The organism is Pseudarthrobacter raffinosi (assembly GCF_023913835.1).
GTDB lineage: Bacteria > Actinomycetota > Actinomycetes > Actinomycetales > Micrococcaceae > Arthrobacter > Arthrobacter raffinosi.
The window spans coordinates 114,077-170,882 of the sequence record NZ_JAMXBG010000008.1; the positions used below are offsets into that span (position 1 = coordinate 114,077).

51 protein-coding genes (2 of these 51 cut by a window edge) are annotated in these 56,806 nt (G+C 65.7%); 23 read left to right on the top strand and 28 right to left on the bottom strand.

What is annotated here, in order from left to right:
- On the bottom strand, positions 1-1,064 hold the 5' portion of the coding sequence (locus tag NG697_RS10020) for an acetoin utilization protein AcuC (RefSeq protein ID WP_252614096.1). Its footprint begins 148 nt before the window's first position; only the first 1,064 of its 1,212 coding nucleotides appear in the window; the start codon lies at positions 1,062-1,064; its stop codon lies beyond the left edge, outside the window.
- 104 nt (positions 1,065-1,168) lie between these two features.
- On the opposite strand from NG697_RS10020, the gene NG697_RS10025 reads away from it, so the two are divergent.
- Together NG697_RS10025 and NG697_RS10030 are read left to right on the top strand one after the other, a co-directional pair.
- On the top strand, positions 1,169-2,602 hold the full coding sequence (locus NG697_RS10025) for a TrkH family potassium uptake protein (RefSeq protein ID WP_252614097.1): 1,434 nt from the start codon (positions 1,169-1,171) through the stop codon (positions 2,600-2,602).
- Positions 2,595-3,281, top strand: a complete 687-nt coding sequence (locus NG697_RS10030) for a potassium channel family protein (RefSeq protein WP_058931335.1) — start codon at positions 2,595-2,597, stop codon at positions 3,279-3,281. The genes NG697_RS10025 and NG697_RS10030 overlap by 8 nt, the downstream gene beginning before the upstream one ends.
- An 18-nt stretch (positions 3,282-3,299) precedes the next feature.
- On the opposite strand, the gene proC is transcribed toward NG697_RS10030, so the two are convergent.
- The 6 genes from proC to NG697_RS10060 form a co-directional block, all read right to left on the bottom strand.
- The gene (gene proC, locus NG697_RS10035; RefSeq protein WP_252603233.1) at positions 3,300-4,133 is read right to left on the bottom strand and encodes a pyrroline-5-carboxylate reductase; all 834 of its coding nucleotides are present in this window, start codon (positions 4,131-4,133) and stop codon (positions 3,300-3,302) included.
- 283 nt (positions 4,134-4,416) lie between these two features.
- On the bottom strand, positions 4,417-5,421 hold the full coding sequence (locus tag NG697_RS10040) for a Ppx/GppA phosphatase family protein (protein WP_141141566.1): 1,005 nt from the start codon (positions 5,419-5,421) through the stop codon (positions 4,417-4,419).
- A 52-nt stretch (positions 5,422-5,473) separates the two neighbouring features.
- Entirely contained in the window at positions 5,474-5,926 is a 453-nt protein-coding gene (locus NG697_RS10045; RefSeq protein ID WP_104060508.1) for an SseB family protein, read from the bottom strand.
- Positions 5,927-6,131: 205 nt separating this feature from the next.
- Complete coding sequence (topA, locus tag NG697_RS10050; protein ID WP_252609815.1) at positions 6,132-8,861, bottom strand: type I DNA topoisomerase; 2,730 nt, start codon at positions 8,859-8,861, stop codon at positions 6,132-6,134.
- Between the two features lie 156 nt (positions 8,862-9,017).
- The gene (locus NG697_RS10055; protein WP_252609814.1) at positions 9,018-10,748 is read right to left on the bottom strand and encodes a DUF7059 domain-containing protein; all 1,731 of its coding nucleotides are present in this window, start codon (positions 10,746-10,748) and stop codon (positions 9,018-9,020) included.
- 39 nt (positions 10,749-10,787) lie between these two features.
- On the bottom strand, positions 10,788-11,570 hold the full coding sequence (locus NG697_RS10060; protein WP_252614099.1) for a MerR family transcriptional regulator: 783 nt from the start codon (positions 11,568-11,570) through the stop codon (positions 10,788-10,790).
- 140 nt (positions 11,571-11,710) lie between these two features.
- On the opposite strand from NG697_RS10060, the gene NG697_RS10065 reads away from it, so the two are divergent.
- A complete protein-coding gene (locus NG697_RS10065; RefSeq protein ID WP_252603244.1) occupies positions 11,711-12,148 on the top strand; it encodes a DUF6023 family protein in 438 nt (145 codons plus the stop codon).
- Positions 12,149-12,237: 89 nt separating this feature from the next.
- The gene (locus NG697_RS10070) at positions 12,238-12,831 is read left to right on the top strand and encodes a DUF6023 family protein (protein ID WP_252603247.1); all 594 of its coding nucleotides are present in this window, start codon (positions 12,238-12,240) and stop codon (positions 12,829-12,831) included.
- A 73-nt stretch (positions 12,832-12,904) separates the two neighbouring features.
- On the opposite strand, the gene trhO is transcribed toward NG697_RS10070, so the two are convergent.
- Positions 12,905-13,798, bottom strand: a complete 894-nt coding sequence (gene trhO, locus NG697_RS10075; RefSeq protein WP_252603250.1) for an oxygen-dependent tRNA uridine(34) hydroxylase TrhO — start codon at positions 13,796-13,798, stop codon at positions 12,905-12,907.
- 52 nt (positions 13,799-13,850) lie between these two features.
- Positions 13,851-14,309 (bottom strand): hypothetical protein, encoded by a 459-nt coding sequence (locus NG697_RS10080; protein WP_252614101.1) that lies wholly within the window; start codon positions 14,307-14,309, stop codon positions 13,851-13,853.
- Between the two features lie 95 nt (positions 14,310-14,404).
- Between NG697_RS10080 and NG697_RS10085 the strand changes: the two genes are divergently transcribed.
- Positions 14,405-15,097 carry a GNAT family N-acetyltransferase gene (locus NG697_RS10085; RefSeq protein ID WP_252603256.1) on the top strand — a complete coding sequence of 231 codons (693 nt, stop codon included), beginning with the start codon at positions 14,405-14,407 and terminating at the stop codon, positions 15,095-15,097.
- Positions 15,098-15,124: 27 nt separating this feature from the next.
- Positions 15,125-17,554, top strand: a complete 2,430-nt coding sequence (sftH, locus tag NG697_RS10090) for a DEAD/DEAH box helicase (protein WP_252603260.1) — start codon at positions 15,125-15,127, stop codon at positions 17,552-17,554.
- Here the strand turns inward: sftH and NG697_RS10095 are convergent.
- The 8 genes from NG697_RS10095 to NG697_RS10130 form a co-directional block, all read right to left on the bottom strand.
- Positions 17,527-17,886 (bottom strand): Rv3654c family TadE-like protein, encoded by a 360-nt coding sequence (locus NG697_RS10095; protein ID WP_252603263.1) that lies wholly within the window; start codon positions 17,884-17,886, stop codon positions 17,527-17,529. The two genes, sftH and NG697_RS10095, sit on opposite strands and share 28 nt — an antisense overlap.
- A complete protein-coding gene (locus NG697_RS10100) occupies positions 17,883-18,326 on the bottom strand; it encodes a TadE family type IV pilus minor pilin (RefSeq protein WP_252603266.1) in 444 nt (147 codons plus the stop codon). The genes NG697_RS10095 and NG697_RS10100 overlap by 4 nt, the downstream gene beginning before the upstream one ends.
- 83 nt (positions 18,327-18,409) lie before the next feature.
- Positions 18,410-18,667, bottom strand: coding sequence for a DUF4244 domain-containing protein (locus tag NG697_RS10105; protein ID WP_252614127.1), 258 nt, complete (start codon positions 18,665-18,667; stop codon positions 18,410-18,412).
- A gap of 289 nt (positions 18,668-18,956) precedes the next feature.
- Positions 18,957-19,565 (bottom strand): type II secretion system F family protein, encoded by a 609-nt coding sequence (locus NG697_RS10110; protein ID WP_252609803.1) that lies wholly within the window; start codon positions 19,563-19,565, stop codon positions 18,957-18,959.
- Complete coding sequence (locus NG697_RS10115; protein WP_252603276.1) at positions 19,562-20,443, bottom strand: type II secretion system F family protein; 882 nt, start codon at positions 20,441-20,443, stop codon at positions 19,562-19,564. The genes NG697_RS10110 and NG697_RS10115 overlap by 4 nt, the downstream gene beginning before the upstream one ends.
- Complete coding sequence (locus NG697_RS10120; protein ID WP_374209914.1) at positions 20,440-21,693, bottom strand: TadA family conjugal transfer-associated ATPase; 1,254 nt, start codon at positions 21,691-21,693, stop codon at positions 20,440-20,442. Before NG697_RS10120 ends, NG697_RS10115 begins: the two co-directional genes overlap by 4 nt.
- Positions 21,690-22,931 (bottom strand): septum site-determining protein Ssd, encoded by a 1,242-nt coding sequence (gene ssd / locus NG697_RS10125; RefSeq protein ID WP_308216221.1) that lies wholly within the window; start codon positions 22,929-22,931, stop codon positions 21,690-21,692. The genes NG697_RS10120 and ssd overlap by 4 nt, the downstream gene beginning before the upstream one ends.
- Positions 22,932-23,047: 116 nt before the next feature.
- Positions 23,048-23,263 carry an AsnC family protein gene (locus tag NG697_RS10130; protein WP_252603279.1) on the bottom strand — a complete coding sequence of 72 codons (216 nt, stop codon included), beginning with the start codon at positions 23,261-23,263 and terminating at the stop codon, positions 23,048-23,050.
- Positions 23,264-23,359: 96 nt separating this feature from the next.
- Between NG697_RS10130 and NG697_RS10135 the strand changes: the two genes are divergently transcribed.
- On the top strand, positions 23,360-25,072 hold the full coding sequence (locus NG697_RS10135; RefSeq protein ID WP_252614102.1) for a bifunctional 3'-5' exonuclease/DNA polymerase: 1,713 nt from the start codon (positions 23,360-23,362) through the stop codon (positions 25,070-25,072).
- A gap of 30 nt (positions 25,073-25,102) precedes the next feature.
- A complete protein-coding gene (locus tag NG697_RS10140; RefSeq protein ID WP_308216222.1) occupies positions 25,103-25,405 on the top strand; it encodes a YegP family protein in 303 nt (100 codons plus the stop codon).
- A 116-nt stretch (positions 25,406-25,521) separates the two neighbouring features.
- On the opposite strand, the gene NG697_RS10145 is transcribed toward NG697_RS10140, so the two are convergent.
- Genes NG697_RS10145 through NG697_RS10155 form a run of 3 tightly spaced genes read right to left on the bottom strand, consistent with a single transcriptional unit; the run spans position 25,522 to position 28,336 of the window.
- Positions 25,522-26,199 (bottom strand): NUDIX hydrolase, encoded by a 678-nt coding sequence (locus NG697_RS10145; protein ID WP_252600344.1) that lies wholly within the window; start codon positions 26,197-26,199, stop codon positions 25,522-25,524.
- The gene (nth, locus tag NG697_RS10150) at positions 26,196-27,020 is read right to left on the bottom strand and encodes an endonuclease III (RefSeq protein WP_252614103.1); all 825 of its coding nucleotides are present in this window, start codon (positions 27,018-27,020) and stop codon (positions 26,196-26,198) included. The genes NG697_RS10145 and nth overlap by 4 nt, the downstream gene beginning before the upstream one ends.
- An 8-nt stretch (positions 27,021-27,028) precedes the next feature.
- Positions 27,029-28,336, bottom strand: coding sequence for a hypothetical protein (locus NG697_RS10155; protein ID WP_252614104.1), 1,308 nt, complete (start codon positions 28,334-28,336; stop codon positions 27,029-27,031).
- Positions 28,337-28,741: 405 nt separating this feature from the next.
- Between NG697_RS10155 and acs the strand changes: the two genes are divergently transcribed.
- The 5 genes from acs to NG697_RS10180 all read left to right on the top strand — a co-directional run bounded on the left by acs (position 28,742) and on the right by NG697_RS10180 (position 35,127).
- Entirely contained in the window at positions 28,742-30,751 is a 2,010-nt protein-coding gene (gene acs, locus NG697_RS10160; protein ID WP_252600338.1) for an acetate--CoA ligase, read from the top strand.
- A 208-nt stretch (positions 30,752-30,959) separates the two neighbouring features.
- The gene (locus NG697_RS10165; RefSeq protein ID WP_252609793.1) at positions 30,960-32,270 is read left to right on the top strand and encodes an ABC transporter substrate-binding protein; all 1,311 of its coding nucleotides are present in this window, start codon (positions 30,960-30,962) and stop codon (positions 32,268-32,270) included.
- Positions 32,271-32,400: 130 nt separating this feature from the next.
- Positions 32,401-33,372, top strand: a complete 972-nt coding sequence (locus tag NG697_RS10170) for a carbohydrate ABC transporter permease (RefSeq protein WP_056346189.1) — start codon at positions 32,401-32,403, stop codon at positions 33,370-33,372.
- Positions 33,369-34,283 (top strand): carbohydrate ABC transporter permease, encoded by a 915-nt coding sequence (locus NG697_RS10175; RefSeq protein WP_252600334.1) that lies wholly within the window; start codon positions 33,369-33,371, stop codon positions 34,281-34,283. The genes NG697_RS10170 and NG697_RS10175 overlap by 4 nt, the downstream gene beginning before the upstream one ends.
- 55 nt (positions 34,284-34,338) lie before the next feature.
- Positions 34,339-35,127, top strand: coding sequence for a DeoR/GlpR family DNA-binding transcription regulator (locus NG697_RS10180; protein WP_252600333.1), 789 nt, complete (start codon positions 34,339-34,341; stop codon positions 35,125-35,127).
- Here NG697_RS10180 and NG697_RS10185 read toward each other — a convergent pair.
- Complete coding sequence (locus NG697_RS10185; RefSeq protein WP_252609791.1) at positions 35,124-36,143, bottom strand: LacI family DNA-binding transcriptional regulator; 1,020 nt, start codon at positions 36,141-36,143, stop codon at positions 35,124-35,126. The two genes, NG697_RS10180 and NG697_RS10185, sit on opposite strands and share 4 nt — an antisense overlap.
- 17 nt (positions 36,144-36,160) lie before the next feature.
- Complete coding sequence (locus NG697_RS10190; protein ID WP_252600329.1) at positions 36,161-37,360, bottom strand: Gfo/Idh/MocA family protein; 1,200 nt, start codon at positions 37,358-37,360, stop codon at positions 36,161-36,163.
- Positions 37,361-37,570: 210 nt separating this feature from the next.
- On the opposite strand from NG697_RS10190, the gene NG697_RS10195 reads away from it, so the two are divergent.
- From NG697_RS10195 to NG697_RS10210, 4 genes are all read left to right on the top strand, one after another.
- The gene (locus NG697_RS10195) at positions 37,571-38,512 is read left to right on the top strand and encodes a carbohydrate ABC transporter permease (protein ID WP_252614105.1); all 942 of its coding nucleotides are present in this window, start codon (positions 37,571-37,573) and stop codon (positions 38,510-38,512) included.
- 10 nt (positions 38,513-38,522) lie between these two features.
- Positions 38,523-39,449: a carbohydrate ABC transporter permease gene (locus NG697_RS10200; RefSeq protein ID WP_252600326.1), complete on the top strand. Its 927-nt coding sequence runs from the start codon at positions 38,523-38,525 to the stop codon at positions 39,447-39,449.
- A 48-nt stretch (positions 39,450-39,497) separates the two neighbouring features.
- A complete protein-coding gene (locus NG697_RS10205) occupies positions 39,498-40,841 on the top strand; it encodes an ABC transporter substrate-binding protein (protein WP_252600324.1) in 1,344 nt (447 codons plus the stop codon).
- Between the two features lie 96 nt (positions 40,842-40,937).
- On the top strand, positions 40,938-43,145 hold the full coding sequence (locus tag NG697_RS10210) for an alpha-galactosidase (protein ID WP_252614106.1): 2,208 nt from the start codon (positions 40,938-40,940) through the stop codon (positions 43,143-43,145).
- A gap of 75 nt (positions 43,146-43,220) precedes the next feature.
- Here the strand turns inward: NG697_RS10210 and NG697_RS10215 are convergent, their stop codons facing one another.
- Positions 43,221-43,445: a hypothetical protein gene (locus NG697_RS10215; protein ID WP_252614108.1), complete on the bottom strand. Its 225-nt coding sequence runs from the start codon at positions 43,443-43,445 to the stop codon at positions 43,221-43,223.
- A 967-nt stretch (positions 43,446-44,412) separates the two neighbouring features.
- Positions 44,413-44,862, bottom strand: coding sequence for a pyridoxamine 5'-phosphate oxidase family protein (locus NG697_RS10220; RefSeq protein WP_252600320.1), 450 nt, complete (start codon positions 44,860-44,862; stop codon positions 44,413-44,415).
- Between the two features lie 314 nt (positions 44,863-45,176).
- Here NG697_RS10220 and aroQ point away from each other — a divergent pair, with 314 nt between their 5' ends.
- Complete coding sequence (aroQ, locus tag NG697_RS10225) at positions 45,177-45,656, top strand: type II 3-dehydroquinate dehydratase (protein ID WP_141141598.1); 480 nt, start codon at positions 45,177-45,179, stop codon at positions 45,654-45,656.
- Between the two features lie 60 nt (positions 45,657-45,716).
- Here the strand turns inward: aroQ and NG697_RS10230 are convergent, their stop codons facing one another.
- A complete protein-coding gene (locus NG697_RS10230) occupies positions 45,717-46,901 on the bottom strand; it encodes a MarP family serine protease (RefSeq protein WP_252614109.1) in 1,185 nt (394 codons plus the stop codon).
- A gap of 265 nt (positions 46,902-47,166) precedes the next feature.
- On the opposite strand from NG697_RS10230, the gene NG697_RS10235 reads away from it, so the two are divergent.
- A complete protein-coding gene (locus tag NG697_RS10235) occupies positions 47,167-47,844 on the top strand; it encodes a Crp/Fnr family transcriptional regulator (RefSeq protein WP_011693220.1) in 678 nt (225 codons plus the stop codon).
- A 361-nt stretch (positions 47,845-48,205) separates the two neighbouring features.
- Here NG697_RS10235 and NG697_RS10240 read toward each other — a convergent pair whose 3' ends face one another.
- From NG697_RS10240 to sp36, 3 genes are read right to left on the bottom strand one after another with little or no spacing between them, the layout of a single operon-like run.
- Positions 48,206-49,117, bottom strand: coding sequence for an NUDIX hydrolase (locus tag NG697_RS10240; RefSeq protein ID WP_252614110.1), 912 nt, complete (start codon positions 49,115-49,117; stop codon positions 48,206-48,208).
- A 17-nt stretch (positions 49,118-49,134) separates the two neighbouring features.
- Complete coding sequence (locus NG697_RS10245; protein ID WP_252609772.1) at positions 49,135-49,692, bottom strand: RidA family protein; 558 nt, start codon at positions 49,690-49,692, stop codon at positions 49,135-49,137.
- A gap of 2 nt (positions 49,693-49,694) precedes the next feature.
- A complete protein-coding gene (gene sp36, locus NG697_RS10250; protein ID WP_099093395.1) occupies positions 49,695-49,850 on the bottom strand; it encodes a Sp36 family protein in 156 nt (51 codons plus the stop codon).
- A gap of 37 nt (positions 49,851-49,887) precedes the next feature.
- On the opposite strand from sp36, the gene NG697_RS10255 reads away from it, so the two are divergent.
- The 4 genes from NG697_RS10255 to NG697_RS10270 form a co-directional block, all read left to right on the top strand.
- Positions 49,888-52,155 carry a transglycosylase domain-containing protein gene (locus NG697_RS10255; RefSeq protein WP_252614111.1) on the top strand — a complete coding sequence of 756 codons (2,268 nt, stop codon included), beginning with the start codon at positions 49,888-49,890 and terminating at the stop codon, positions 52,153-52,155.
- Positions 52,156-52,161: 6 nt separating this feature from the next.
- Positions 52,162-53,109, top strand: coding sequence for a metallophosphoesterase (locus NG697_RS10260; protein ID WP_252609768.1), 948 nt, complete (start codon positions 52,162-52,164; stop codon positions 53,107-53,109).
- 82 nt (positions 53,110-53,191) lie between these two features.
- Entirely contained in the window at positions 53,192-55,000 is a 1,809-nt protein-coding gene (locus NG697_RS10265; RefSeq protein WP_252609759.1) for an ABC transporter ATP-binding protein, read from the top strand.
- Positions 54,997-56,806: the 5' portion of an ABC transporter ATP-binding protein gene (locus NG697_RS10270; RefSeq protein ID WP_252614112.1), read on the top strand. It continues 89 nt past the right edge of the window; the window shows 1,810 of its 1,899 coding nt (coding positions 1-1,810); it begins with the start codon at positions 54,997-54,999; the stop codon falls past the right edge of the window. Before NG697_RS10265 ends, NG697_RS10270 begins: the two co-directional genes overlap by 4 nt.

Here is a 56,806-nt window from a genome sequence, read left to right on the forward strand (position 1 = left end):
TCCATGCCGAACTTGTCCGAAACATACGTGCGCCAATCCTCCGGCACCGGGGTCTGGAGCGGAACGGGACGCCCGGCGGCGATGGCGATCAGGTGGCTCCAGGAGCGCGGCACAACGTCGGTGACGCTGTACCCCCCGCCGCCCGTGGCGATCCAGCGGCCCTCGCAGTGCCGGGCAGCGAGATTCCCGACGGCGGTGGCCGCCTCACGCTGACCGTCCACACTGATGTTCAGATGGGCCAGAGGGTCACGCCGGTGCGAGTCGCAGCCGTGCTGGCTCACGATGACTTCGGGCTGGAACGCGCCCACGAGCTGCGGCACCACTGCGTGGAAAGCACGCAGCCAGCCGGCATCGCCGGTGCCCGACGGCAGGGCAATGTTGACGGCACTGCCCTCAGCCTGCGGACCGCCGATCTCGTTCGCGAAACCGGTCCCTGGGAACAGCGTGAGTCCGCTTTCATGCAGGGAAATGGTCAGGACCCGGGGGTCGTCCCAGAAGATGCTTTCCGTCCCGTCGCCGTGGTGCGCATCGACGTCGATGTACGCCACGCGGCGGATGCCGCCGTCGAGCAGTCTCTGGACCGCCAGCGCGGAGTCATTGTAGATGCAGAAGCCGCTGGCACGGTCGCGGGCCGCGTGGTGCAGGCCGCCGCCGAAGTTCACGGCGTGGAGCGCGGATCCGTCCAGGATGGCGGACGCAGCGATCAGCGATCCGCCGGCGAGCCTCGCGGCGGCGTCGTGCATGCCGGCGAAGGCAGGATCGTCGTCGGTGCCAAGTCCGCGGGCTTCATCCGGCGACGTCGGGTCATCGCTGACCCGGCGAACCGCGGCCACAAACTCAGGCGAGTGCACGGTTTCGAGTTCGGCATCGGACGCAACCTCCGGAGCCTCCACGGACACGTGCGCAAGGTCCAGCAGGCCGAGGCTGCGGGAAAGCCGGGCCGTCAGGTCCAGCCGGGCAGGAGCCATGGGGTGGCCCGGGCCAAAATTGTAGGCCGTCATGGCCGAATTCCACACCACCATCGTTGGTGGCGCGGGCTGGCTGAGACCGGGCAGGAATGTCATCAATGACAGGCTACCGGAGGACGCCACTGCCCCAGCCCGGCCATTACGCGGGCATTAGTGGTTTACTACTGGAGGAAACAGTTTCAACCGAGGAAAAGCCCCCCATGACGCAACGCCAGTCGAGGCCCCGGAACCCGGCAAGCTGGCACCCCGCCGCACCGGAGCGCGAAGGTCTCTGGATCTTCACCCGCGTACGCGACTTCGTTGACGATATTGCCAATACGTCGCCCGCCCGGCTTGCCCTGAGCGCCTTCGGGGCGGTCTGCCTGGTCTTTACGTTCATCCTCTCGCTGCCCATCTCCTCCGCCACCGGCACAGCCACTCCGATACACCAGGCAATGTTCACGGCGGTGTCCGCGGTCTGTGTGACCGGCCTGACGGTTGTTTCGACGGCGGTGCACTGGTCATTCTTTGGCCAGCTGGTCATCCTGATCGGCATCTTCGTGGGCGGCTTGGGAACCCTGACCCTCGCGTCGCTGCTGGCCCTCATGGTGAGCAAGAAGCTTGGCGTCCGCGGCAAGCTCATCGCGCAGGAAGCCATGAACAACGCCGGCCGGCTCGGTGAAGTGGGTACTCTGCTGCGGATCGTCATCGTGACCTCCGTGGTAATCGAGGGCGTCCTGGCGCTGGCGCTGATCCCCCGGTTCATGACGTTGGGCGAGCCCTTCTGGCAGTCGGTATGGCATGGAGTCTTCTACTCAATTTCCTCCTTCAACAACGCCGGCTTCACCCCGCATTCGGATGGCATTGTGCCGTACGAGACCGACCTGTGGATCCTCATCCCGCTGATGCTCGGCGTGTTCCTGGGCAGCCTGGGTTTTCCCGTGGTCATGGTCCTGCAGCAGAATGGGCTCAACTGGAAAAAGTGGAATCTCCACACCAAGCTCACCATCCAGGTGTCCTTCATCCTGCTGGCCGCCGGCACGCTGCTGTGGGCGCTGATGGAGTGGGACAACGCCCGGACCATCGGCCACATGGACCTCGGCGACAAGATCACGCACTCCCTCTTCGCCTCCGTCATGACCCGCTCGGGCGGGTTCAACCTGGTGGACCAGAACCACATGGAATCCACCACCATGCTGCTGACGGACGCGCTGATGTTCGCCGGCGGCGGTTCGGCGTCCACGGCGGGCGGCATCAAGGTGACCACCATCGCCGTGATGTTCCTCGCCATCGCCGCGGAGGCCCGCGGCGACTCCGACGTGAAGGTGTATGGCCGGACCATCCCGCAGGGCACCATGCGGGTGGCCATCTCAGTGATCGTCGCCGGCGCCACGTTGGTCTCCGTCTCAGCGTTCCTGCTGCTGCAGATCAGCGGCGCATCCCTGGACCGCGTGCTGTTCGAAACCATTTCAGCCTTTGCCACCGTGGGACTGAGCACAAACCTCAGTGCCGAACTGCCGCCGTCGGGCGTGTATGTCCTCACCGCCCTGATGTTCGCGGGCCGCGTCGGCACTGTCACCCTTGCAGCTGGCCTGGCCCTGCGCCAGCGCAGCCAGCTGTACCACTACCCGGAAGAGAGGCCCATCATTGGCTAATTCCTCAGGCGCCCCCAACCGCCCCGCCCACAACGCGCCGGTCCTGGTGATCGGGCTGGGCCGCTTCGGCTCGTCCACAGCCGAGCAGCTCGTGAAACAGGGCCGCGAGGTGCTGGCGATCGAACGCGACCGGAACCTGGTCCAGAAGTGGGCGCCGCTCCTCACCCACGTGGTGGAGGCGGACGCCACCAATATTGATGCGCTGCGCCAGCTCGGTGCACAGGAGTTCAGCTCCGCCGTTTGTGGCGTGGGCACCTCGATCGAGTCCTCCGTGCTGATCACCGTGAACCTGGTGGACCTGGGCATCGAGCACCTCTGGGTCAAGGCCATCACGCCATCACACGGCAAGATCCTCACCCGGATCGGCGCGAACCACGTGATCTACCCCGAGGCCGACGCCGGCGTCCGTGCCGCACACCTGGTCTCCGGCCGCATGCTGGACTTCATCGAGTTCGACGACGACTTCGCCATCGTGAAAATGTACCCGCCGCGCGAGACGGTGGGCTTCACACTGGATGAGTCCAAGGTGCGTTCCAAGTATGGCGTGACCATCGTGGGCGTGAAGTCGCCCGGCGAGGACTTCACCTACGCCCGCCCGGAAACCAAGGTGTCCGCCCGCGACATGCTGATCGTGTCCGGGCACGTGGACCTGCTGGAACGGTTCGCGGCGCGGCCGTAGTCCCCACCCGCGAAGATGTCAGCCGAGCTGCCTGGTGATCTCTGCGGAGCGGTCCGCTGCGGCGCGGGCGCCGGCGGCGATGATGGCCGGAATGCCCCGGTCGTCGAAGGTGGCGATGGCCCTTTCTGTGGTTCCGTTGGGGCTGGTCACTCCCTTGCGCAGGGCCGAGGGATCGGCGCCCGGCTCGGCCAGCATGAAGCCCGCGCCTGCGACTGTCTCCCGCGCAAGGAGCAGCGACAACTCGGGATCCAGGCCCAGCTCGACGCCGGCAGCTGCCATGGCCTCGGCCAGGTAGAACGCGTAGGCGGGACCCGAGCCGCTGATGGCCGACAACGCATCTACCTGATCCTCGCGCACCTCCACCACAGTGCCAGTGGCCCGAAGGATGTCCTTGACGGTCTGGAGCTGTTCCGGCGTGCAGTTGGTTCCGGGTGAGACGGACACGACGCCGCGGCCCAGCTTGGCAGGGGTGTTCGGCATAGCGCGGATCACCGGCTGTCCGGGAGGCAGCGCAGCTTCCAGTTGCGCCAGCGACACGGCTGCGGCCACGCTGACAACGATGGCCTTCGGGGACAGGGAGCGGCTGATCTCGCGCGCCAGGTCGACGGTGCCCACGGGTTTGACGCCAAGGATCACCACCGTGGAGCCCTTGGCCGCGTCTTTGTTGTTGTCCGGTTCCTCTTCGCCAGCGACGGCCGTGATGCCGTGGTGGCGCAAAGCCAGCTCCTCGGCGCGTTCCGCACGCCTGACTGTGGCTATGACGTCGGCGGGGTCCGTCCCGGCGGCCAGGAGGCCGGACAGGATGGCTTCGTTCATGGATCCACAGCCCAGGAAGGCGATTCGGTTGCTCATGCTTCCATCATTGCAGTTCGGGTGGGCCGTTGCAGAAATGGAAACGAATCGGAAAAACCGGGAACCCGCCGAAACCGATTCACAGCCGACTCCCATGTTCGCTGCAGCTTGCACACAACTTCGCCGCCTAACGTAGTTATTACCTCATTGAGGGTGCGAGTGATGCGGCAAGCATGGGGATGTTTGCCCGAGGCGCCGGTGGTTTGCAGCAGGTTTTCCCCCATTTTCCTGCTGTGGACGCCGGCGCTTTCGCGTTAACGCTGTTTTCAAGCCGCGGCGGGCCTTAGGCGGGTGAAGCCTCGATCGTCTGGCGTGCCGCGGCGGGCTCCATGATATGCGGGGCCGGATCCAGCGGACCGGCGAATACCAGCTGGTCGAGCCGGCGCAGGATCAGCCCTTCACGCAGCGCCCACGGGCAGATCCTGATCTTCTTGAACTTGAACATTTCCAAGGCAGCCTCGGCCACCAGAGCCCCGGCGAGCAGTTGGTGCGCGCGGGCCTCTGACACGCCGGGCAGAAAGAGCCGGTCCTCGGACTTCATGGCTGAAATGCGCTGCGCCCACACGCCCAGATCCGTGGCGTTAAGTGTGCGCTTCACGTAGGGCCCTGCTGCGCTCGGGGCTGCTCCGGCGACCCTGGCGAGCGACCGGAAGGTCTTGGAGGTTCCAGCCACAACGTTGGCGCGGCCCAGGCCGTCGAACTGCCTGACCGCCGGGGCGAGGGTGGCCCGGATGTAGCGGCGCAGCTCTTTGACGCTCTTGGCGGAAGGCGGGTCCTCAGCCAGCCAGTCGCGGGTCAGGCGGCTGGCGCCCAGCGGCACCGAAGTGGCCACTTCGGGCAGTTCGTCCTGCCCGAAGGCCATTTCGAAGGAGCCGCCGCCGATGTCCAGGTTCAGGATCGGGCCCGCACCCCAGCCGTACCAGCGGCGGACGGCGAAGAAGGTCATGGAGGCTTCTTCGCTGCCGGTCAGTTCCTGCAGGGTGACAGTGGTTTCGTGCTTGACCCGGGCCAGCACTGCAGGGCCGTTAGTGGCTTCACGGATGGCAGACGTACAGAAAGCCAGAAGGTCGTCCGCTTTGTGCCTGGCGGCAAACTCCCAGGCTTCAAGGACGAATTCGGTCAGCTCGTGCTGCCCTTCGTCGGTGATGTTGCCGTCGGTATCCAGGTATTGGACCAGGGATATGGGCCGTTTGTGCGACGCAAAAGGCACCGGACGCGCGCCAGGGTGGGCATCCACCAGGAGAAGGTGGACAGTGTTTGACCCGATATCAAGGACGCCTAGCCGCATCCTGCCATTATTCCCCCGCCCGGGCCCTCACTCACAACCTGTACTAAAGATGTCAGTTTGCGGAGGCGTCCTCGGGTGCGCCGTCGGGAAGCTCATCCGCCCGCTTGAAGTCGCGCTTGATGTTGGCGACGCCCTCCGGGTTGATCTCAAACCCGTACGCAGCGCCGGGGTTGATCACCATGCCCAATTCCTCGCCAATGTTGGCGATGATGGCTGCACCCTGGGTCCCCAGGACGTTCGGGGCCGCCTCAAGATACTGCTCGTCAACGCGGCTGGGGTGCGAGAACACCGCAAGGACGGGCTCGCCGTCGGCGTTCGCCAATACCAGCGGCTCCACCTGGGAATCCTCCCCCTCGATCCCGTCAGTGCTGATGACGTAGACCTCGCTGTTGAGGAAGGACAGGATGACGTCCACCGGGCTGCCCTCGGGCTGGCCGCCCAGGGCGAGCTTCTCTTCGAGTTCGTTGAGCGGCGTGAGATCGGCTGTGCCGGGCTGTTCAGTCATGTATCTACTCGACCACGTTGGAGAGCCCGGCGCAAACCGCAAACGGGAGGAGCGAAATCCTCGGCGTCCTCGCAAGCTCGGCCAGGGAACCCCGTCGCAGTGGGCCCACCTTAGACGCACGCTGCCGGATTCCTCCCCTCCCGTTTTCTACTGTTTCAACCGGCTCCACCACAGGGCGGAGTTGGGCCGACCGAACACCCGGCGCTTATTTTTTAGCTGGAGCCTTCTTCTTGGCCGGGGCCTTGCGGGCCGTTGTGGCGCGCTTGACCGGACCCTTGGCCCGCTTCTCGGCGAGGAGTTCAATGGCTTGTTCGCGGGTCAGTTCCTCCAGCGACGTGGACCGCGGGACGGTGATGTTGGTGATGCCGTCGGTGATGTACGGGCCGAAGCGGCCTTCCTTCACCACGATGTTCTTCTCGGAAACGGGGTCCGGTCCGAACTCGGCCAGCGGGGCCACCGCGGCACGGGCGCCGCGCTGCTTGGGCTGGGAGTAGATCTCCAGTGCCTGCTCCAGCGTGATGGTGAAGATTTCCTCTTCGGTGCCGATGGAGCGGGAGTCCGTGCCCTTCTTCAGGTACGGACCGAAGCGGCCGTTCTGCACCGTGATGAGGTTGCCTTCGGCGTCCTCACCCAGGGCGCGGGGCAGGCTCATCAGCTGCAGCGCTTCGTCCAGGGTCACGGAATCCACGGTCATGGACGCGAACAGCGAACCGGTGCGCGGCTTGGCCTTGACGGGCTTTTTCGGCGGCTTCGGCTTGCCGTTCTTGTAGTACTCCACGGGCTGGTTGGCCAGCTGTTCCTCGGTCATCTCCGGGATGACTTCGGTGACGTACGCGCCGTAGCGGCCGTTCTTGGCGACAACGCTGTGGCCGGTGTGAGGGTCGTCGCCCAGTACGCGTTCTTCCGGCGCAGCCGTTTCCATCAGTTCGATGGCCTTCGCCGCCGTCAGTTCGTCCGGCGCCAGGTCCTCGGGGACGTTGGCGCGGGAGTTCTCCACGATTTCGCCGGTCTTGGCGTCCACCGTGGCAGCGGAGCTTTCCAGGTACGGGCCGAATTTGCCCACCCGCAGCGTGATCTCATCCGTGATGGGAATGGAGTTGATTTCCCGGGCGTCGATCTCGCCCAGGTTGTTCACGATGCTGAGCAGGCCCGGGTCGGAGTCTTCGCCGTAGTAGAAGTGCTTGAGCCAGGCGGACCCAACGGCTTGGCCGTTGGCGATCTTGTCCAGGTCGCCTTCCATGTCCGCCGTGAACTCGTAGTCCACATAGTCCGTGAAGTGCTGCTCAAGCAGGCGGATCACGGAGAACGCGATCCAGCTGGGCACCAGCGCGGAACCCTGCTTCCGGACGTAGCCGCGGTCCTGGATGGTGGAAATGGTGGAGGCGTAGGTCGACGGGCGGCCGATGCCCTTCTTTTCCAGCTCGGCGGTCAGCGACGCTTCGGTGAAGCGCGGAGGCGGCGAGGTTTCGTGGCCCACAGCCACAATGTCCGACGCCGTGAGGGCATCGTCCTTGGCCACGTTCGGCAGCCGCCGGGCTTCGTCGGAGTCGTCGTCCCCGCGGCTTTCGTCCTTGCCTTCTTCATAGGCGGCCAGGAAGCCCGGGAACGTGATGACGGTACCGGAGGCGGAGAACTCAGCGTCCCGGCCATCGGTGGCCACGGCACCCAGGCGGATGGTCGCCGTCGAGCCCTTGGCGTCACCCATCTGGGATGCGACGGTGCGCTTCCAGATCAGTTCGTACAGGCGGAACTCGTCGCCGGAGAGCTGCTTGGCCACCTGCGCCGGGGTGCGGAAGGAGTCACCGGCGGGGCGGATGGCCTCGTGGGCTTCCTGCGCGTTCGCAGCCTTGCTGGTGTACACGCGGGGCGACGCCGGGATGTACTCCGGGCCGTACAGCTCGGAGGCCTGGCGGCGGGCGGCCGTGACGGCTTCGTCGCTCAGCGCCGAGGAGTCGGTACGCATATAGGTGATGTAGCCGTTTTCGTACAGCCGCTGGGCCACCTGCATGGTGCTCTTTGAGGAGAAGCGGAGCTTGCGGCCGGCCTCTTGCTGCAGCGTGGAAGTGGTGAACGGCGCCGCCGGACGGCGTGTGTACGGCTTGGTATCCACGGACCGGACGCGGAAGTCCGCATCCTGGAGACCGGCGGCCAGTGACGTGGCGAGTTCCTCGTTGAGGTGCGCGGCATTGCGCGACGTGAGGACACCGTCGTCGTTAAAGTCCCTGCCCGAAGCGACCTTGGCCCCGTCAACCGCAGCGAGTTTCGCCTTGAACGAACCGGAACCGGCGCCGAACTGGCCCGTCAGGTCCCAGTACGAGGCGGCCTTGAAGGCCATGCGTTCGCGTTCACGGTCCACCACCATGCGGGTGACCACGGACTGGACGCGCCCGGCGGACAGGCCGCGGGCAACCTTGCGCCAGAGCACGGGGGAAATCTCGTAGCCGTAGAGCCGGTCCAGGACGCGGCGGGTTTCCTGGGCGTCCACCAGGGCGGTATCAACATCGCGCAGGTTGTCCATGGCGCGGTGAATGGCTTCCTTGGTGATTTCGCCGAACGTCATCCGGTACACGGGGACCTTGGGCTTGAGCACTTCCAGCAGGTGCCACGCGATGGCCTCGCCCTCGCGGTCCCCATCGGTTGCGAGATAGAGGGCGTCGGCATCCTTGAGCGCGGCCTTCAGCTCGGTGACCTTTTTCCGCTTGTCCGCGGACACCACGTAATACGGTTTGAAGTCGTTTTCGATGTCGACGGCGAACTTGCCCACCGAGGTTTTCTTCAGTTCTGCAGGAAGCTCAGACGGCTGCGGCAGGTCGCGGATGTGACCAATGGAGGCCTCTACGATGAAGCCCTCGCCGAGGTACTTGGCGATGGTCTTGCTCTTGGCCGGAGACTCCACAATCACGAGTTTCTTGCCTGTTTTGGCCTTGCTTGGCACGGTGCTCCTACAGAAAAAGGTTGCTCGGGCAGATGAGCCCATATTGGCCTAGTTCACCATATTTTGGACAATAGTGCGCATTCATGTGGAAAACCCGTTGACTCATCAGGCACATCCGGGACCCCGATTTGGGGTGTTCCGGGGCCCGCCAAACCGCTATTCAGCAGGCTCGGAAGGAACCAGGAAACCGTCGCTGACCAGGTTCGCGACGTCGTCGAGCAGCCTGGTCCGGAACGCGTCGCCGTCGAACCCGCCCTCTCCGGCAAGGCTCCCGCCGAGCAGCGCCGCGAGGGCTCCGATGATCTGGCCGACGGAGAGGTCACCGTCGGAGGCGGAGACAAATCCGGCGAGTTCGGTGGTGAGCAGATTGGTCCGGCGCAGGCCCGCGCCCTGGCGCAGCAGGATCACGCCGGGGTGCTCGGCGCCGGGGCGCTGATGGCGTTCCTCGGTGACGTCGTCCGCGACGAGCAGGTGCGCGTCCGCCAGGCGGTTGGCGGCCAGCCAGTCGGAACGCTCGACGGCGGCGCCCACGTGAGGCCCGATGGGCTGCTCAATGGGGTACGTGATTTCCTCGAAACGGCTGATGGAGGCGGCGCCGGATTCCGACAGCGGCCGGCGCAGCCAGATCATCCCGAAGCCGATCCCCGCCACGTTCCGGGAGGCGAAGTCCGCCAGGTAGGCGGCGTAGGCGTCCCGGTAATGCTTCCGGTCGCGGGATTCGGACGCGTCCTGCAGCCACGTTTCGGCGTACTGCTCCGGGCCCACCTGCTCGCGCTGGATGAACCAGGCATCCGCGTCCGGACCGATCCAGCTCTTGGGCCGTATGTACCACTCGGTCCCCGCGGGAATTTCCCAGTTGCCCAGCAGCTGCGCGGTGCCGCCCGGGGCCAGGGCACCGGGCAGCGCCGCCACGAGCGAGGACACAATGTCATCGCCGGGCAGCCCGCCGTCACGGTAGGTGAACTGCCCGGACGCGTGCTCGCCCAAGGTCCGCGGCGTGATCACAAACGGCGGGTTGGACACCACCAGCTCGAATTCCTCCCCGGCCACCGGCTCCAGGAGCGAACCCAGCCGAAGGCTGACCCGGTCCTCCAACCTGTCCGGGTCCAGGTGCAGGGCCGCGGCATTAAGCAGGAGGTTGAACCGGGTGAAGGCCAGCGCCCGTGTTGAGATGTCCGTTGCCGTCACGTGCTCGGCATGGTGCAGGAGGTGGAAGGACTGGATGCCGCAGCCCGTGCCCAGGTCCAGGGCCTTGGCGACGTGGCGGCGGACGGTGGTCTGCACCAGCGTGGTGGACGCCTGCCCGATCCCCAGCACGTGGTCGTGCCGGAGCATGCCGGCCTGCTGGTGCGCGGCGAGGTCGCTGGCCACCCAGAGCTCGGCGCCGCCGCTGCCGTCCTCATTGGCGTCCCAGCCGTACGGCCGCAGATCCGCTTTCGCCTGCAGCAAGTCCTGCGCCGGCTGATCGGCGGCGGGCAGCTCAGGGCCGGGCCGATCTGGGCCGGGCACGGGCTCGAGCAGCCCCAGCTCCACCAGGCCGTCCGCCCGTACTCCCGGCAGCGCGGCGTCGAGCGTTTCCCGTTTTTGCGGTTCCGCCAGGAGCCAGAGACGGACGACGGCGGCGAGCGCCGCCGTCGTCTTCTCACCGTGCGCAGCCTCACCCCCTGCCGCATCAATCTGAAGGGCGCTTTCGGTGGCCAGCAGCGCCGGGATGATCTGGTCCCGGTTCAGCGCGCGGTACGCTGACTCGCCCAGCAGCCCCGCCACGCCGTCGAGCGTGTAATCCACCCGGCGCAGGTCCGCGGCGAGCGCCGTCAGCAGCCCGGGGAGGTCGCTGCGCGGGGCATCGGGGGTGTTGCCGGCCAGGAAAAGCGTGGAATCAGTCACCGCCCAAGTCTATTGGCGGGCACGCTTCCTCCTGACGGGCTACAGGTTCTCCGCGGCGTAGATCTTCAGGGCATCCCGGACGAAGCCGGCACCCTCCGCGCCGCCGTAGTTCTTCGCGAAGCGGGGGTCAGTAACGTACATTTCGCCGAGCCCGGTGACGTATGCCTTGACGTCAGCGTTGCCCTTGCCGTCAGCCTGGCCGCGGGCGTCCGACGCCGGGGTGCCCGGGATGCCGGTCAGCCATTCGACGTGCCGCCTCGCGATGTCCTGGGCCTCCGCGCTGTCCGGTGCTATACCCCCAGTGGCGGCGGCGATCCAGTCCTTGCCCAGCTGCTGCGATCGCTGCTTCCACGCCGCCTTCTCCTCGGTGCTCATGCCGCGCCACCACGAATCCCCCTTCGCGTAGGCGTCCTTGCCCCAGCGTTCCTCCACTTCGTCCTTGTACTGGGTGTGGTCGAAACCGTTGAACATGTCTTCTGCCATGATTTCGCCACCTCCTTTCACTGCCTCGATGGTTTGTGTGACCGACGCGATCTGCCGCGCAAGCCTGTCCTGTTCCTGCTTGAGCCATTCGAGATGCCCGGTGAGTGCCTGGGCGGCGTCCGTTTCATCGTCGAGCACCTGGCTGATCACCGGCAGGCCCAGCCCCAGCCCGCGCAGAAGCAGGATGCGCTGGAGCTGCACCAGCGCCGCCTGGTTGTAGTAGCGGTAACCGTTGTGGCCGGTGCGGCTGGGCTTGAGCAGGCCGATGTCGTCATAGTGCCGCAGCGTCCTGCTGGTGGTCCCTGCGATCCGGACGATGTCCTGGATGGACCAGTCCATGTATTCTTCCTTTCCTGCTCTGTTTGCGGGATGGTTCGGACGTTCTGGTCCGGCTGATGGTTCAACGATAAATCTTGACGTAGCGTCAAGGTCAAGGGACTGAATCACGGAGCACAGATGGAGCCGGGTAAGTTGGAAGCATGGCTGTTATTCCTTCGTCCTTTCCGCGCGCCCTCTCCGCTGTGGCTGCCGCAGCTGTCCTCCTGGGCCTCTCTGCCTGCGCGCAGCAGCTTTCGGTGGAGAACGCCGATGTGCCGGCCTGGAAAGCCACGGCACTGCCGTCGGCCAGCGGCGTTGTTGCCGAGGACTCCGGCAAGATTCTCAACGCCCAACCCATTGACCATACGGAGAACGTGCCGGCAGGCAAGTACACGCTGACACTCGTCTGTGAAGGCGGCGGCAAGGCCTTCCTCGCAGTGCGGTCCGGAGGCAAGGAACTCGCCGACCTCGGGGCCGCCTGCTACGGTGCCCGGGAGTCCATCAAAATCACACTCCCGGAACCCGGACCGCTGCAGCTCAGCGCCTCCAGCGTCGACGCACCGCTGATCTACGCCTACCAGCTGGTAACTGCGGGTTAAGTCCCTTCGAATCCACCATGCGGCTGACCGCCGGACGGGTGATGCCCGAGGCTCTGGATTGGGGTCCCTGCCCGGCATAGAGTCGGAGTATGCCCGCAACGCAGGGGGCGCCGCCGCCCCGCAGGGCGGTACTTCGTCCGGGCGCTTGCCCGTCCCGGTCAGTCTCCGTGCGCACCCGGGTGAGGGCCGCCGTCGTACTCTGGACGGCGGGCGCACTCGTGGCCGGAACTGCGCTCGCCGGATGTGAATACACGTACGACGAAGGGTGGCGTCCCGCCGAGGCCCCGGCCGCGCCGGAGGTGACCGAGCCGGGGCCGAGCGCTGAGCTGTGGCGGAACGATCCCGTCAGCGAGGCTGAAATGGAGGCCTGGCTGACGGAGTCCCAGGTGGGGCCCGGCCTGCAGGTGGCGCATAGGACGTTCGGCCTGTTGCGCGCGGAAGAAGTCCGAACGGACGCCACGGAGCCCCTCCCCGCCGGAACCTACGTCCTGGTGCTGGTGTGCCGCAGCCAGCGGCGCGTCGACTTCAAAGTCCGCAATGACGAATTCACCATGGTGGACCTCAGCCTCCGCTGCGGATCACGGCGCGAAAGCGTGATCTACCTGCCCAAGGAAACGGTGCTGCATTTCCAGGTCGAAGCGCAGTCCCCCGCCAATTTCGCGTACCGGCTGTCCCGGCTCTGAACTTTTATGCCTGCCGGCTCTGAACTTTCAGCCAGCCGGCTCTGAACCGGCAGCGGGGCTCAGACCATGCAGCTCAGGCCACGCAGCCTTCGGGGCAGCGCAGCGTCTCCGGGCTGGCGGCACACTCGGCGCAATACAAGGTCAGCGTGCGGCAGCTCGGGTTGGAACAGTTCTCGAACTTGCTGGTGGGCGCGGCACAGCGGACGCACTCACCGATGGTCTTGGCGTCCTCGCTGAATTCCAGGTGCATGCGCTTGTCGAACACGTAGAGCGAGCCTTCCCAGAGGCCCTGGTCCTTGAACGTTTCGCCGTAGCGGACGATGCCGCCGTCGAGCTGGTACACCTGCTTGAAACCGCGGTTCACCATCAGACTGGAGAGCACCTCGCAGCGGATGCCGCCGGTGCAATAGGTGACCACCGGTTTGTCCTTGAGGGCGTCGTACTTGCCGGAGTCGAGCTCCTTGATGAAATCGTGGGTAGTGGCCACGTCAGGGACGATCGCGTCCTTGAACTTGCCGATCTGGGCCTCGAAGGCGTTGCGGCCGTCGAAGAACACCACGTCCTCGCCGGCCTGTTTGGTGGCCTCCACCAGTTCGTGCAGTTCCTCGGGCTTGAGGTGCGTGCCGCCGCCCACCACACCGTGCTCATCCACCTTGAGTTCGCCTGGCGCGCCGAAGGAGACGATCTCGTCCCGGACCTTAACGCTCAGCCGCGGGAAGTCCTCCGCGCCGCCGTCGGACCATTTCACGTCGATGCCGTGGAATCCCTTGTATTCGCGTGTGGTCTTCACGTATTGCTTGACGGCGCCGATCTCGCCGCCCACCGTGGCGTTGATGCCGTCCTTGGAAAGGAGGATGCGTCCGGTCAGCCCGAGTTTTTCGCACAGGGCACGCTGCCAGAGCCGCACCGCGTCCGGATCAGCGATGGGGGTAAAGCCGTAAAAGAGCACAATTCGGTTCAAAGCCACGTATTTAAGGGTACTGGGTTGCCGGAGAACGGACCCGCCGATTGGCCGGGGGCTAAGGCTGCGCCGCTGCGATGGCGGCGTCGCACCTGTTCAGGGCGGTTTCGGCCGTCCGGTACCCCAGGACGACGACGGCGAACGGCACCGCGGTTGCCGTCACGGCGGCCCCGAAAGCACCAGCGCCATTGTTGAGGGCGAGTTCTGCCGCACCGTCACCAACGAGGCGCGGCACCACAAACAGGACCACGGCAGTAAGAAGCCCACCAAGTCCCGGCCGTTGCGCTCCTTCGGGCTCGGAGCGTGATCCCAGAAAGTCCAGCGGGCGCTTCGAATTCCGGTAGGTCAGTGCGCCGGCCACCAGCGGGACGAGCCCGCCGGCAAGCCAGACCCAGTAAGCCACGCCCGTGGCCGTCTCCCAATACCTGGCGCCGCCCACCATGGCCACCATTAAGGCGACACAAACCAGCAGGGACAGCGGAAAAGTGTTCTTGGACGGTTCCTTGGCGGCGGGCATGCCGTCAGTCTTGTCCTGTCACGATTGCATAGGCAAGTCACATCGGGGGCACCCTACCCCTGTTGCTTGTGTCGGGGCTGGAATACTCTCATGACATGAGTCCGGACGCCTTGGTTGAAGACATCACACGCCTTCTTGAAGTCTGGGTAGCTGGCTGGGCCGGCTGCCGCGGTTACCAGACCTCAGTTGAGGGCCGCTTCCCCGCTGCACTGCGGGCCGACACCTCCGGGGAGTGGGAATACTTCGCCCATGACCCCTCCGAGAATGAGTTCGCTGCCCTGGCTGCGAAGACCGCCGAGGCCCCGGCCAGGGTCCTGACCATCCTCACCAATGATGTTGCCCGCTTCAGTGCACTGGCCCAAAAACACGGGCTGAACGTCACGTCCGCATCGCAGGCCATGATGATTGTGGACATGGCCACGCAGGATACGGAAGATCCGTGGCTCTCCGACGACGAATTGAACCTGGTCACCTCCCAGCTCGACGGCGTCCACCACGCAGTGGTCCGCTCGAGTGACACTGTAGCGGCGAGCGGCAGGGCTTTTGTGGTGGGCGAGACTGCAGTGTTCGACAAGATTGTGGTCCAACCCGCGTTCCAGCGCCGCGGACTGGGCAGCTTCATCATGAAGGCCCTTGCGGCGCAGGCCATCGGACCGTATGTGGAGAACGGCCTGCTGCTGGCCTCGATCGACGGCCAGAAGCTGTATTCCCACTTGGGCTGGTCAACTGTTTGCCGCGTGCTGATGCTGTCCACGTCCGACGAAGGCGCAGACCTTTCCGTGGGGTGATTTTTCCCCGGGTGAAAGAATGTTGGGGTGAACCCCCATGACTCCCTGATTCCATTGCTGGGCCGAGGCCCGGACCCGGAACAGCTGCGTCATGTCCGCACCATCCCAGCCCGGCAGGCAGTCCACGAACCGTGGCCAACGTGGGCGCACCCGGATCTGGTGGCCGCTTATGGCTCCCTGGGCATCCACGAGCCGTACCGGCACCAGATCCAAGCCGCCAACCTGGCCCACGGCGGCGAGCACGTGGTCATCGCCACCGGCACCGCCTCCGGAAAGTCCCTGGCCTACCAACTGCCGGCACTTGACGCCATCCACCGCTCCGAACTGCGCGTCCTGTCCGAACCGGGAAAAATCCACGACGACGGCGCCGTGACACTCTACCTCTCCCCCACGAAGGCTCTCGCTGCCGACCAGCTCGCAGCCATCCGTTCCCTGAATCTGCCCACCGTACGGGCCGAGACGTACGACGGCGATACCGAACCCGCGTCCCGCCGGTGGATCCGGGACCACGCCAACTTCATCCTGGCGAATCCGGACATGCTCCACTTCGGCATCCTTCCCAATCACGCCTGGTGGGCCAGCTTCTTCCGGCGGCTGCGGTACGTGATTGTGGATGAGGCCCACAGCTACCGCGGGGTGTTCGGCTCGCACGTGGCCAACCTGATGCGCCGGCTGCGACGCATCTGCGCGTACTACGGTGCCGGGACCACCCACCCCGGTCCGGTGTTCATCGCCGCGTCTGCCACGGCATCTGAGCCAGGCTCATCCTTCGGCCGCCTGATCGGGGCGCCGGTCCGGGCCGTTGCCGAGGACTGCTCGCCGCACGGTTCCACTACGGTGGCTTTCTGGGAGCCTGCGCTGACCGATCTCAAGGGCGAGAACGGCGCCAGGGAACGCCGCACCGCCGTTGCTGAAACGGCCGATCTGCTGGCGAACCTGGTTTCGTCCCGCATCCGGACCATCGCCTTCATCAAGTCCCGCCGCGGTGCGGAGACAATCGCTTCGATCACCAAGCGCCTTCTGGACGAAGTGGACCCCAGTCTTCCCCAACGCGTGGCCGCCTACCGTTCCGGCTACCTTCCGGAAGAACGCCGGGCCCTGGAAAAGGCACTCCGCTCCGGCGAACTGCTGGGTGTCTCCAGCACGTCCGCCCTTGAACTGGGCATCGACATTTCCGGGCTGGATGCCGTCCTGGTCGCGGGCTGGCCAGGCACCAGGGCGTCGCTGTTCCAGCAGATCGGCCGGGCTGGGCGCGCGGGCCAGGATGCGATTGCCGCGTTTGTGGCCAGCGATGATCCGCTCGACACCTACCTGGTGAACCATCCCGAGGCGATTTTCGACGTGTCGGTGGAGGCCACCGTCTTTGATCCCTCCAATCCCTATGTGCTGGGGCCCCATCTTTGTGCCGCCGCCGCGGAGCTTCCGCTGGGCGTGGCTGAGCTTGGCCTGTTCGGCGGCACAGCAGAGAAGTTGTTAGGGCAGCTCGTGGCGCAGGGCTATTTGCGCCGCCGGCCGGCGGGCTGGTTCTGGACGCACTCCCAGAGCGCTGCGGCCATGGTGAACCTTCGTGCCGACGGAGGCGGACCGGTGAGCATCGTTGACGCCGACACCGGCTCCCTCCTCGGGACCATGGATTCGCCCCAGACGCACTACCAGGCGCACACAGGTGCCATCTATGTGCACCAGGGCGACAGCTATGTGGTGGAGGACCTGAACGAAGACGACCACTGCGTGGTGGTCCGGCGCGCCAACCCCGACTACTACACAACGGCCCGGGACGTGACCCAGATCGAAGTGCTCGAAACACTCCGGACCGAGCACTGGGGCGATATCGCCGTCCACTTCGGTGATGTGAAAGTGACAACACAGGTGGTTTCCTTTCAGCGCAAGGCCTTGATTTCAAACGAAATCCTGGGCGAGGAGCCGCTGGAGCTGGGCGCCCGGGACCTGTTCACGAAGGCCGTCTGGTTTGTGGTGGAGAACCGTTCGCTGACGGGCGCCGGGCTCATCGAGGCGCAGTTCCCGGGGGCCCTGCACGCCGCCGAACACGCAGCGATCGGCCTGCTGCCGCTGGTGGCCTCCAGCGACCGCTGGGACATCGGCGGAGTATCCACCGCCATCCACGCCGACACCGGCGCGCCCACCATCTTTGTGTACGACGGGCACCCCGGCGGTGCCGGCTTTGCCGAACGGGGCTTCGACAAGGCAAAGGTGTGGCTCTCGGCGACGCGCGACGCCATCAAGGCGTGTGAATGCGAGTCGGGCTGCCCGTCCTGCGTCCAGTCCCCCAAATGTGGGAACAAGAACAATCCGCTGGACAAGGCTGCCGCCGTCACGCTCATCGACGTCCTCCTTAAAGACGCGCGCGAAAGGCCTCTCCGCAGTGCGGAATTCCTGGCGAGCACGGAGCCGTTCAGCACCACAGGCGCTCAGGGCGGCGGTCCGGCCCGCGCCTGACCGGTTGCGGCGCCAACCAGTATGCGTGCATTTAGCTCCGTTCGGACCATGACGGTCTGGCCGGCCCCTTCCGTACAGCTGACGAGGGCCGCCTCATGGCGGCCTGCTACCTCGGCGGCCACCGTGCAGGGGTCTCCCGGAGTGATCCCGCGCAGGGCATCGGCCGCGGCAAGGGCAGCGAGGTCCGCCGCTGCCGCTGCCCTGCTGGCCATCACCGCGGACTGTGCGAACAACAGCATCAGGGCCATCGCCATGATGACAACCAGCGCCAGTCCCGCAGCCAGTACTGTTCCCGAACCGCGCTCCGGGTTGTCCCGGAATTGCCTGTTCACAACGGCGCCTCCTCCGGGGCCCCGACCGGCTCCAACCCCGGAGTGGCCGCGGCAGCCGGCGTTTCGCTCCGCGTGGTGGCCTTGGCCGTGAGGGTCCAGGGCACAGTTGCCCCCAGCGGTCCGCCCACACCGTCAGCCACCGTAACGCTGAGCCACTCGCCGTCAGACGCAACGGACGCCGTTGCCGACGTCCCCGCCAAGGTCCTGACGATCCCCTGCACTGCGGCCGGGTCCTCGCCGCGGGCCAACGCCCTGGCGCCGGCCCGCGCCGCCTCCTCGAGCCTGAGCTGCGTGACGCCCGCGGAGGCTCCTGCCAGGAGCAGTGCGAGGAGCAACAGTACTGCCGGCAGCGCTACCGCGAACTCCGCCGTCACGGCGCCATGGGCATTCCCCGGCCCACGGCGCCAGCGACGGAGTGCGGCCGCCGGTCCCAGCGCCACGCGGCTTTCCACGCCTTGGTTCCGGAAGCGGCCACAGCGGCTGCTCCGGCCATCAGCCCGTGGCAGCGCTGCCGGCGGCAGACTCATGGCAAGGCCAGCGCCGTGCGGATGAGGTTCAGCAGGAATCCGCGCACTTCGTCGCTGCGGAGAATGAAGACGAGAAGTCCGGCGAAGCCAACCGCGGCAAGGGTAGCTATGGCGTATTCGGCCGTCGCCATTCCGGCCTCTGAAGCTGTGAGCCGGGGCCGGCGCTTTTTCGCCTCGCTGGCACCGGGGTATAGCTCCACGACGTTGCCAACGGCCTCTGGGGCCACCTCCCGTTGGCAGGTACACGCGCCCAGTCCTGCATTGGCAAGTACTACGGAGTCCCATGCGGGGGTCCCCGCAACTCCCGTGCTGAGCTCCGGCGCAGGGGCGGCGCAGGGGCGGCGCAGGGGCTGTTTTGGATGATGGTCATGGTGACGGTTTCCCTTCTGTGCTCCGGCCGAGTTGCCGGCTGATTTCGACTCTTCCCGGCTCCGCAGATCTCGGTAAGTGCAAACATCCCGTAAGTGGATAAGCGCCGCTTTGAGCGGATTGTGGAGGACGGGACGGGGTGTGGAGGAATGGACCGTAGCCCAAATCCCGCGGTCAGGACCCGGACGGCACCAGTGCCAGCAGGACCGGGACTACGCCCAGGCAGATGAAGGCCGGGAGCGAGCACAGGCCCAGCGGAATGACCAGCTTCACGCCGAGGGAGGCCGCCCGTTTCTCCGCAGCGCGGAATCTTTCCCGGCGCAACCTCGCGGCCTGTGCGTAAAGGATGGCCGACGACGGCGCTCCGGTCAGGGCGGCGAATCCCAGTGCGTCACGCAATTCCAGGATTACAGGAAGACGGACTTCGGAACTGCGCCAGGCTGTCTCCCAGTCGGCTCCGATGGCGAGCGCAGACACCACCGGACGCAGCGCCTTGCCGTAGTCCGCGGAGGCCGAGGCCGCGACGAGTTCCAGGGACCGGCCAATGCCAGACCCCGCGTCCAGCATCGCGGCCACGAGCTCAAGCATCATTGCCGTGTCGCGCAATCCGTGAAGGCGGCCGCCTTGAGTGAGTGCTTCATCGGCCCCATGCGGCCCGGCGCCCACGTCCCCTCGCAGCCTGAGCAGTCGCTTTCGGACTCGGCTTGGCTGCGAAAGGGCAAGGCAGGCGGCAGCAGCCAGAACAACGGCCGAGGCAAGCCCCGGCACAAGAATGTCCGTCATGGCACACCGGCCCCGGCGGCAGCACCGACCAGGCGGGCGGACCAGATTCTTCCGGTGATGGTGAGGCCCACGCCCGCGGCGAGGGCCGCCAGACCCAGCGGGGTCCCGATCAGGATGGCCAGGGGATCCACGCCCAACGCCATTCCCAGGCCCAGTCCCATCAGCGGGAGCCAGGTCAGGAGACCTACCGTGGCCTTGGGCCCGGCGAGCGCTGTCTGCCGTGCGGCCTCGGCGTCGTCTTCCACTTCCAGTTGGGCCGCAAACCTCGCCAGGACGTCCGCCAGTGGACAGCCGCTGGCTTCGGCAATGTCAAAGCAGGCGGCCAGCTCACACCAGATCCGTAACTCCCTGCTGTCGGCGCGCGAAAACTCCGATTGCACGGCCTTCCGGATCGCCTCCGACACGGGTGCGCCCCGGAACGCTGCTGCCCGGACGGCGCCAAGCATCACCAGGGAACCTGCGCTGAGGCTCGGACCGCTGCGCCCGGCCGCTGACCCGCGGATTGGTTCCGCCCGTCCGCCAAGGTCCTGCGATGCGCGTGAACCTGCACCCGTAGTTGCGGAATCTGGCTCCCGACGGCCACCGTGGACCAGCCACAGTTCATCCCATAGCCGTGCCGGAGTGCGGCCGCCCTTCAGCAGCGCAGCAAGCTGCTGCACCACAAGGGTCAGTGACAGGTCATTCCGTTCCGGTCCGGCACGGAGCGACCTGCGCCACGAGCCGCCCGTCCTGGTGCCACCAGCCCCGCCCTGAACCCGAGAGGCGAAGCCTGGTCCTGCACTCCCCACGGCCCGCCGGAAACGGCCTGTGGCACCGCCGGGCGGGCTGAAGAGCAGCACGACCGCCAGCACGAGGACCACGGCCAGCAGAAGGGTCATACGGCGGCACCCGCCTCGAGGGACAGTCCCAGCCGCTTGCTCATCGCCTCCCAGGCTGGACCGGTGCCGACCTGGCCGCGTCTGGCCTCCAACGCCGGAACCACGGTTAGACCGCCGGGACCGTCCTGCACCACGCCCACGCAGGCAACATGCCGCCCGTGGCCGGACCGCTCCACGTGGACCACAACGTCCAAGGCGCTGGCTGCCTGCAGCCGGACCGCGTCCTGGCCCATGCCTGCCAGTGCTCCCAAAGCTGTCAGGCGGGCCGGGACAGCGGTGGCAGCGTTCGCATGGATGGTCCCTCCCCCGCCGGTGTGGCCTGTGTTCATGGCGGTCAGGAGTTCCCGCACCTCGGCCCCACGGCATTCCCCCACCACCAGCCGGTCCGGCCGCATCCGCAGTGCCTGCCGGACGAGTTCGCCGAGATCCACTTCGCCGCCGCCTTCGAGGTTTCCGTGACGGGACTCCAGCGACACAATGTGCGGATGGACGGGGTTCAGTTCGGACGCGTCCTCGATCAGGACCAGCCGTTCCGCCGGGGAGCACAGCCCCAGCAGTGTGGACAGCAACGTGGTCTTTCCGGAACCCGTGGCCCCGCTGATCAGGAAACTCAGCCGCTGCTCAACAACCCGTTCAAGGACCTCCTGGACCGTGCTGCCGAACATGCCGCCGGCACGGAGTTCGTCCATGGAGAAGACCTGCTCCCGCCGGATGCGGACGCTCAGCAAGGTGCCGGCGGTGGAAATCGGCGGCAGGACGGCGTGGACGCGGTATCCGCCCTCAAGCCTGACATCAACGCACGGGGACCCGTCGTCCAGCCGCCTGCCGCCGGCGGCCACCAGCCGCGATGCCAAGGCCCGCACCTGTGCCTCGCCGGAAAACGAAACCCCTGCCGGTTCGAGGCCCTGACCCCGGTCGATCCAGACCGAGTCCGGGGCGTTGACGAAGATGTCGGTGACGTGCACGTCCCGCGTCAGTTCCTGGAGTAGGCCGAGCCCGTTCAGCTCGGCGCTGATCCGTTCCACGGCGGCAAGGGAGCCGGCAGTCCCCAGCAGCCGGCCGGTGGCCTGGACGGCGGCGGCAACCCGGGACGGGGTGACAGGTCCGGCGTCGGCCATGACTGACTCACGGACGGTTTCCAACAGTGCCGAATCCAGAAAGCGCGGATCCAGGACACGGGCCTGCCGACGGCGTGCCCCCGTCCGCTGGTCCTGGGGCGACGGCGGCGGGACTGGCCGCTGCGCGCTCACGGCAGGTCTCCGACAGGGATCTCGCCGTCCAGCAGATCGAGCACTGAGGCGGCAAAATGCCTGACACTCCGTCGTTTGCCCACGTCAAGGAGCCTGCCGTTTTCCCCGGCAGCCGTAACGCCGCGCAGCTCCGGAACGCGGCCCTGGACCGGCAGCCCGACGGCGTCCGCAATGAGTCCGGCGTCCAGCGCGGCACCGGCCTTGCCCCGGACCAGGAGGGCTGCCTCAACCGGCGGAAGCTCGTGCAGCAGCCGGGCCGTGGCCACCGCTGCCTTCAGCTGCGCCGGAACAACCACCAGGATGCGGTCACAGTCCCAGGCAAACATACGCACGGGTTCGGTGCCCCGACCGATGTCCACCACCACCAGTTCATAGCCCCGCCGGCCCGCATCTAGGACGCCGCCGGTGGTGGCGGCATCCACCGGTGCCTGGCGGTCGCGGCTGCCGGGCCAGGACAGGAAGGAAAACCCGCCGGCTACCGGCAGTGAGTCGGCCAGCTGCTCGGGATCGATGCTTCCGCTCGCGTCGGACAGGTCAGGCCAGCGCAGCCCCGGCGTCTCCTCAGCTGCCAGCGCCAGTTCCAGGCCACCGCCCCACGGGTCGCCATCAACCAGCAACACGCGCACACCGAGCCCGGCTGCCGCCTGGGCGATCCAGATTGCCGCGGTGGTGGCACCGGCACCGCCGCAGCCCCCTGTTATCCCGAGGACCAGTCCTCCCGCTTCGGGTGACCGCGACCGGCTCAGGTACTCTGCCAGCCAGGCCGCGGCATCCGGAAGCACCGCCACCCGCTCCGCTCCGAGGGCTGTGGCCAGGTGCCAGAGACTGTCCCCCTCCCCGTTCAGGCCCACCAACACGGCAGGGGCCCGCCGCCGCGGCGGCAGCTCGCGGACATCGCTCCCCACCAATACTGCGGCCGCGGCGTCCCAGTACTTGGCGGCATCAGCCACGTCCGCCACCACCCGCAGCTGGCCGCCAGCGGCAGCCACAATCCGTTCCACTTCGCCCTGCAGAAAGTCGTAGCCGGTGACCAGGAGGACCTCGGCACCAGCGGGGTCCGGCAGCCAGGCTCCCGCGGCCTGTGCCGAGGCAGGCGCACAGGACGTGGAACCACCGGACCTGGAACCACGGGCCTGGGAACCACCGGATTCAGATCCTTGGGGAGGGGAGGGCCGGGCACGGGACAGCTGGGCGGAAGGCCGCTCGGAAGGGGGTGGCGATAGCTGGTGCCTGCTCATGCAGCAACTCTCCACCGAACTCAAGGGGGAGAAACAGGGCCATGCCACCGTATGTGGACAACTCCATCCACCCGGCCGATAGGCCGGACAGAAAGACGGGCCGAACGGCCGGGCCGTTACTGCTTCCCGTATTTGCGGTGGACGGCCTGCTTACTGACCCCAAGGCACAGGGCAATGGCTTCCCAAGACAGACCGGCCTGCCTCGCCTTGCGAACCAGGGCCGCTTCGGCGCGGCGGACCTCCTTCTGCAGTTCCGCCACTGCGTACAGCGCTTCAGCGGGACCTTTCCCGTCCATTGATGCGACCAGCGTTTTCATCCTTTCTACCTCCATTCGTCAACTTTAGTTGACGAATGGAGGGGCGTCAACATATATTGACCGCAGGGGATTGGGGCTTGAATGTCCCCGCCACAGGGCAGAATTGGACCTATGTATCTGCTGCTCGCCGCCCACGCCCACGGCACAGCCCTCCAGCAGGTCACCCAGGCGGGCGATCCCCACCCCGACCGCCCCGAACCGCGCCTCATCAGCGCAAGCGAGCTGGCCGGCGTCGTTCGCCAGCTGGAGAACCGGCCCCGCGAGGCGCCGCCCCGCTGGATCTGGAACCGGACCCAGGACTGGTACCCCGCCCTGCTGGCGGCCGGTGTGGAACTGGAGCGCTGCTATGACCTCGGTCTGTGCGGCAATATCCTGGCGTATTCGCAGTTCACTGCCCACACGGAGTACGCGCGGAACGCCGACAAGGAATCGTTGGACGATCCCCAGGAGACGCCCCGCGCCCTCCAGCCGCCGCCCCCGCCGGCGGATCAGGGCGCCCTCTTTGACGATGTCCGCCACCGCGCCCCACGGCAAGGCCTGGCGGAGCTCCGCGCAGAATACGCCGCCCAGCAGGCTGCCCTGGCCGATGCGCCTCCGGACGAAAACAAGCGGAAGCGGCTCCAGCTGCTGCTGGCCGCCGAGTCCGCCGGCGCCATGATCGCCGCGGAGATGCAGCACACCGGCGTCCCTTGGCGCGAGGACCTGCACGAGCAAATCCTGGCCGGCCACCTCGGGCCGCGCCCGCCGTCCGGTCACCGCCCCGCGAAGCTGGAGGCCCTGAACACCGAACTGCGGGGGCTGCTCAACTCGCCCGGACTGAACCCGGACTCGCCGCAGGAACTGATGCGCGCCCTGCACCGCAACGGCATCGAGGTGAAAAGCACGCGGCAGTGGGAGCTGATGGAGTCCAGCCACCCCGCCATCGAACCGCTCCTCGCCTACAAGAAACTGTCCCGCCTGCACACCGCCAACGGCTGGGCCTGGCTGGACGCATGGGTAGCCAAGGGCCGCTTCCAGCCCGAGTATGTTGTGGGCGGTGTGGTGTCCGGCCGCTGGGCCTCGCGGGGCGGCGGGGCCCTGCAGATCCCGCGGCAGATCCGCGGCGCCGTCCATGCGGATCCCGGCCACAAGCTCATCGTCGCGGACGCCTCCCAGCTGGAACCCCGCGTGCTGGTGGCGCTGGCGCAGGACTCCAAAATGGCGGAAGCAGCGCGCGACCAGGACCTGTACGCCGGCATCGCCGCCCAGGGTTTCGGCGGCGATCGCGCCAAGGCGAAGGTCGCCCTCCTCGGCGCCATTTATGGCGCCACCACGGGCGAATCGGGGCGCCTGATGCCGCAGCTGGCACGGACCTACCCCCGCGCCGTCGGCTTTGTGGAGCAGGCGGCGCGCGACGGCGAGGCTGGCGGCACCGTGACCACCCGGCTTGGCCGGAGCAGCCCGCCCCCGTCGGAAGGGTGGTACCGGAGCCAGCAGTCGGCCACTGCCGAGGAGCAACGCCGTGCGGAATCCATTGCCCGTTCCCGCGGCCGCTTCACCCGCAACTTTGTGGTGCAGGGGTCCGCCGCTGACTGGGCGGCGTGCTGGCTGGCGGAATTACGACGGCGACTGCGGGCCTTGCGTGCCGACGGTTCCGTTCAGGCGGAGCTGGTGTTCTTCCTGCATGACGAGGTGATGGTCCATGCCCCCGAGGCTGGCGTCCAGGCCTGCATCCGGGTCATCGAGGAAGCTGCCGCCGCCGCGAAGGAACTGCTGTTCGGCCCCATCCCGGTGGAATTCCCTGTCAGCGTGGCCGTGGTGGACTCCTACGACCACGCAAAATAGCAAATTCGGTTAGCCGGAAGAAACCTACCCGTGAGTAGCTGGTCGAACCGCTGTGACCATGATTACATCAGTGCAGGACTGAAGCAGACGGTCCAGCTATTCATGCAAAGACGCATATCAGGGGAGATCCGGCATATGGCTGGCAGGTTTGAAATACATCGCGTAAGTGACGAGTGCTATCGGCTGAGGCTCACCGACTCAAACGGGAATATCGTGGCAGTTTCGCCCGACTTCAAGCATCTCGGTGCACTGAAGGACGGCATCAATGCACTGCGTGAAAACGCGGCCACCGGCATTGTCATTGATCTTCGGCAGCAGCCGATCGCCAGCTAAGCCGGTGTGCGCCAGCTCAGCCGGCGCACACACTCATGGTGCACACCCGGCGGGCTCAGTCCCGCCGGGCCACACCGACACTGCGAGCTACCCCGAACCTAGAAGCTACACCGACGTTAGAAGACCACCTCGTGGAGCCGGGTCCGGTCCCACGGCACGGCCCAGCCCAGCTGCTCAAAGAGTCCATCCAGAATGATCCCGGTGAAGCCCCAGACCAGCACGCCGCTGACGGCGAAGGCGGGGCTGCTGAAGGTCCTGCCATCGCGGCTGACCGTGGCTGTCACCCGGTTGGCCGGGTCCAGCAGGTCCCGGACTGGGATCCGGAAAACCTGGGCGGATTCGGCGTAGTCCACCACGTGCACCGGCGACGGCGACGCCCACCATCCGAGCACCGGCGTCACCAGGAAGTTGCTGCGCGCCAGCCCAAGCTCCTGCAGCACGCCCAGGACCTCCACACCGGAGGAGTCCAGTCCGGTCTCCTCCTCGGCTTCCCGAAGGGCCGCGGCAACCGGGGTTTCGTCCTCGTCGATGGAACCGCCGGGAAAGGCGACCTGGCCGGGGTGGGAATCCAGGGTGTGCGCGCGTTCCAGCAGCAGGACATCAAGATCCGCCGCGGCCAGGGGTTTGCCGGAGGCCGCGGGAACGTCGTCCAGCACACCGAAAAGCATCAGGATTGCCGCCTTGCGGGCTATGGTTTCATCTACGGTCAGTGCCGCCCAGGCAGTGTTCGGCGCGGTGACGTCGCCGCTGTCCGATCTGCGCACCAGGTCGATCAGGTCCTGGCGTGCGCTCACGGGAGCCGCCTCTGCGATTCCATCCGGATTTCAGCGGCGCGGTGCGTCTCGGCCAGCAACCGTTCCAGGAGGCTTTCGCTCCCGGGCGCCAACTCGTATTTAAGGAGTTTGGCAGCTTTGACGGGGTCAGTCTCGCCCAACCCGTAGCTGGGGCACCAGTTCGCTACCGGACACGCGCCGCAGGCTGGCTTCCGTGAGTGGCACACACGCCGCCCATGGAACACCACCCGATGCGAGAGCATGGTCCAGTCCTTGGGCTCAAACAGTTCAGCGACGTCGAATTCGACCTGTAGCGGGTCCTCGGACGCGGTCCAGCCGAAGCGCCGTGCGAGCCGGCCGAAGTGGGTATCCACAGTGATCCCGGGGACGCCGAAGGCATTGCCCAGCACCACATTGGCGGTCTTACGCCCCACTGCCGGCAGCGTCACCAGGTCTTCCAGACGGCCGGGGACCACGCCGTCGTACTCGTCCACCAGGCGGGTGCTCAGGGCCAGCACGCTCTTCGTTTTGGCCCGGAAAAAGCCGGTGGGCTGCAGGATCGCTTCCAGCTCGGCGGGATCGGCCTCTGACATGGCCCGGGCGTCCGGGTACCGCGCGAACAGGATCTTGGTGACCCGGTTGACCAGCACATCGGTGGTCTGGGCCGACAGGACGGTGGCCACGACCAGTTCAAACGGGTTTCGGAAATCCAGCTCCGCGTGGGCATAGGGATACTTCTCCGCCAGGGCCTTGTTGATCCGCCGCGCCCGGCGCTTCAACGCCAGCAAAGACTCCGGGGCTGTTGCGGCCGGGCCGGATCCGGGTCTACGGGACGTGGCCACGGGGCCGGTTAGCCGCGCTCGATGTTGCTGAGGTCGCGCAGCACGCCCACCCGTCCGTCGGTGTGCTGGACCAGGAATTCGTGGCCCCGGTCTTCCAGGGCCAGCACCCAGCCGCCCGGTTCAATCACAAAGGCGGGGGCGCCGGTCTGGGGGTCCACCGCGGTCCGGTGCTGTGCCACGGCAAACCAGAACGCCTCATGCGCAGGCTCTTCGTACGATTCTTCCGGCCTGGATGCCGGATCCACGGTGGCGCCGATGGGCTCCACGCGGCGCACCTGCTGATGCACGGCCGTCGCTGCAGGTTCCGCGGCAGACTGGCGAGCCGAGGCAGCGACGCCTGTGCCGGCGTCGTGGGTTGCTGCCTCAGGGGCAGCGGCGGCGGACGCCGTAGGGGTCGGCGCAGGGGCAGCCGCAGCCGCCGTCGGGATGTCACCCGCAGACGTCTCCGCAACGGCGGGCGCCGTGGAGGTGCCCGTCGCTGGAGGGGAAGGCACGACGTCGGCCGCCTGGGTTGCGGGGCTCGCGTCACCGGCAGCGGACCACTCGGTGACCTCCGGGGCGGAAGAGACGGCTGCTGACGCAGCCGGTGAGGTGGGCGCGGCGGAAAAGGCCCCGGCTGAAGCGGTGGGGGTGGCGGCACGCGCAGAAGTTGCCGCCGCTGAAGATGCGGCAACAGGCGCGGAAGCCTCCGGAACGGGCGTGGCCGCAGGCTTGGGTTCCTTGGGCGTGTGCGGCTTGGGCAGCGGGACAGCCGAGTCGCGCGCCATCACGTGGGCCGGGGTTTCGTCGCGCCCCAGGAAGTCGCCGGCGAAGTACGGAATGAAGCGGCTCAGCACGGTGCCCGCGAACAGCACGACGGAACCCACCAGGCCCACCAACAGGCTGGGCACAAAGGCCGCGGCCGTGGAAACGAAGAAGAACGCCAGTGCAAAGGAAGCCACCACAGACCCAAACTGGTCAACGGACAGCGAACCGATGCGGACCCTCGTGGCGGGAGCGAGCCGGCGGGCAGCAAAGAGTGCCGTGACAATCAGCGGCAGCACAATGCCGAGACCCAGGAAGAACAGGCTGCCTGCATTCCAGAGATTAAACCGGCCGAAGAAGATGGGCAGCAGCGAGGCGACCAGCAGAATGAGGGTGGCGGCGAAAACCGTCAGGTCCCGCAGCGTGAACGGACCCAGCACGGCCTGGTTGATGGTGCCCGGCTTGGCGCCGGCCGGCTTCTGCACGCCCTTCGCTGAGCCGCCTCCCGGGGTGCTGCCAGGCCCTGCCTCGGTTGTGCGACCAAACTTCCGGCCGAAGCTTTGCTGGTTCATTCTGTACTCCTTAGCGTGGCGGCACCGGGACGGTTCCGTCCCAAAACTGTGCCGTCCGAAACGGCGGAAACGGCCAGGCCCGGCAGCGATACACCGGATCCGACAGCTCCGTAGAAAGTCACAATTCAATCTCAGCCTAGTCAACCGCATGGCCGATCACTAGCTGATCCGCAGCGGCGGGACGCCAGTGGGCAGGGTCCTTTAACCATTCACCGCTAAATAAATGCCGTTCGTGGGGGCCTTTGTGACAGCGAACACATCGCGGCCCCGGCGCGTATTAGGCTTGATTCCGGAACAGCTCTTTGCGGAATGTCCGTGATCGGCCGCTACCCTGCCGCGCAAAGCGGCGGAGCACGGCCGGGCGACGGCAGCCGCTAAAAAGACCGATGAATGATGAGGTTCACCATGTCTCAGGACACTCCCGGCTCCACGGCCACCGCTCCCGCAGCTTCCGTGCAGACCGACCAGCAGGGCGACGCCTTTGAAAACCTGCTGCACGAAAACCGTACTTTCGCCCCCAGCCCCGAATTCGCTGCCGACGCCGTTGTCACCGCCGCTGATTATGCAGAGGCCGACGCCGGCCGCCCGGCTTTCTGGGCGAAGAAGGCCCGCGAACTGCTCACCTGGAGCAAAGACTTCGACCAGACGCTGGACTGGTCCAACCCGCCGTTCGCCAAATGGTTCGTGGGCGGCGAGGTCAACGCCGCGTACAACGCGCTGGACCGCCACGTGGAGAACGGCCTCGGCGGCCGTGTGGCCATCTACTTCGAGGGCGAACCCGGCGACACCCGCACGTACACCTACGCCCAGCTCACTGAAGAGGTCAAGAAGGCCGCCAATGCCTTCGAGTCCCTCGGCGTTGGCAAAGGTGACCGGGTGGCCGTCTACCTGCCCATGATCCCGGAGGCCGTCATCACGCTGTTGGCCTGCGCCCGCATCGGTGCCGTGCACTCCGTAGTGTTCGGCGGCTTCTCCGCCGACGCCCTGCGCTCCCGGATCGAGGACGCCGAAGCCAAGCTCGTCGTCACCGCGGACGGCACCTATCGCCGCGGCAAGCCCAGCGCGCTGAAGACCGCCGTGGACGACGCCCTCTCCGTCGACGGGCACACGGTCCAGAACGTTGTGGTGGTCAAGCGCAACGGCCAGAACGTGGACTGGCACGAAGGCCGGGACCACTGGTGGGCGGACACCGTGGAGCTGGCCTCCGCCGAGCACAAAGCGGTGGGACACGACTCCGAACACCCGCTGTTCATCCTGTACACGTCCGGCACCACGGGCAAGCCCAAGGGCATCCTGCACACCACCGGCGGCTACCTCACCCAGGGCGCCTACACCCACAAGGCCGTGTTCGACCTCCACCCCGAAACGGATGTCTTCTGGTGCACGGCCGACGTCGGCTGGGTCACCGGCCACACGTACGTCGCCTACGCCCCGCTCATCAACGGCGCCACACAGGTGATGTACGAAGGCACCCCGGATTCCCCGCACCAGGGCCGCTGGTGGGAGATCATCGAGAAGTACAAGGTCTCCATCCTGTACACCGCCCCCACGGCCATCCGGACCTTCATGAAGTGGGGACGGGACATCCCGGACAAGTACGATCTGACCTCCCTCCGGGTCCTCGGTTCCGTGGGCGAATCCATCAACCCGGAAGCCTGGATGTGGTACCGGGACGTCATCGGCGGCAACAAGGCACCGATCGTGGACACGTGGTGGCAGACCGAAACCGGCGCCCAGATGATCGCACCGCTGCCCGGCGTCACCGCCACGAAGCCCGGCTCGGCCCAGACCCCGCTGCCCGGCATCGCGGTGGACGTCGTTGATGAGCAGGGCGAATCCGTGCCGGACGGCCACGGCGGCTTCCTGGTGATCCGGGAGCCCTGGCCCGCCATGCTCCGCGGCATCTGGGGCGACCCCGAGCGGTTCAAGGAGACCTACTGGTCCCGCTTCGAAGGCATGTACTTCGCTGGCGACGGCGCCAAGAAGGACGAGGACGGCGACATCTGGCTCCTGGGCCGCGTGGATGACGTTATGAACATCTCCGGGCACCGGCTCTCCACCACCGAGATCGAATCCGCCCTGGTCAGCCACCCCTCCGTGGCCGAAGCCGCCGTCGTGGGCGCCGCCGACGAAACCACCGGCCAGGCCGTCGTCGCGTTCGTGATCCTGCGCGGGGACGCCGTGGACAAGGGCGAGGCCACCATCCAGGAACTCCGCAACCACGTAGGCAAGGAAATCGGGCCCATCGCCAAGCCCAAAACCATCCTCGTGGTCCCGGAACTGCCCAAAACCCGCTCCGGCAAGATCGTCCGCCGCCTGCTCAAGGACATCGCCGAAGGCCGCGAATCCGGCGACGCCACCACCCTGGCCGACACCACAGTGATGCAGCAGATCGCGCAGTCGCTCAGAAAGTAACAGCCGCCTCACCACCCAGTCCGACGCCATCGAGTGGCCCCGATTCTCCCGTCCCACGGGAAAATCGGGGCCGCTCGCTGTTTGGGACGATTCAAAAAAATCAACACCAAGAATGTTATTTCCCGTTCTTCCATGTTCTGTTTTGAACGTTTATAGTCAGATGCAATGTGAGGTGTCTCACATGCGGCTATTTTTCAAGGGAGAGAACATGGCTTCACAGTTTGATGCGTCTGCAACTGCTTTTCCCAGCAGGCGAAGCATCCTCAAGACCGTTGGCATAGGCGCAGCAGGCCTGGCCGGCATTCCACTGCTCGCAGCCTGCACGGGCGGAAGTGCGCCATCCGCCACGGGTTCCGGCTCCTCCGGCCTTACCTTCGGTTCCGGGTCCTCCGATGACGTCCCCAAGCGGGCGTACCAGGCTGTCACCGACGCCTTCACGGCCAAGACCGGCAAGAAGGTCACCACGAACGTGGTGCCCCACAATGATTTCCAGAACAAGATCAACTCCTACCTGCAGGGCTCCCCGGACGATACGTTCACATGGTTCGCCGGATATCGCATGCAGTACTACGCAGGCAAAGGGCTCCTTGCGCCCATCGATGACGTCTGGGAGACCATCGGCGGCAACTACTCCGATGCGCTGAAGAAAGCCTCCACCGGACCGGACGGCAAGATGTACTTCGTACCCAACTACAACTACCCGTGGGGGTTCTTCTACCGGAAGAGCCTCTGGGCCGAAAAGGGGTACCAGGTGCCGGAGACCTTTGACGCCCTCAAGGCCCTCGCCACGAAGATGAAGGCAGATGGCATCATTCCCATCGGCTTCGCCGACAAGGACGGCTGGCCGGCCATGGGCACGTTCGACTACATGAACATGCGGCTCAACGGCTACCAGTTCCATGTGGACCTGTGCGCGCACCAGGAATCCTGGGACCAGCAAAAGGTCAGCGCGGTCTTCGACACCTGGGCGGCGCTCCTTCCCTTCCAGGATCCGGCAGCCCTCGGCCAGACCTGGCAGGACGCCGCCAAAGCGCTGGAAGCCAAGAAGACCGGCATGTACCTGCTGGGTTCCTTCGTCACCCAGCAATTCACCGACCCGGCGGTGCTGGCGGACATCGATTTCTTCGCCTTTCCGGAAATCGCCATGGAAGGCCGCGACGCCGTCGAAGCCCCCATTGACGGCCTCCTGCTGTCCAAAAAGGGCGGGGACAACAAGGCGGCCCGCGACTTCATGGCGTTCCTCGGCACCGCCGAGGCCCAGGACGCCTACGCCGCCGTGGATGCGTCCAACATCGCCACCGCCAAGGGCACGGACACGTCCAAGTTCAGCCCGCTCAACAAGAAGTGTGCGGACACCATCGCGGACGCGAAGTACATCAGCCAGTTCTTCGACCGGGACGCCCTGCCCGCCATGGCCAACAACGTGATGATCCCGGCCCTGCAGAGCTTCATCAAGGACGGCAAAATAGACGTCAAAAACCTCGAGGCCCAGGCCAAAACGCTCTACGCCGCGCAGTAAGTCCAGGGCCGCACTTCCAGCCCTGTCAGCGCCGTTTCCAAGGCGACCAGCCAGGAAGGGAACGACGACGGCGGCGCAGGCTCCCGCCGTCGTTCCCTTCCTGCGTCCCCACCCAAAGAGGAAGACTTCCATGAGCAGCACCGCACAAGAACTGATACCGCCGGAGGCGCGGGAACCCGGCAACGGCCGTATCCGCCGGGCAAAAGGGGGGCGGGTCCGCCGCCTGTCCGGACGGGACAAGCTCGTCCTGTCGCTGATGGTGGGCATCCCCACCCTGATCGAACTGACCCTCGTGTGGCTGCCGACGCTGATGTCCGTGGGGCTCAGCTTCACGCGGTGGAACGGCCTGGACCTGGGCAACATCCGTCCGGCGGGTACGGACAACTACCAGTTCATCTCCCAGGACTACCCGCCGTTCTGGCCAGCAGTGCAGCACAACATGCTGTGGCTCCTGTTCCTGGCACTGATTGCCACGCCGCTGGGGCTGTTGCTTGCCGTACTTCTGGACCAGAACATCCGCGGCAGCAGGATTTACCAGAGCATTTTCTTCGCACCCGTGATGCTGTCGCTGGCCCTGATCGGCATCATCTGGCAGCTCTTTTACCAGCGCGACAACGGCCTCCTGAACTTCCTCCTGGGCACAGCAGGGACACCGCAGGCCGTTGACTGGTTCGGGGACTCCTCCGTGAACATCTGGGCCGCCCTGGTTGCAGCGACCTGGCGGCATGCCGGCTACGTGATGCTCCTGTACCTGGCCGGGCTGAAGGGCGTGGATCCGACCCTGAAGGAAGCCGCCGCCATCGACGGAGCCAACGCCGTGCAGACCTTCTTCCGCGTGGTGTTCCCGGCCATGCGCCCCATCAATATCGTCATCGTGGTAATCACCATCATCGAATCGCTGCGCGCCTTTGACGTGGTTTACGTCATCAACCGCGGAACCAACGGCCTGGAAATGCTCAGCGCCCTGGTGATCCAGAACCTCGTGGGCGAAGGTCAGGTGATCGGCGTCGGCTCGGCACTGGCAGTGGTGCTGCTGGTCATCTCCCTTGTTCCCATCGTCTTCTACCTCAGCCGCACCTTCGGCAAGGAGAACAAAGCATGAGCACCACCACAGCCCGCACCGGCCGTACTCCTGCCGCAGCTGCGCCCCGCTCCGGCAGCCGGCCGAAGCGCCACTACGGGACCCACATCTTCCTGGCCGTTATGGCGGTGATGTGGCTGATCCCGCTGGGTTGGTCTCTTTTCACCGCGCTCCGTCCGGTGGACTCGACAAACCAGTACGGCTATTTCAGCTTCGCCGGCGACTTCAACTTCGACAACTTCTCCCAGGCCTGGACCCAGGGCGGGTTTTCCACGTACTTCTGGAACTCGGTCATCATCACCGTCCCGGCCGTGCTGCTGACCCTGTTCCTTGCCTCCCTCATGGCCTTCGCCGTCAGCCGGGTGAACTGGAAGTTCAACATCACGCTGCTCATTATGTTCACCGCCGGCAACCTGCTTCCCCCGCAGGTCCTCGCCGCTCCGCTGTTCGAGATGGCAAAGCACTTCGAAGTGCCGTACTCATTCAGCGATTCCGGAAACATGCTGAACACCTACATCGTTGTGATCGCGGTCAATACCGCCTTCCAGATGGGTTTCTGCACCTTCGTGCTGTCCAACTACATGAAGGCGCTCTCCGCAGACCTGACGGAGGCCGCACTGGTGGACGGGGCCGGCATCTGGCGGCAGTACCGGGAGATCATCATGCCGCTCTGCCGGCCGGCGTTCGCCGCCCTCGGCACGCTCCAGGTCATCTTCATCTACAACGACTACTTCTGGCCCCTCATCTTCATCCAGAGCGGCAACCGGCTTCCGATCACCACGGCCATCAACAACCTGCAGGGCGAATTCCTGAGCAACTACAACCTCCTGGCCGCCGGCGCAGTCATCACTGTCATTCCCACGCTGGTGATATATGTGCTCCTGCAGCGGCAGTTTGTTGCGGGGCTGACTCTTGGTTCAAGCAAGGGTTAGACCATCATGGAACGTGACGGGGATATCACACCCGCCTCAGCCCGAAAGGAATTACATGCTCCCCGCAGCACGCCACCAGGCAATCGTGGACGCCGTCCAGCGCGAACGGGTTGTCCGCGTCTCGGACCTCGCCCAGCAACTGGGCGTTTCGCTGATGACTGTCCGCCGGGATATCGAGCTGCTGGAGGAGGGTGGCAAACTGGAGCGTATCCACGGCGGCGCCAAGCTCCCCGGCGATGTCAGTACGCATGAGCCGGGCTTCGAGCTCAAGTCCACTCAGTTGACCGCGGAGAAACGGGCTATCGCGTTGGAGGCTGCGGGTCTGGTGCATGAGGGCATGGCCGTCGGACTCAGCGCCGGGACCACAACGTGGGCGCTTGCCAAGGAACTCGTGAACGGTCCTCGGATCACGGTGGTCACCAATTCCGTGCGCATCGCTGATCTCTTCCACCACGCCGCGTCCGGCGGCTCAGCCCGGTTCGCATCAACCGTGATCCTGATCGGCGGCGAGCGGACGCCGTCGGACGCTTTGGTGGGTCCCATCGCGACTGCAGCGCTCAAACAGCTGCACCTGGACGTGCTGTTCCTGGGCGTGCACGGCATGGACGCCGACGCCGGCTTCACCACACCTAACCTCCTGGAGGCCGAGACGGATCGGGCGTTCGTCGCCGCCGCCCGGAAAACCGTGGTCCTTGCCGACCACACCAAGTGGGGGCTGCTAGGCATCAGCACCATCGCCCCCTTGGATGCGGCCGATGAGGTCATCAGCGACGCCGGGCTGGGTTCCGAGGCGCAACGTGTCCTGCGGGAGAAAGTTGGCAGGCTTCGGCTCGCTGCAGCCTAGGGGCAGCCGCAGGACTGCCGGATCTGCAACTCGGCAGGAAAGATGAGATGTTCCGATTCGTGGCCGCGATGGGCGCCTATTAGGGCGCTGACAGCGGCCTCCGCCATTGCCTTTGCCGGCTGTTTCACTGTTGTAAGGGGAGGCCAGCTGTACTCAGCTTCAGCTGAGCCGTCGAAGGACGCCAGGGCGATGTCATTGGGGATCGACAGTCCCGCCTCATGGAGTGCCCGGAGGATACCGACAGCCTGCAGGTCAGAGGTGGCAAAAATGGCCGTCGGGCGGCTCGCGGAGGCCAGGAGGCGTTTCCCTGCGGCGTAGCCGCCTTCACGGGTGAAGGCGGTACGGACAATGGGGCCTTCAGGCAGGCCTGCCCCCGCCAGAGCCTGCAGCCAGCCCTCTTCACGGCCGTCATAATAGTTGCCGGTGTTTGTACCCATGGCGAGGGCGATACTGGTGTGTCCGTGGCCGATCAAGTGTTCAACGGCTGATTTTGCGCCCGCCACCAGATCCACGCCCACGCTGTTAAATCCGGGCGCATCGGCACTGTGGTTCAGGAGAACAACAGGTATCTCCGCCGATTCAAGGTCCGCCAGGCCCGGTTCCATCAAGACACTGGACAGAATGACGCCGTCCACCTGGCGTGCCGCAAGGTTGCGGACATGCCGGAGTTCCTTCGCGAGGTTTCCATCCGAGTTGGTAAGCAGCAGGGCGTAGCCCAGTTCAGCGGCAGCATCTTCCACAGCGTGTGCCAGCAGCGAGAAGAAAGGGTTGCTGTTGTCCGGAATAACCAGCCCTATTGTTTCGCTGGATCCCAGTTTCAGGGCCCGCGCGGCAGCGTTCGGACGGTACCCCAGCCGGCGGATGGCGTCCTGGACCTTCGCTTCCGTGGCCGGCGCCACTCTCTTGGGCCCGCCGTTAACTACATAGCTGACGACGGCGGTGCTGACGCCCGCGTACCGGGCAACATCCTTGCGGGTCACCGGGCCGCGTGGGGCCTGCAATGCGGGAGTCGTCATGGTGTACATGCTAGCTATCAGATCCCCGGCGCGTCGCCGAAGTCACGGATGGGAAGCCGCTCTCCGCCGCGGAGGGCGGACTGGTGCGCCACGATGCCGGGCAGCGTGAATCGGGCGGCAACCCAGGCGTTGACCGGCGGCAGGGTGCCGGTGTTGACCGCGGTCACGAAGTCATCCACGAGGAAATGGTGGCTTCCCTCGTGGCCGTTCGGTGCGCCACGGAACTCCTCCGGCAGCCGATCAGCGTCATGGACCGGCGAGAGTCCGGACACGAAGGCGTCCCTCAGTTCCGGCGCAACGTTGGCCAGCGACGGGTCATCGAGGGACATACTGGGCCGGGTTTCGAACTGCTCGGAAATGTCTTGGACGTTTTCCTTGTCCTGCCAGACCGTGACTTTTGCAAGCTGTTCAAAGCTGGCCTCCGTCCCGAAGAACCTGAACCGGGACTCCCTGATGTGTGATGGGTAGCCCACGCGGCGCATCTCATTGGTGCGCATAACGCCGCCGTCGTTGAGTTCGAAGAGGGCCGTGGCGTTCGAGAAGTCGTTGCCGAACATGCTGACTTCCTTGTCGAAGACGCCGTCGTTGCGGTCATCCTTGACTCCGACGCAGCTGACGCTGACGGCGTGGGCGGGGACGGCGCCGAGGACTCCCCCGACCGCGTGCGTCGGGTACAGCATCGGCGGGTAGCTGGCGGTTTCCTTCCAGCGATCACCGCCGCTGTACTGGTAGGCATCGTAAAAGCCCAGGTCCATGTCGTGGACGTAGTCTCCTTCGGTGTAGAAGATCCGCCCGAAGCAGCCGGCCGCATGCTGCTTGCGTGCGTAGACCGTGGCCGGGTTGTAGTAACTGGTCTCCCCCATCATGTAGACCAGCCCGGTTTCACGGACGGCGTCGATGATCCGGGCGATTTCTTCCTCGGAGATGGCCATGGGGACGGCTGAATAGACGTGCTTACCGGCGCGGAGCGCCTGCTCCACCAGCGGACCGTGCGTCCAGCGCTGCGTGAAGATGGCCACGGCGTCGACGTCGGAGGCGAGGAGGTCCTCAAAGCTCGCCTCGGACCCCGCCAGGCGGTACCGGTCCACGGCCTCGGCCGCGCGTTCCGGAAGCTCGTCCACCACATAGACGTCGCTGACGCCGGGGTGGAGATTGAAGAGGTGCGCGAACTGGCCGCCGAACTGGCCAACTCCTACTACGCCGATTGAAAACGTCATTGTTTGCCTTCCCTGGATGCTGTAACGGAGCGCCGGCAAGCGCTGTCCATCAGGATTTCAGTGTTTCATTCGAATCTACTCGAGTCAATGCCCTATCGACTGGATAATCCCTCTAGAAATAAAAGAAAAACTAACACTTGCCACTCTTGATCTACTCGTGTAGATTCCTCAGCAGTTGTTATCCACATCACAGTCAGGAAAGGGTCGACGATGACCACCCTTGCCAAAAACGCGAGAACCGCCCCGCCCCAGACCGGAGCACCCAAGCCGCGCGGCGGTTACCGCCGGATCGGCGACCTCAAGATCGCCCTGTTCTTCATCGCCCCGGCAATGATCGGGTTCATCTTCTTCTACGTTGTCCCAACCATCCGCGGCGTGTACTTGAGCTTCACGGAGTACAACATCCTCGGAGACCCAACATGGGTGGGGATGGACAACTACACGGCGATCGCCAAGGACCCGCTGTTCTGGAATTCCCTGGCCGTCACCGGCCAGTACGTCCTCATCAACATCGTCCTCCAGACAGCGCTGGCACTGGGACTGGCCCTACTGATGCACCAGGTCGCCAAGTCCACGCTCATCCGCGGCGCTCTGCTCCTGCCCTACCTGATGTCCAACGTCATCGCGGCGCTGCTCTGGTTCTGGATGCTCGATTATCAGATCGGCGTGGTCAACCAGTTCATCGAATGGGCCGGCCTCCCCCGCGTCGCGTTCTTCGGCAGCGAAGAGTGGGCCATCCCCACCCAGGCAGTCATCAACACCTGGCGGCACATGGGCTACACCGCGCTGCTCATCTTTGCCGGCCTGCAGGCCATCCCCGGCAACATCTATGAGGTCGCAAAACTCGACGGCGCCTCAGCGTTCCAGACCTTCCGCAAGATCACCATTCCGCTGCTCCGCCCGGTCCTGGTGCTGGTCCTCGTGGTGACCGTGATCGGCTCCTTCCAGGTCTTCGACACCGTGGCCGTCACTACCCAGGGCGGACCGGTGAACGCCACCCGCGTGATCCAGTACTACATCTACCAGCGGGCCTTCACCGAGTCGGACTTCGGTTACGGATCCGCCATCGCCGTCATTCTCTTCCTCATCCTCGCCCTGGTGGCCTTCATCCAGATGAAGTTCCTCAAGGGCAACGAGTCGGACCTGGACTAAGGAGTCCCCCATGACATCCACCACCAGCCGCGCACCGCTGCATGCCCCGGCCCGCCGCCGTCGTCCGTTCAACCCCCGCCGCGCAGGCGCCTGGGCCCTCCTGGTCCTGGCCATCGCAGTCTCCGTCCTCCCGTTCCTCTGGGTGCTGCGGACGGCACTGTCCACCAATTCGGCACTGGCCGCCAACTCAGCCAGCCTGCTTCCCGCCGATTTCACGTTCGGCGCCTTTATGCGGGTGTTCGGGCTGCAGAGCCCCGCGGACGCCATCGCCGAGGGCGGTTCCGGTGCCACCATCGATTTCTGGCTGTACCTGAAGAACTCCATCATCTTCTCGTCCATCACCACCGCCGGGGCCGTATTCTTCAGCGCCATGGCCGCCTACGCCTTTGCCCGGCTGCGCTGGAGGGGCCGGAACGCGGTGTTCAGCCTATTCCTGGGCACCATGCTGGTCCCGCCGATCTTCACCGCCCTGCCCAACTTCCTGCTGATCAAGAACCTGGACCTGCTCAACACAATGCTCGGCATGGTCCTGCCCTACGTCTTTATGACTCCGTTCGCCATCTTCTTCCTCCGCCAGTTCTTCCTGAACATGTCCCGCGAGGTCGAAGAGGCAGCCATGCTCGACGGCGCCAAGCACCTCCGCATCTTCTTCCAGATTGTGCTTCCCAACGCCGCAGCACCAATCGCCACCCTTGCCCTGCTCACCTTCATCGGCCAGTGGAATGAATACTTCTGGCCGCTCCTCGTCGGATCCCAGGATGACGTGCGCGTCCTGCAGGTGGGCCTCGGGGTCTTCAAATCACAGGCACCGCAGGGTTCCCCGGACTGGTCAGGCCTGATGGCCGCCACCCTGGTTTCGGCCCTGCCCGTCCTGATCCTCTTCGCCGCCTTCGGCAAGAAGATCGTCAACTCCATCGGCTTCTCCGGCATCAAGTAACCACCCCCAAAAACCCCACTCCCCAACTCCCAAACGGAAAGTAGAACCATGAAGAAATCCCTCGGCGCCGTCGCCGTCGCCGCAGTTATGGCACTGTCCCTGTCCGCCTGCGGCGGAGGCTCATCCTCCTCGGCAGAATCAAGCAAGGGCGAGATTAACTACTGGCTGTGGGACGCCAACCAGCTGCCCGCCTACCAGCAGTGCGCCGACGACTTCACGAAGGCCAACCCGGACATCTCGGTCAAGATCACCCAGCGCGGGTGGGACGACTACTGGAGCACGCTGACCAACGGCTTTGTCGGCGGCACTGCCCCCGACGTTTTCACCAACCACCTCGGACGCTACGGCGAGCTGGCAGAGAACAAGCAGTTGCTGGCCATCGACGACGCCGTCAAGAAGGACAACATCGACCTGTCCCAGTACAACGAGGGCCTCGCCGACCTCTGGGTTGGCCAGGACGGCAAGCGCTACGGCCTGCCGAAGGACTGGGACACCATCGGCCTGTTCTACAACGAGGCCATGCTCGCCAGCGGCGGCGTCACCGAAGAGCAGATGAAGAACCTCACCTGGAACCCGCAGGACGGCGGCACGTACGAACAGGTCATCGCCCACCTGAGCGTTGACAAGAACGGCAAGCGCGGCGACGAGGCCGGCTTCGACAAGAACAACGTCGCCGTGTATGGCCTTGGCCTCAACGGCGGCGGCGACTCCTCCGGGCAGACGGAGTGGAGCTACCTCACCAACACCACCGGCTGGTCCCACACGGACAAGAACCCGTGGGGCACGCACTACAACTACGACGACCCCAAGTTCCAGGAAAGCATGGACTGGTTCGCCGGACTCGTGGAAAAGGGCTACATGCCCAAGCTGGAGACCACCGTCGGCGCCAGCATGGCCGACACGTTCGCGGCCGGTAAGTCCGCCATCAATGCCCACGGTTCGTGGATGACCGGCCAGTACACCGGCTACCAGGGCATCGATGTGGGCATCGCCCCCACCCCGGTGGGCCCCGAAGGCAAGCGTGCCTCCATGTTCAACGGCCTGGCCGACTCGATCTGGGCCGGAACCAAGAAGAAGGACGCCTCGATCAAGTGGGTTGAGTACCTCGCCTCCGCTGACTGCCAGGACGTCGTAGCGTCCAAGGCCGTCGTCTTCCCCGCGCTCAAGGCTTCCTCCGACAAGGCTGCCGCGGCCTTCGCCGCCAAGAACGTGGACGTCTCCGCGTTCACCGAGCACGTCAAGAACAAGAGCACGTTCCTGTACCCGATCACGGACAACACCGCCAAGGTCAAGGGCATCATGGAGCCCGCCATGGACGCAGTAGTGTCCGGCAAGGCCCCGGCCAGCTCGCTGACCCAGGCCAACGAACAGGTCAACGCCCTCTTCAAGTAGGCCGCGAGCTTTACCGGCTGCGCGCCGCGGGCGTTGTATTCCCCGCGGCGCGCGGCCTCTATACTTTCTCCCACACCCCGTAAAGGACAGCATTCTATGGACCCCCTCCACCTCCGTTCCGCCAGCACCAGCCTGGTGATGAGCTTTGACAGCGGGGAGGCCGAGGTCATCCACTGGGGCGCGGATCTTGGCAGCACCCTGCCGGACCTCGCCATCCTCGGCGAACCGATCCCCCACTCCGCCATCGACGCCACCGTGCCCGCCGGCCTCCTGCCGCAGGCATCCTCCAGCTGGCGCGGCCGTCCCGCCCTCCGCGGCCACCGCCTCGCCGACGGCGTCTCTGGCCTCGACTTCTCGGCCCGCCTCCGCGCCGTGACCGCGAGCGCCGAGGACAACTCCGCCATTATCGTCCAGACCGATTCCTACGCCGGACTCACCGTCTCGTCCGCCCTGACACTGCACGACGGCGGCCTGCTGGAGCTGCGCCACACCCTCACCAACGACGGCGCCACGCCCTACCAGGTCGACGAGCTGGCCACCGTCCTCCCGGTGGCGCCGGACGCCGTCGAACTCCTTGACCTGACCGGGCGCTGGTGCCGGGAACGCCACCCGCAGCGCCGCCCCATCCAGCAGGGCACGTGGGTCCGCGCCGGCCGGCACGGCCGCACCGGGCACGACTCCTCGCTGCTCTTCGCCGCAGGCACCGCCGGGTTCGGCAACCGCCACGGCAAGGTCTGGGCCACCCACCTGGCCTGGAGCGGCAACCACGAGCAGTTCGCGGACAGCATCGGCGACGGCCGCACCATGATCGGCGGCTCCGAGCTCCTGGGCCCGGCCGAGGTCATCCTTGCACCCGGCGCCAGCTACACCACGCCGGCACTGTTCGCCGCGTACTCGGACCGCGGCCTGGATGGCATCAGCGAGGCGTTCTACAGCTGGTTCCGGTCCCGCCCGCACCACGTTCTCCCCGCGGCCAGCACGGCAACCCACCCGGGCAAGCCCCGTCCCGTGGTCCTCAACACCTGGGAAGCGGTCTACTTCGACCACAACCTCTCAACGCTGATCGAGCTGGCGGACTCCGCCGCCGAACTGGGCGTGGAGCGATTTGTGCTCGACGACGGCTGGTTCCGCGGCCGCCGCGACGACCACGCCGGCCTGGGCGACTGGTACGTCGACGGATCACTCTGGCCCGATGGCCTCACGCCCCTGATTGATGCCGTGACCTCGCGCGGGATGGAATTCGGGCTCTGGGTGGAACCGGAAATGGTCAACCTGGACTCCGATATTGTCCGCGCGCACCCTGAGTGGATCGTTGGTCCTTCGGTCCAGAGCTACAAGGACGGCGGCCGCCTGCCGATTGAATGGCGGAACCAGCAAGTGATCGACCTCGTGAACCCGGACGCGTGGCAGTACATTTTCGACCGCGTCGACGCCCTGTTGCGCGAGAACAACATCAGCTACCTGAAGTGGGACCAGAACAGGGACCAGCTGGAGCACGGCCACGCCGGCCGCTCCTCGGTCCACGAACAGACCCTGGCCGCCTACCGGCTCTTTGACGAGCTCAAGAAGGCCCATCCCGGCGTCGAGATTGAAAGCTGCTCCTCCGGCGGGGCCCGTGTGGACCTGGGCATCCTGGAACGCACGGACCGCATCTGGGCCTCGGACTGCAACGACGCCCTGGAACGGCAGACCATCCAGCGCTGGACCGGGCTGGTGGTCCCGCCGGAGCTCGTGGGCGGGCACGTCGGCCCCACCACCTCGCACACCACGGCCCGCACGCACGATCTGTCCTTCCGCGCCATCACAGCGCTGTTCGGCCACTTCGGCATGGAATGGGACGTCCGCGAGGTCCAGGGCGCCGAGCGCGAGGAACTCAAACGCTTCATCGCCCTCTACAAGGAACACCGCGGCCTGATCCACTCCGGGCGCATGGTCCGCGCGGACGTACCCGACGATTCCCTGATGCTGCACGGCGTAGTTGCCCCCAGTGGTGCCTCGCAGGGCACCGTTCCCCCAGGCACGACGGCGGCGCTGTTCGCCCTGGTCAGCACGGGCACCCCGTTCGCGGAACAGACCGGACGGATCACCATCCCCGGCCTCGAACCGGACCGGGACTACCGGGTGGAAGCCATCTTCCCGGCGCCCGGAGACGCCGACTATGCCCACACATTCACGCAGGTCCAGCCGCCGGCCTGGCTGGCGGACGGGGCGGTGGCCGGTGGCCGCTTCCTGGCCGAAGTGGGCCTGCCGATGCCCATCCTCAACCCCGAGCACGCCCTCGTCCTGAGGTTCACGGCACTCTAGGGTCCCTGCCCCGCTGACCCGCGCCAAGGACGAGGCCGGCAGGCTGACTGCACCGTCCCGGTGTCGGAGCCGGGTTCAGCCGCGGATTCCGTGCGTGAAGTACAGCACGGGGCCCAAGAAGTACAGGGCAATGACCGCCGCCCACACACTCTTGCGGCCGTTGACCCGCGGGGCGGGGCGGGTGGCCAGATCCGTCCAAGCGGTGGCGGCCAGCGACAACTGCACTGAGGACAAGGCCAGGACCACAGCCTGCTGCCCGCTTGTCAGATCGCTCCAAGTCACGGACTTCTTGCTCGTCATGGTCATATTCTCCGTGTCGGGGTGTGCGTCATTGCGTTCGGCCAAATAGCGGGCTTGATTCAATCATGATGGTTTCCTTGTCCCTACGGGGGGTTTGTCGGTCAACTGTGTTGTCTCCAAGGTTGCGCCGGTTGGGCCATCCATACCTCTTTCGGGGCCCGCCAATCTTACAAAACGAACCCAGGCCGTTTTGAGGTGGCATGGCGCGTACTATCGGCTACATGGGCAAGAGGGCCACAGACATGAGACGCACTTTTATGCGTCGGTGGGTGCTTGCGGTTACGGCCGGGGAGACCGTTGGATTCATTATCCCGGCCGCTGTTGGTGGAGCGTTGACATTAGCCGCCGCTCCCGCTTCCGTCGTCTATCCGTTGATGATCGCCGCCGGAGCATGCGAAGGTATCCTCCTTGGGTTGGGGCAGTCCATCGGCTTTGGCTCTTTTGGGATCCCTCGTGCTGCCTGGATTACCGCCACTGGTGGGGGTGCCGCTGTCGCGTGGTCCATCGGTATGCTGCCGAGTACGATCGGCAGTGTCGATTTCGCTTCGCCGTCCGCTGTTGCCCTCATGGTCGTCGGGGCGGCGGTGCTTCTGGCTTCGATTCCGACCTTGCAGTGGCTTGTCTTACGCCGGGTAATACGGCGGGCCTCCTGGTGGATCCCTGTCAACGCTGGTGCCTGGGCTGCTGGCATCCTCTGGACTTTCGCGCCGTCTCCGTTCATTGACGAGAACACAGCATTTCCTGCCCTGTGGGGTCATATTTAGTGGCCGGCATACTCATGGCGGTCACTGTGGGTGCCCTGACTGGCTTCGCTGCGCGGCACGTAGTGGAATCCACTCACTACTCGCCAGCACAGCGCACTGATGCCGGTCAATCCATCTACCAGCGGCCGACCCCATGAACTGCGCTCAGCCTGTAGTCAGCAGGCCAGCCCCACGGAGCTCGCCCCGATTCCCTCCCCGGAACCTCAGGGCTCCCGTGGTGACCACCATCGTGCGGACGGGTTGATGGCAAACTGGCGTCCAGTAATTTCCGTCGGCGTAATGCGGAACAGCTGATCCTTGGCCCCCGGCTCCCAGGGAGACAGGCTCTGATCCACCTTGTCCTGATCAAGTTCGTTGTCCGGGACAGCTTCAGGACGGCCTTTCACCACGACGCTCCACGCAATGGTTCCGTAGGGGTTGAGGCCGTCAGCCTCCAGTGCGACCGCTCCCCCTTCCAGCAAAGCGTCCAGTTTGGTTCCCGGACCTGTTCGGAAAAACAGTGATCCATCCTCCGGCAGGTAGTTCACGGGAAAGATTTCAGGTCCGTTGGTGCCAATTACCGCCAGTCGGCCGACTGAAGCGGACCGAAGGGATCTCCAGCACGCATGTGTTCCAAGAACCTTTAATGCTGATGCTTCTTCGAAGATGTTCATGTGCCGAGCATACATACGTGATGGATCAAGGCAGCAGAGCACGCCCCCTTTAGCGCGGACTCGGGTGAGCGGCGACAGCGGATAGCCGGAAGTAGCGCCCGCCAGCGAATGGCCCTCTTGGCAGCGCGGCCAGCCCACCAGCTGTGCGAAAAGTAAGTGTCGTCCGTGAAACGTCAACGTCGTCGCCTAGGGTCCTTTGCGACGAATTCTGCACCATCATTCACCGTTCGAAGTCCACGGCCCCCCGGAAATCCGGCCACGTGGAATGTCCCGGGCCGAATGATGGTGCAGAATCCGACGGGTAGATTGGAGCCATGACTGACGTTTCCTCCCCTGACTCCGCATCTGCCTCCGCTGCCGGGCGCGGCACGATCCTCGTGATCAACGGCCCCAACCTCAACCTGCTGGGCACCCGTGAACCGGAGAAGTACGGCACTTCCACTCTCGCGGACGTGGAGCAACTGGCAGCTACGGCGGCGCAGGCCCACGGCTTCACGGTGGAGTGTGTCCAGTCCAACCATGAGGGGGTGCTCCTGGACGTCATCCACGCAGCCCGCGGCACCGCCGTCGGGATTGTGCTGAACGCCGGCGCCTTCACCCACACCTCCGTGGCCCTGCGTGACGCTCTGGCGGCGGTGCAGCTTCCCGCCGTCGAGGTCCACATCACCAACGTGCACCAGCGCGAGGAATTCCGGCACCACTCCTTCTTGTCCCCGGTGTGCGCCGCGGTGATCGTAGGAGCTGGAGTGTTCGGCTACAAGCTGGCCATCGACTACCTGGCCGAAGCGCTGTAGCCCGGCGCTGTGCGGCTCAGGCTCGTGTGGCTCAGGCTCGTGTGGCTCAGGCCGCCCGGGCTACTTCTGGATGCACTGCCCGGAGGAGACTGGAGCGCTGAGGCTTGCGGCCTGGGATGCGACCGGGAACAGGTCATTCATGGTGATCGCGAAACCCATTTCGGTGTCCGAGGTTGCCTTGGCGAAAATGACGCCGGCCACCAGGCCCTCCATGGTCAGCAGCGGGCCGCCCGAGTTCCCGGGCTGGACGTTGCCGGCCAGGCGGTATATCTCTTCCGGGGCCGGGTTTTCGCCGTAGATGTCGGGCACCAGAACCGAGGTGATGTCCTGGACCGTGGCGGGGTTGGACTGGAACGGACCGCCGTGAGGGTACCCCGCGAAAGCTGCCGGGCTGCCGTTCGGAAGGTCGGACGTCAGCGTGAGTGGTTCGGAAGGCAACCCGTCAACGGCCAAAACAGCGAGGTCGTGCCTGGTGTCGAAGTACACCACCCGCCCGGGCATCGCGCCGCCGTCGGGAATTTCAACCACCGGCTGCGACACGCCCGCCACAACATGGGCATTGGTCACAACCCGGCCAGGGGAAACCACAAAGCCAGTGCCGGTCTGGTTCTGCCCGCATTGGTAGGCGGTTCCGGCAATTTTCAGGACTGACTGCGCGGCCCGGTTCAGCGCTGGCGTATCGGTGCTTGCATTGGGCACTGCCACTTGCTGACCCTGGTCCAGGCCTTCAAGCAGCGTGGGGATTCCGTTGCCGATCACCGTGGACCGCAGCTGCGCCATGGTGGTCTTCACCGGGACAGGCGTCAGCCCATCGATGTATCGGATGACTTTGGACTCGGCCAATTGTTGGGACACAAACGGAACGCCGAGAGCGCTGACGCTGAAAGCGAGCATGGACATCACCAGCGCCGAGACCACCACGTTGACGGCCCCGCCCACCAGCCGGTCCACAGCCCGCAGCGGCTTGATCCGCACGGCGCCGCGGATTTTGCGCCCGATCATGGTCCCTAGGCCATGGCCCAGAGCCATCAGTACGACGGCGGCGGCCACGATGGCGGTCAGCCTCCAGCCGGAGTCGTCCACGAAGTTGCTGACCAGTGGAACGGCAAAGAAGGCAGCCACGGCGCCCGCGGCGAGGCCGGCGATACCCCCGAGGGTGACCAGGAAGCCGTTGCGCAGGCCATAGATCAGGTAAGACAGCAGGGCCAGGATCAGCGCCAGGTCCAGAACAGTCAAGCCAAACACTGAGCGCTCCTCTAATACGGTTGAGACCCAATTCTAGTGGCGCAGGCTGACATTATTCCGTGGGCGCCAGTCTCCCGCCTATTGGGGCCAGGTTCGCCTCACGTTCAGTCGTCAAACTCACACCCCGGGCGCGGCCGGGCACCGGATCGGGCCCGCATTGCACAGTGTCAGCGGCGTTTCCGCTGCCAAGTACGTCACAGAACCTTGAAAATTCTGAAACAATGGCAAAAGCGCCACAGCCGACACTTTTTATTCAGGAGATTTCATGGACATCGAGGTACTGCGCCGAGCACCCCTATTTGCCACGCTCGACGACGAAGCATTCCGCCTGCTGACGGACGAGCTGACCGAGGTGGACCTCTCCCGCGGTGCATCGGTATTCCGCGAGGGCGACCAGGGCGACCAGCTCTACTTCATCGTCTCCGGCAAGGTGAAGCTGGGCCGCACGTCCCCCGATGGCAGGGAGTCCCTGCTCGCCATACTGGGCCCGGGTGAACTGTTCGGCGAAATGGCACTCTTTGACCCCAGCCCCCGCACGGCCACGGCCACGGCTGTCTCCGAAACCCGCCTTGCTGGCCTGAAGAACGAAAGCCTCAACGCCCTGCTGCGGACGCGCCCCGAGGTTTCGGCGCAGCTGCTGCAGGCCCTGGCCCGTCGCCTGCGCCGCACCAACGATTCACTCTCGGACCTGGTGTTCTCCGACGTCCCCGGCCGCGTGGCCAAGGCCCTGCTAGACCTGGCCGACCGCTTCGGCCGCCCGGCAACTGACGGCGTCCTGGTAGCCCACGAGCTCACCCAGGAAGAGCTGGCCCAGCTGGTAGGCGCCTCACGCGAGACGGTCAACAAGGCCCTGGCAGAGTTCGTCCAGCGCGGCTGGCTCCGCCTCGAAGCCCGTGCCGTAGTGATCCTCGACATGCAGCGCCTCCGCCAGCGCTCCCGCTAGTCCTTTCACGATTGAGGCCCTAAGGCTGACATCCTCCGCGTGCTGCTCCTTCGTCGCTTTGACGCATGCTTCCGGATGCCACCCTTGGGGCCTTTTGCGTACCCCCTGCCGACGCTCTCTCACTTTATGGGGCTTTTCCCCAAATGCTCTCTCACTTTCTTAGGGAAAGTGAGAGAGCGTTGCCCAAAAACCTGCATCAAGTGAGAGAGCGTTCGAGTTGGGCGGCGGTCTTTCGCGTAGGAGCGCATCGCGGCGCATCGGGAACCGGAGGTCGCACAGCGACCGGAGGTTTCCCTATGCGTCGTGTCTAAGCGACGGCGAAGGGCCGCTGTCCGGCGGACTTAACCGGGCGGTCCGCGGACTAGCGTTCGCGCTGGGGGTCTCCGGCTACGGTTTTGGCGGCCTCGACTTCGAGCATGAGCGTGGCCTCTTCTTCGACCAGCAGTGCCTGGTACACGTGGGGTTTGCGCTTGTAGCTGAGGTAGGCGATGCAGCCGTTCGCTGCGGCCATCTTCTCCAGCATGATCTCCGACCCCGGCACCAGGAGCTGGCCGAGGGTAAGGCCAACGGTGTTCTCCTGGCCCACTTCATCGCCCAGGGCAGTGGTGCTGCGCGCGGCGATGGCCTTGGTGGCGCACACCCAGCGGCCCCAGACGCCCTTGCTCTCCAGCAGGCTGGGCTGCTGGTTCATGGGGACGGTGGCGGCGAAATAGCGGGTGTCGAAGCGGCGGTGCGCGAAGTCGGGGCTGCGCCAGTTGACGAGCGGCTTGAGCAGATCGGTCCGCAGCGAGAGTCCCCGCTTGGCGAGGAGCTCCGTGAAGGTCTTCTCCTGGTCGGCAACGGCCACACGGGCCCGCATCCAGTCCTGCGTTGACGTATTTTCCACGGTGGTGGACATGTCCGGCCCGGCAAGGAGCACGCCGGCTTCCTCAAAGAGTTCGCGGATGGCGCCCACCACGTGGCGCCGCGCCAGCCCGACGTCGTCCGTCCCCATCTGCTCGGCCCAATGCTGGGGTGAGGGGCCCAGCCAGCCGACGGCGTCGTTGTCGGACGCCTCCAGGGAACCTCCGGGGAAAGCGAGGACGCCCAGCGGCGAGGAGCCGGGCCGGTACCCCAGCCATGTCTCCAGGCCGGTGGGCGAGTCCCGCAGCAGCACAACGGACGATGCGTAGCGGGCGGCACGCGGGGTCCGCTCACCGTGTTCGAGCCAGCTTTGGGCAGCCCCTTCAAGATCCGGAGGAAGGGCAAATAATCGTCGGGCGAGCTGAGGCAATTGAGTGAACCGGGTCCTTAGCTGAATTCAGCGATCAGTTCGACCTCTACGGGAGAGTCGAGCGGAAGAACCGACACGCCGACGGCGGAGCGGGCGTGCCGGCCTGCGTCACCAAAGACCTGGCCGAGGAGCTCGGACGCACCGTTGATGACGCCAGGCTGTCCGGTGAAGGCCGGATCGGAGGACACGAAGCCCACCACCTTGACGATGCGGGTGATGCGGTCCAGATCGCCGATGACGCTCTTGATGGCCGCCAGTGCGTTGATGGCGCAGACAGCGGCGTAGGCCTTGGCGTCCTCCGGGGACACGGTGGGCTCGTCGGAGGCGCCCTCTGTGCCGGTGGAGACCTTGCCGGTTGCTTCGAGTTTGCCGTTAATAAACGGCAGCTGGCCGGACGTGTAAACATGGCTGCCGGTGATGACGGCCGGCACGTAGGCGGCGACGGGAGCGGCCACCTCGGGGAGGGTCAGTCCCAGCTCGGCGAGGCGCTGCTCGACGGCGGAAACCGGCGCTGACTCAGACGCGTTTTCCGGCGTGGATAAAGGGCCGGACGTGGTCTCTGCGGGGGTGCTCATTGCTACTGCTTCTCCCTCTTGAGGTAGGCAACCAGGCCGTTGCCGTCAGGTCCGGTGATTACCTGGACGAGCTCCCAGCCGTCCTCTCCCCACTGGTCCAGGATCTGCTTGGTGGCGTGAATAATGAGCGGAATCGTCGCGTACTCCCATTTGGTCATGAGCTAAAGACTAGTCCTTGCCGGTAAAGTGGAAAACATGGTGACTCGTAAGAACCCCATTTTCGACACGGCCACTACCCTCGGAAAGATATTTGGTTTCCTCGGTGTGAGCGCGATTTGTGGTGTCCTGGTGGCGGGCCTGCTGGTTCCGGCTGCGGCCGTTTCCGGCAGCGCGGCAAGCGGTTCTATCGAGTTCTTCGATACCCTCCCGGCAGAGCTGCAGGTGGACCCCCCCAGCCAGTCCACCCGGATCCTCGCCGCGGACGGCAGCCTGATCGCGAACCTCTACGAGGAAAACCGGACCAAGGTTGCCCTCGACCAGATCTCGCCGTTCGTGAAGGAAGCCATCATCGCTGTCGAGGACAGCCGGTTCTACGAGCATGGCGGTGTGGACACCACCGGCATCCTCCGCGCCATGGTCAGCACAGCCCGTGGCAACAAACAGGGTGCCTCCACCATCACCCAGCAGTACGTGAACAACGTGCTCAACTCCAACCTCGCTGCCGAGGGAAACACTGAGGACATCAAGCTCAACGGTGTTAACAAGGGCGTGGGAGACAAGCTTCGCGAAATGAAGCTCGCGATCGCCCTGGAGAAGGAATTCTCCAAGGAACAGATCCTCGAGGGTTACCTCAACATCGTCTTCTTCAACCGCGACGCCTACGGCATCGAGGCCGCGTCCAAATTCTTCTTCAGCACCACCGCCAAGGATCTGACCCTCCCGCAGGCAGCACTCCTGGCTGGCCTCGTTAACAGCCCGTCAGCGTTTGACCCCATCACCAACCCGGAGAACGCCAAACAGCGCCGGGACCTGGTGCTGGGCCTCATGCTGGACCAGGGAAAGATTACCCAGGTCGATCACGACGCCGCTGTGGCCACCCCCGTGGAACCGAAGATCACAGAGTCACGCCAGGGCTGCGCGTACGCCACCACGTCACCTTACTTCTGCAACTACGTGCTACACCTGCTGCTTAACAACCCGGCCTACGGTGCGGACGCAAAAGAGCGCGAACAGAAGATCTTCCGCGGTGGCCTGACCATCACCACCACGCTGGACGTCAACGCCCAAAACGTTGCCCAAGCTGAGTCTGATGCAGCCGCCGGCGTCAATCCGGACAACTGGGGTGCGTCCATCGTCTCCGTGCAGCCCAACACCGGCAAGATCCTGAACATGGCGCAGAACACGTCGTTCCTGCCCACCGAAGGCAAGTTCAACCAGACGCAGAACTTCAACGTAGACAAGCTGGACAAGGACGGCAACGACCTCAACGGCCTGGGCGGATTCCAGCCCGGTTCCACCATGAAGCCCTTCACGTTCGCCGAATGGCTGAACGAGGGCAAGGCCATGAACACCAACATCAACGCCGCCACTCGCAAGTACCCGCAGAACTTCCCCTGGAAGAACACGTGCCCGGACCCCACCGTTGGCTGGTACGACGCCAGGATTCCCGGCAGCTTTGACCTGCAGAACTCCGACGAGGGCTACTACCGGAACATGACGATCCTGTACGGCCTGCAGAACTCGATCAACACGGCCACCTTCGCCTCGGCGGCTCAGGTTGACCTCTGCGGCATCCAGAAGATCGTGGATGCGGTCGGAATCCACGGCGGCCTGCCCTCGGCTGAAGATCCCAACCCGAAGGTCAAGATGACCACTTTGGCCAACCTGATCGGCTCCACGCAGACCGCCCCGCTGACCATGGCCTCCGCGTTTGCCACGTTCGCCAATGACGGCAAGTACTGCGAGCCCATCGCTATCACCTCTGTCACGGACCAGACCGGCGCGCAGCTCCCGGCACAGGCCACGAGCTGCCGGGATGCCGTCAAACCGGAGGTCGCCCGGGGCGTTGCGTATGCCATGCAGAAGGTCCTGGATGAGGGGTCCGGATCCCTCATCAAGCCGCGACTCTCCACGAAGACCAACTTCCCGGTGGCCGCCAAGACCGGCACCAACGACACCAACGGATCCACCTGGGTGGTCGGTTTCACCACCGGTGTGGCCACCGCCGCATGGTTCGGTGACCCGCTGGGTGACCAGAGCCGTGAGGGCCGTAACCTCACGGTCAATGGAAAGTTCTACAAGGCGATCGACGGTTACATGATCGCCGGTCCCATGTTCTCCAAGTACATGGCCCAGGTCGCTCCGGCGTATGGCACCAACGCGTTCACGGCCCCGCCCACCAACATGGTGAGCGGAACGCCCGCCCGGACCACGCCGTCAACGCAGGCCACCGCGCCTGCCACGGCTCCCGCCCCGCAGCCGTCCACGGACCCTGCACCGGGCAACAGCGACAAGAAGAACTAGCCTCCCATGGCAGTCAGCCCTGCATTGGCCAGCCGCGTCCGGAACATCGGGCGCGGCTTTGCCGTCACCGCTGGCGCGGGAACCGCAGCGGGTCTCGCCGCCTTCGGATACGGGCTGTGGGAGAAGAACCAGTTTGTCCTGCGCGAGGAGGCACTGCCCATCCTGCCCGCAGGCCACCCGCCCTTCCGCGTCCTGCACCTGAGCGACATCCACTTCGTCCCGGGCCAGGACACCAAGGCGCGCTGGCTGGAGTCGCTGGCGTCGCTGGAGCCGGACCTGGTGGTCAACACCGGGGACAACCTCAGCCACGTCAAGGCGGTGGAGCCCCTGCTCAAGGCACTGCGACCGCTTCTGGAGTTTCCCGGCGTTTTCGTCCCGGGGTCCAACGACTACTTCGGCCCTAGATTCAAGAACCCCGGTTCCTACCTGCTGGGCCCGTCCAAGGTCAAGCCCAAACCCATCGAACTGGACTGGCCGCGGCTGCGGTCCGGCTTCGGCATGGGCGGCTGGGTGGACCTCACCAACCGGCACCAGTCGGTGGTGTTGAAGGGCATCCGTTTCGACTTTTCCGGCGTGGACGATCCGCACTTGGGCCGGGAGCGCTATGCGGGCTGGCCCCGCGGCACCCGTGACCAGGATGAGAACGCGCACCTCCGCGTTGCGGTCATCCATGCCCCGTACCAGCGGGTCCTGGACCACTTCACGCAGGACGGCGCGGACCTGCTGCTGGCGGGCCACACCCATGGCGGCCAGCTCTGCATCCCCGGCTACGGCGCCCTGGTGTCCAACTGCGACCTCCCCACGTGGCGGGCCAAGGGACTCAACAACTGGGAAAGCAACGGACGTACGACGCCGGTCAACGTCTCGGGCGGCATCGGCACCTCCCGGTTCGCTCCCATCCGCATCGCCTGCAAACCCGAGGCCGTCCTGCTGACGCTCACCTCCCCCGAATAACGAAGGTGTGAACCTGCTCACGCCATGGCATAGGGTAGTTGCTAAGGGAAACTACATTCGATTTAGAGCTTGAGAAGCGGGCATGGCCAAGCAGACCTCATTTTTCAGATCCATCAGCCGTCTTTACCCTCACGTGAGGCCGATCATCCCCCGGCTGGTGATGGGGCTACTCTGCGCACTTCTGGCCAGCGTCGTGGCGCTGACCATACCGCAGGTGCTGCGCGTCCTCGTAAATGAGTCCCTCAAACCCGGTGGCGCGTCGGACGCCGTCTGGACTGCCGCCGTCGTCATCCTGGTCCTGGGCATCGCCGAGGCGGGACTCGTGGCCCTCCGCCGGCAGTTTGTGATCAACCCGGCCACCACCGTGGAAACCCGGATGCGGGTCTCGCTCTATGGGCACCTGCAGGACCTGACTGTGTCCTTCCACGACCGCTGGGGCTCCGGCCAGCTGCTGTCGCGTGCCATGACGGACCTGAACTTCCTGCGCCGCTGGATGGCTTTCGGTGCCATCATGCTGGTGGTCACCACGCTCACGGTGGTCATCGGCATTGTGGTTATGTTCTCCATGAGCTGGCAGCTGGCCCTGATTTTCCTGGCCGCAGCGGTGCCCGTCATGGCCTACGGTTTCCGGTTCCGGACGCGCTTCAGCAAGGTGGCGCGGCGGAGCCAGGACCAGGCCGGCGACCTCGCCACCACGGTGGAGGAATCCGTCCACGGCATCCGCGTCCTGAAGGCCTTCGGCCGCAGCCGCGAGGCCCTGGAGAACTTCAACGAGCAGGCCGAGGAACTCCGCCAGACCGAGATCGTGAAGGCCAAGCACCAGGCAACGTTCACCATGGTGGTTACCCTGCTGCCGGAACTCGCGCTCGGCGCCGGGCTGGTGGTGGGTGTGATGCTCTGCGCCAGCGGCCAGTTGAGCATCGGCGCCCTGGTGGCTTTCTTCGCCACCGCCGCCGTCATTGCGACGCCGGTGGAGTTCTCCGGCATGCTGCTGGCCATGGCACTCACCGCCAAGTCCGCCGTCGACCGCCACTTCGAGGTCATGGATTCGGTCAACACCATCACCAGTCCCCCGGCGCCGCGCACCCCCTCGCAGCTGAAGGGCGCGCTCAGCTTCAAGAACGCCACATTCGCGTTCGAGGACGCACCGGACAAGCCCATCCTCAAAGAGATCAATCTGGACGTCCGGCCGGGCGAGACCATGGCCCTGGTGGGCATCACGGGAAGCGGCAAGAGCGCGCTGATCCAGCTGGTCCCGCGCCTGTTCGACGTCACCGACGGCTCCATCACCATCGACGGGGTGGACCTGCGCGAGTTCGACGTCGACGGGCTCCGGCGCGTGGTGGGCGTCGCGTTCGAGGACACCACGCTGTTCTCCAATTCCGTCCGCGACAACGTGCTCCTCGGGGCGCCCGACCGGACCGAGGGAGCCCTGGACGAAGCCCTGGATGTAGCGCAGGCGCACTTCGCGTACTCGCTGCCGGAAGGCGTGGCCACCCTCATCGGCGAGGAGGGACTGAGCCTCTCCGGCGGGCAGCGGCAGCGGATCGCCCTGGCCCGGGCCATCGCGGCGCGGCCCCGGGTCCTCGTACTGGACGATCCGCTCTCGGCCCTGGACGTGCACACCGAGGAGCTTGTGGAGACCCGGCTCCGCGCGGTCCTGAAGGACACCACCACGCTGATCGTCGCGCACCGCCCGTCCACCGTGGCGCTGGCCGACCGGGTGGCGCTGCTCGAGGATGGCCGGATCGCCGCCGTCGGAACCCACACGGAACTTCTGGCGCACAACCCCCATTACCGCTACGTCATCGCCAGCCTGGACCAGGAACCACGGGACCTGGATTCGGAACTGTCGGAGCTTGAGGACGAGTCAGAGGACAGCATCCGATGAGTAACACAACCTTCGGCACCGCCAACGAGGACGACACCCACCTCAGCAAGTCGGACAGTAAAACCGTACGACGGCGGTCGCTCGCCCTTTTGGCCACCCTGATCCGTCCGGTGCGGCTCAGGTTCTGGCTGACCATCGCCACCGTGGTCCTGTCCCAGGCCGCGCGCGTGGCCGGGCCTGCACTGATCGCGTTCGGCATCGACCACGCGCTCCCGTCGTTGCAGGCGGGCGACAACCTCCCTCTGGTGCTTACCGGCGTCGCCTACCTGCTCGCAGCGATCGCGACGGCGGGACTCACCGCCCTCTACGTCACCTCCACCGCGCGGCTCAGCCAGGCGATGCTGCTGGACCTGCGCGTCCGGGTCTTCCGGCACACGCAGCGCCTGAGCCTGGAGTTCCACGAAAAGTACACGTCGGGACGGATCATCGCCCGGCAGACCTCGGACCTGGATGCGCTGCGGGAACTCCTCGACTCCGGCGTCAGCTCCCTGGCCTCGGGCCTGCTGTTTATGGTCTTCACGGCTGTGACGGTGTTTGCCTTGGACTGGCGCAGCGGGCTGATCGTGCTGGCCGCCGGCGTCCCGATGTACTTCCTTTCGCGCTGGTACCAGAAGCACTCCCAGATCGTATTCCGCGAATCCCGGGTGGTGTCCGCCCGGCTGATTGTGCATTTTGTGGAGACCATGACCGGGATCCGCGCCGTGAAGGCTTTCCGAAGGGAAACTGAGAACGCCGGGACGTATGGCCGGCTGGCTGAGGACTACCGGCTGGTAACGGTCCGCTCTATCAACCTCAACGGCATCTTCCAGCCCGGGCTGGTGCTGATCGGCAACGTCTGCGTGGCCGTGGTGCTCCTGTTTGGCGGGTTCCGTGTGCTGGGCGGGGACCTTGCCGTGGGCGTGCTGCTGGCACTGATCCTGTCCACCAAACGCTTCTTCCAGCCGGTGGACCAGATGGCCATGTTCTACAACTCCTTCCAGAGCGCCCAGGCTGCCCTGGAGAAGGTGTCCGGCCTGCTGGAGGAGGTTCCCACGGTCCGTCCGCCCAAGAACCCTGTTGCGCTCCGCGATGCCAGGGGCGCCGTCGATTTCAAGGGTGTGGAGTTCCGCTACGGCGACGGCCCTGTGGTCATCCCCACCATGGACCTGCACATCCCCGCCGGCCAGACCGTTGCCCTGGTGGGGCAGACCGGCGCCGGGAAATCCACGCTTGCCAAGCTGATCGCCCGCTTCTACGACGTCTCCTCCGGGTCCCTGACCCTGGACGGAGTGGACCTGCGCAGCCTCACCACCACGGACCTGCGCCGGAACATCGTGATGGTCACGCAGGAGGCGTTCCTGTTCAGCGGCTCCGTGGCGGACAACATCGCCCTTGGCCGGCCGGAGGCTTCCCGGGCGGAGATCGAGGATGCTGCCCGGGCCGTGGGCGCCCACGACTTCATTACCGAACTCCCCGAAGGCTATGACACCGATGTCAACAAGCGCGGCGGCAGGGTGTCCTCCGGGCAACGGCAGCTGATCAGCTTCGCCAGGGCGTTCCTGGCCCGGCCGGCGGTGCTGATCCTGGACGAGGCCACCTCGTCGCTGGATATCCCCTCTGAGCGGCTCGTCCAGAGCGGCCTGGCGCGCCTTCTGCGGGCAACGTCCGACGCCGGCAGTCCGGCAGGTGCCCCGGGCTCGTCTGGTGCGGGGTTTGCGACCGAGGGCTCAGCTTCTGCGGGCGGCGGCCGGACGGCGCTGATCATCGCGCACCGCCTTTCCACCGTCGAAACCGCCGACCGCGTCCTGGTGGTCCATGACGGCCGCG

Excerpts from the sequence above, each read along its gene's own strand:
- NG697_RS10195 (WP_252614105.1), top strand. The coding sequence starts at position 37,571 with ATGACCACCCTTGCCAAAAACGCGAGAACCGCCCCGCCCCAGACCGGA.
- NG697_RS10245 (WP_252609772.1), bottom strand. The coding sequence starts at position 49,692 with ATGAGCACCCCCGCAGAGACCACGTCCGGCCCTTTATCCACGCCGGAA.
- NG697_RS10025 (WP_252614097.1), top strand. The coding sequence starts at position 1,169 with ATGACGCAACGCCAGTCGAGGCCCCGGAACCCGGCAAGCTGGCACCCC.
- NG697_RS10135 (WP_252614102.1), top strand. The coding sequence starts at position 23,360 with ATGTATCTGCTGCTCGCCGCCCACGCCCACGGCACAGCCCTCCAGCAG.
- NG697_RS10215 (WP_252614108.1), bottom strand. The coding sequence starts at position 43,445 with ATGACGAGCAAGAAGTCCGTGACTTGGAGCGATCTGACAAGCGGGCAG.
- NG697_RS10045 (WP_104060508.1), bottom strand. The coding sequence starts at position 5,926 with ATGACTGAACAGCCCGGCACAGCCGATCTCACGCCGCTCAACGAACTC.
- NG697_RS10180 (WP_252600333.1), top strand. The coding sequence starts at position 34,339 with ATGCTCCCCGCAGCACGCCACCAGGCAATCGTGGACGCCGTCCAGCGC.
- NG697_RS10235 (WP_011693220.1), top strand. The coding sequence starts at position 47,167 with ATGGACATCGAGGTACTGCGCCGAGCACCCCTATTTGCCACGCTCGAC.
- NG697_RS10130 (WP_252603279.1), bottom strand. The coding sequence starts at position 23,263 with ATGGAGGTAGAAAGGATGAAAACGCTGGTCGCATCAATGGACGGGAAA.
- NG697_RS10070 (WP_252603247.1), top strand. The coding sequence starts at position 12,238 with ATGCCCGCAACGCAGGGGGCGCCGCCGCCCCGCAGGGCGGTACTTCGT.
- NG697_RS10110 (WP_252609803.1), bottom strand. The coding sequence starts at position 19,565 with ATGACGGACATTCTTGTGCCGGGGCTTGCCTCGGCCGTTGTTCTGGCT.
- acs (WP_252600338.1), top strand. The coding sequence starts at position 28,742 with ATGTCTCAGGACACTCCCGGCTCCACGGCCACCGCTCCCGCAGCTTCC.
- NG697_RS10080 (WP_252614101.1), bottom strand. The coding sequence starts at position 14,309 with ATGCCCGCCGCCAAGGAACCGTCCAAGAACACTTTTCCGCTGTCCCTG.
- NG697_RS10200 (WP_252600326.1), top strand. The coding sequence starts at position 38,523 with ATGACATCCACCACCAGCCGCGCACCGCTGCATGCCCCGGCCCGCCGC.
- NG697_RS10265 (WP_252609759.1), top strand. The coding sequence starts at position 53,192 with ATGGCCAAGCAGACCTCATTTTTCAGATCCATCAGCCGTCTTTACCCT.
- NG697_RS10065 (WP_252603244.1), top strand. The coding sequence starts at position 11,711 with ATGGCTGTTATTCCTTCGTCCTTTCCGCGCGCCCTCTCCGCTGTGGCT.
- NG697_RS10115 (WP_252603276.1), bottom strand. The coding sequence starts at position 20,443 with ATGACCCTTCTGCTGGCCGTGGTCCTCGTGCTGGCGGTCGTGCTGCTC.
- NG697_RS10190 (WP_252600329.1), bottom strand. The coding sequence starts at position 37,360 with ATGACGTTTTCAATCGGCGTAGTAGGAGTTGGCCAGTTCGGCGGCCAG.
- NG697_RS10165 (WP_252609793.1), top strand. The coding sequence starts at position 30,960 with ATGGCTTCACAGTTTGATGCGTCTGCAACTGCTTTTCCCAGCAGGCGA.
- NG697_RS10170 (WP_056346189.1), top strand. The coding sequence starts at position 32,401 with ATGAGCAGCACCGCACAAGAACTGATACCGCCGGAGGCGCGGGAACCC.
- NG697_RS10175 (WP_252600334.1), top strand. The coding sequence starts at position 33,369 with ATGAGCACCACCACAGCCCGCACCGGCCGTACTCCTGCCGCAGCTGCG.
- ssd (WP_308216221.1), bottom strand. The coding sequence starts at position 22,931 with ATGAGCAGGCACCAGCTATCGCCACCCCCTTCCGAGCGGCCTTCCGCC.
- NG697_RS10185 (WP_252609791.1), bottom strand. The coding sequence starts at position 36,143 with ATGACGACTCCCGCATTGCAGGCCCCACGCGGCCCGGTGACCCGCAAG.
- NG697_RS10220 (WP_252600320.1), bottom strand. The coding sequence starts at position 44,862 with ATGAACATCTTCGAAGAAGCATCAGCATTAAAGGTTCTTGGAACACAT.
- aroQ (WP_141141598.1), top strand. The coding sequence starts at position 45,177 with ATGACTGACGTTTCCTCCCCTGACTCCGCATCTGCCTCCGCTGCCGGG.
- NG697_RS10205 (WP_252600324.1), top strand. The coding sequence starts at position 39,498 with ATGAAGAAATCCCTCGGCGCCGTCGCCGTCGCCGCAGTTATGGCACTG.
- NG697_RS10060 (WP_252614099.1), bottom strand. The coding sequence starts at position 11,570 with ATGGACTGGTCCATCCAGGACATCGTCCGGATCGCAGGGACCACCAGC.
- NG697_RS10040 (WP_141141566.1), bottom strand. The coding sequence starts at position 5,421 with ATGCGGCTAGGCGTCCTTGATATCGGGTCAAACACTGTCCACCTTCTC.
- sp36 (WP_099093395.1), bottom strand. The coding sequence starts at position 49,850 with ATGACCAAATGGGAGTACGCGACGATTCCGCTCATTATTCACGCCACC.
- NG697_RS10260 (WP_252609768.1), top strand. The coding sequence starts at position 52,162 with ATGGCAGTCAGCCCTGCATTGGCCAGCCGCGTCCGGAACATCGGGCGC.
- NG697_RS10255 (WP_252614111.1), top strand. The coding sequence starts at position 49,888 with ATGGTGACTCGTAAGAACCCCATTTTCGACACGGCCACTACCCTCGGA.
- NG697_RS10085 (WP_252603256.1), top strand. The coding sequence starts at position 14,405 with ATGAGTCCGGACGCCTTGGTTGAAGACATCACACGCCTTCTTGAAGTC.
- NG697_RS10210 (WP_252614106.1), top strand. The coding sequence starts at position 40,938 with ATGGACCCCCTCCACCTCCGTTCCGCCAGCACCAGCCTGGTGATGAGC.
- proC (WP_252603233.1), bottom strand. The coding sequence starts at position 4,133 with ATGAGCAACCGAATCGCCTTCCTGGGCTGTGGATCCATGAACGAAGCC.
- NG697_RS10155 (WP_252614104.1), bottom strand. The coding sequence starts at position 28,336 with ATGAACCAGCAAAGCTTCGGCCGGAAGTTTGGTCGCACAACCGAGGCA.